This window comes from Roseovarius aquimarinus (genome assembly GCF_043661195.1).
Classification (GTDB): domain Bacteria; phylum Pseudomonadota; class Alphaproteobacteria; order Rhodobacterales; family Rhodobacteraceae; genus Roseovarius; species Roseovarius aquimarinus.
Map to the genome: position 1 here is coordinate 110,473 of NZ_JBIHMM010000001.1, position 56,084 is coordinate 166,556.

Below are 56,084 nucleotides of genomic sequence, written 5' to 3' on the forward strand. Positions count from 1 at the left end.
CGGGAAGAGCGCGAGGCCGCATTGCAGGATCATGAAGCCCATCTGGCCCACCGTGGACCAGGCGAGCGAGGCCTTGACCGTCGGCTGGGTCAGCATCACCAGCCCGCCGAAGAGGGCCGTGAAGCCGCCGATCAGCACCAGCCCCGCCAGCGTCAGCGGCGAGAGGAGCATCACGTCCGCGAAACGGATCAGAAGGAAGCCGCCCGCATTGACCACGCCCGCATGCAGAAGGGCCGAGACGGGGGTCGGGGCCTCCATCACCTCGGTCAGCCAGCCATGGGTCGGGAATTGCGCCGATTTGAGGATCGCCGCCAGCGCGAGAAAGGCGGCGGCAAGCGCGGCGGGCGTGCCGCCCTCGCCGAGGCGCGCGGCCTCGAGGATTTCGGAGATGCGCGGCGTGCCATAGGCAAAGATCAGCAGGATCGCGGCGATGAGGAGCGCCGCGTCGCCCGTGCGCGCGGTGATGAATTTCTTGCGCGCCGCGCGCTGGGCCGCCACCCGCTCGGGGTAGAAAAGGAGGAGCTTGTGCAGGCACAGGCTGGTGGCGATCCATGCGAGCACGAACTGGACGAGGTTGCCCGATTGCACCAGCACCAGCACCGCCGCGAGCGTGCCGAGCAGCCAGATGGTGAAATGCGTCTGGCGCGCCTCGCCGTCGAGATAGGTGCGCGAGTAGCGCACCACGATCCATCCGATGAAGCTGACGAGGAGCAGCATGGTGATGCTGACCGCATCGAGCCGGGCCGAGACCCCCGCGCCGAAAAGCCCGAAATTCACGCTGTCCCCGGCGCCCTTCGCGATCAGAAGTCCAAGCGAGGCGAGCGCGATGAGAGCGGCGCCGAGCGACGCGCCCTCGGCCAGCCGGGCCGCGCGGGCCGGATCGTCGGCGGGGCCGCGATGCAGATAGATGGCGGCGGCGATCAGGAGAGCGGGGGCGAGAAGGGGCAGGGCATGGATCAGCATGGGTGCTCCGAGTGTTGCGGGCGGGTTTTCCGTTCCGGCCGTGATAGCCGCGCGTTGCCCGCGATAAAAATTCATTGATCGCATCGTTTCGTTCGCCTAAAGCGAACGGTATGCAGGATATCAACTACAACCATCTGCGCTATTTCTGGCAGGTCGCGCATGACGGCAATCTCACGCGCACGGCCCAGCGGCTCAACCTCTCGCAATCGGCGGTCTCGGTGCAGATCCGCAAGCTCGAGGATCGGCTGGGCCATGCGCTCTTCGAGCGGCGGGGCCGCCAGCTCGTTCTGACCGAGGCGGGGCGCATCGCGCTCGATCATGCCGATACGATCTTCGGCGCGGGGCAGGATCTCATGGCCGTGCTGGCGCGGACCGGCACGCCCCGGCAGGTGCTTCGGGTGGGCGCGCTCGCGACGCTCTCGCGCAACTTCCAGATCGAGTTTCTGCGCCCTCTATTGGGCCAGCCCGATATCGAACTGGTGCTGCGCTCGGGCACGCTGTCGGAACTCATGTCGGGTCTCGAGACGCTGGGGCTCGACGTCGTGCTGACGAGCCGCGTGCCCGCGCCCGACGCGATGAGCCGCTTCATCGTCCACGCGCTCTCCGACCAGCCGGTGAGCGTGGTCGGCACGCCCGCGCGCGTCGCGGGCGCGGCGGATCTGCGCGATCTCCTAGCGGCGCATCCCGTCATCGTGCCCACGGTCGAGACACCGCTCCGCGCGGGGTTCGACATGCTCTGCGCGCGGCTCGGCGTCGAGCCGGTGCTGGCCGCCGAGGTGGACGACATCGCCATGATGCGCCTTCTGGCGCGCGAGGATATCGGCCTCGCCGTGCTGCCGCCCATCGCGGTCAAGAACGAGCTGGCCTCGGGCATGCTGACCGAGGCCGCGCATGACATCGGCCTGTCGGAGACGTTCCACGCGGTCACGATCCGGCGGCAATTTCCCAATCCGCTTCTCGCGCGGCTTCTGGCCTCGGAGGTCTGAGCGGGCGGCAGGGGCGCGGCGATGTCGTTTCCTGCGCGGAGTGTTTCGCAATCATCCCCATGGCCGGGCGGGATGCGGGCGATCATCGAGGGATCCAAGGAGACAGCCCGATGAACGTCCAGACCCCAAAGATCCGCACCCGCGCAGGCGGCCGGTCGGCCCGGCGCACCCTGCGCAGCATCCGCGACATCGCGATGCTGCCCGGCCTCGCCAACACGCTGCCGCTCTGCGAGGTGATGGACGGCGCGCAGGTCGAGCGAATCGACGCCGCGTCGATGGACATTCTCGAAGAGATCGGCGTCGTCTTCCGCGACGAGATCGCCCTCGAGGATTGGCGCCGCGCGGGCGCGAAGGTGGTGGGCGAGCGGGTCCATCTCGATCGCGGCCTCGTGCACGAGCTGATCGCGACCATCCCCGCCGAATTCACATATCATGCGCGCAATCCGGCCAATAATGTAAGCCTCGGCGGGCGCCATGCGGTCTTCGTGCCGATGACCGGCGCGCCCTATCTGCGCGACCTCGATGACGTGCGGCGCAACCCGACGCTGGACGATCTGGCGATGTTCCACAAGCTGAGCCACATGTCGCCCGCGCTTCATTCCACCGCGCATCATATCGTCGAGCCCTACGACCACCCGATCAGCCAGCGCCATCTGCGCATCACCTATTCCTCGATGAAGCATTCGGACAAGATGTTCATGGGCATGACCACCTCGCCGAAGAACGCCGAGGACGTGATGGAGATGTGCGCGCTTCTCTTCGGCGAGGAGTTCATCGACAGCCACCCCGTGACCACCGGCAATTGCAACGGCAACTCGCCGCTGGTCTGGGACGAGACTATGCTGGGGGCGATGCGCGCCTTCTGCCGCCGCAACCAGCCGGTGCTCTGCTCGCCCTTCGTGCTGGGCGGGGCGAACACGCCCGCCTCGGTGCCGGCGACGGTCGCGCAGCTCAATGCCGAGGCGCTGAGCGCGCTGGCCTACACGCAGGTCGTCCGGCGCGGCTGCCCGGCGATCTACGGCCATTACCTCTCGACGGTCAGCATGAAATCCGGCGCGCCGATGGCGGGCACACCGGAGATTTCGCTGATGAATTTCATGATCGGACAGATGGCGCGTTTCTACGGCGTGCCGTGGCGCACCTCGAACACGCTCGGCGGGGCCAAGACCTTCGATGCGCAGGCAGGCTACGAGAGCGCGACGACGCTGAGCGCCGTCATGCATGCGGGGGCCAATTACATCTGGCATTCGGCGGGCTGGAACGAGGCGGGCATGCATTGCTCGGTCGCGAAATTCGTCGTGGATGCCGAGCAATGCGCGATGGCCTATCGCATGGCCGAGGGGCCGAAATGGGGGGATTTCGACACCGCCCTTGCGGCGGTGCGCGATGTGGGGCCGGGCGGGCATTACCTCGGCCATCCGCACACGCAGGAGAATTTCCAGACCGCCTATTTCATGCCGGAGCTTTTCGACAACAACTCGATCGAGCAATGGCAGGCCGACGGCGCCAAGGAGATCACCCGGCGCGCGCTCGAGCAGGCGCGCGCCATGCTGGCCGAGTATCAGGAGCCGAAGCTGGACGCCGCGCGCAACGAGGCGCTGCTCGACTACATCGCGCGGCGCGAGCGCGAGATTCCCGCCGCCGACGCGCTCAATCAGGAGTACTGAAGCGCGGCGCGTCCGCTCATTCGTCGCGGGCGCGCCATTCCTTCAGGCGGATGACGGCATTGGCGCCGATCTCGCGGAAGGGCTGCGGTGGCAGGCGCCTCGGGCGCGGCTCGGCGGTGAAATGCGCGGTGAGGGCGCTTTGCACGCCCGCCGCTATTTCGGCGGCGGCCATCCCCGTGAGCGTGCCGCGCGCGGTGCCGAGACCGTTCTGAACGCAGGCCGACCAGACCCCCTCGTCGATCTGCCGTGTCACCGACACACCCCCGAGGCTGAGGCACAGATGCCCGGCCCATGCGTGCTCCATCCGCATCCCGACAAGCTGCGGGAAACGCACGTCGAACTTGCGCCGCATCGTGCGCTCCGCGCGCGCGAGGTCAGAGGCGCGCGCGCTCATGCCGGGGCGCAGTGTGGCGCAGGTGCGCACGATCAGGCGATTGCCGCCCTGCGCGGCGTCGATGCGGCGCACGGTCGTGCCCATCGGATCGGAGGGCGTGATACCCCAGCGCGGCGCGCCGCCGAGACGGGCGAGGGTCTCCGCGTCCAGCTCGGGCGTTATCACCGCGTAGAGGAATAGCTGCATGAGCCGCCCGCGCTCGATCCCGAAGCTTTCGAGATGGCCATTGACGGCTAGGATCACGCGCGGCGCAGTGACGCTGCCTTGGGCCGTGGCGATCCGCCAATCCGGCCCTTGCCGGGCAAAGCCGCGCACCGCGCTTCGCTCGTGGATAAGGGCGCCCGCCTTGGCCAAACCTTTCGCCAGACCGCGGATATAGCCCGCGGGTTGCAGCATCACGGTGCCGGGCGAATAGAGACCCGAGCGGTAATGCGCCGAGCCGGTCAGATCCCGCATTGCCTGCGCGTCCAGCATCTCGCACGGCTCGCCCAGCGCGGCGAGGTGGCGCGCATAGCTTGCATTATGCGCTTCGGCCCCGTCGCTCGCGGCGCCGTTGATCTTGCCCGCGCGGTCGAAATAGGCGGGGGCGATGCCGTAGTCCCGTGCCGCCGCTCCGGCGAATTCGATGGCCTGACGGTTGCGCGCGATCACCGCCCTGTCGTCGCCCGCGCCCGAGTAATCATCGGATTGAAGATCATGCGGCAGGTCGATCATGAAGCCCGAGTTGCGGCCCGCCGCGCCCTCGGCGATGCGGCCCGCCTCGAGCAGGACCACCCGCGCGCCCGGCTCGATCTGGATCAGACGCCGCGCCGCCGACAGCCCCGCGAAGCCGCCGCCGATGATCGCGATATCGGCCGTGCCGTCGCCTTCGAGCGAGGGATAGGCGTCGCCGGGGCCGAGTATTTCGGCCCAGGCCGCAGGCCCGAGATGGTGCGGCAGGCGCCGCGCGCGATAGGCGTTCAATCGACGGCCTCGTCCGCGTCATCGGCCAGATCCAGCCAGATCGTCTTGAACTGGATATACTGGTCATGCGCGTGGATCGAATTGTCGCGCCCGCCGAAGCCCGATTGCTTGTAGCCGCCGAAGGGCGTCGAGATGTCACCTTCGCCGAAGCTGTTGACGGTCACGGTGCCCGCGCGCAGCATCCGCGCCCCGCGCAGCGCCCGCTTGGCATTGGCGGTGAAGAGCGACGCGGCGAGGCCGTAATCGGTGTCGTTGGCCACCGCGATCGCCTCGTCGAAGCCGGAGACGGTGATGACCGACAGGACCGGGCCGAAGATCTCTTCGCGGGCGAGGGCGGCGTCATTGCCCGGCACCTCGACCACCGTCGCCTCGACAAAGCCGTTCTCGGCCTTGCCGCCGAAGATCACGCTTTCGGCCTGCTCCAGATAGCTGCAGACCTTCTTGAAATGCGCCGGGGAGACCAGCGCGCCCAGCCGCGTTTCGGGATCGAGCGGATCGCCCACGGGCCATTCGCGGGCATGCGCCTCGATCCGCTCCAGCAGCGCCGCCTTCACGTCCCGATGCACGATCAGCCGCGACGTGGCCGAGCAATTCTCGCCCATGTTCCAGAAGGCGCCCTGCACGATATGGGCGGCCACGCGGTCGAGGTTTTCGGCGTCGTCCATCACGATGGCGGGGTTCTTGCCGCCCATCTCGAGCACGACTTCCTTGGCGTTCGATTCTCCAGAGTAGCCGAGGAATTTCTTGCCCGTGACTGTCGAGCCGGTGAAGGACACCATGTCGATATCCATGTGCCGCCCGATGGGCTCGCCCACCTCGGCGCCGCCGCCCGGCAGCACGTTCAGAACGCCGCGCGGCAGGCCCGCTTCGCCGGCCAGTTCGGCAAGGCGCAGCGCCGTGAGCGATGTCTCCTCGGCCGGTTTCAGGACGACCGAGCAGCCCGCGGCGAGCGCCGGGGCAATCTTCCAGGCCATCATCAGCAGCGGAAAATTCCACGGCAGAACGAGGCCGACGACGCCGATGGGCTCGCGCACCACGAGGGCGATGTGATCGTCCGAAGCGGGCGCGACCTGATCGTAGATCTTGTCGATCAGCTCGGCATGCCACTTGATGCAATTGATGCTCTCGGGCAGATCCACCGTCTCGCAATCGTAGATCGTCTTGCCCGAGTCCACGCTTTCCATCACCGCCAGCTCGCGCGCATTGCGCGTCATCAGCTTGGCGAGGCGGATCAGCACGTCCTTGCGCGCCGAGGGGTGCAGGCGCGACCAGCGGCCATCATCGAACGCCTCGCGCGCCTTGGCGACGGCGAAATCGACATCCTCGGCGCCGCAGGCGGCCACGTCGCAGAGCTTGGCGCCGGTGGCCGGGTTCGTCGTCGCAAAGGTCTTGCCCGAGATGGCCGCGCGGTAGCCGCCGTCGATATAGGCGCCGTTCGGGTAGTCCAGACCCGCCGCGATGGCGGTGTATTCGTCCTTGGTCAGCAAGCTCATTTCGCCCCCTCCGCGCGGATTTCCGCGATCGTTGTCCTCAGCACGCGCACCACCTGTTCCAGCGCGCGCTTGTCGTCCTTGTTCAGCGGCTTGAGCGGCGGGCGCACGACCTGGCAGTCGATCCCGTTCATCGTCACGCCGTGCTTGATCGTCTGGATGAATTTGCCGCCCTGCTCGAGCACCCGCATCAGCGGCAGCATCGCCGACATGATGCGCCGCCCCTTGGCGAAATCGCCTTCGAGCACGCAGGCCTCGTAAAGCGCGACATGCTCGGCCGGCAGGAAGTTCGAGCCGCCGCAGACCCAGAAGGGCGACCCCCACGCGAAGAATTCGAGCGCCTGATCGTCCATCCCGCAACCCATCTGGATATGCGGGTAGTCCCGTGCCAGAAGATGCACGCGGTTGATGTCGCCCGAGCTTTCCTTGATCCCGCAGAAATTGCGGCTGCGCCCCACGCGGTCCAGAAATTCCTCGCCCATCATCGTGCCGGTGCGGTGCGGGTAGTTGTAGAGCATGATCGGCAGGTTCGCCGCGCGGTCGATGGCCAGCGCGTTCAGCGCGTTCTCGCGGTCGGTCGGCACGGAATATGCGGGCGAGGCGAGAAGGATCGCGTCGGCCCCCATCTCGCGCGCGGCGCGGGCGAGGGCGAGCGAATCGGGCGTCATCATCGCGCCCGTTCCGACCACCACGGGCACGCGGCCCGCCGCGCGCTCGACGGTGAAGCGCGCGGCCTCGATCCGTTCGGACACCGTCTGCGCGTAATTCTCGCCGGTCGAGCCGCCCGAGATGAGGCCGTGCACGCCTTGCGCGATCAGCCAGTCGATCACATCGCCGAGCGCATCCCAGCGGATGCCGAAATCCTCGGCCATCGGGGTCACGACGGGCGTGTAGATCCCCTCGAATTTGAAGATCGGGGTCATTCTGTCCTCATCCGGTTGTCGTTTGCGGTGCCGTGCCCAGCGGCAGATCGAGCGCGTCGGGCATCACGAATATCTCGATCTGCCCGCGCGAGAGGCTCCAATGCTCTTCGGCGAGCTGGCCCGCGCGGGCCTCGTCACGCGCCGCGATGGCGGCGATGATCGCATCGTGCTGTGCGCTCGCGGTGCTCAGGTTCTCGGCCATCCCATTGCTCTGCGGGCGATAGAAGGTCGTCCCGATGCGGGCATGGTCGATCAGAAGGCGCTGGAAGGAGGGCAGCAGGTAGATGTTGCCGGCCATCTCGCCCGTGATCTCGTGAAAGCGGTTGTTGGCCAGGGCGCGGTCGACGGCCGTGCCGTGGCGGAGCGCGGCGCGAAACGTCTCTTGCGCCGATGTCAGCGCCTCGATCTGCGCGGCGCTGGCATTCCGGGCGGCGAGGCGGAGCACGGCGCCGTAGATCATCGGGGCCGCGACGAAGAAATCGCGCATCGTGGCGAAGGACATGTCCGCGACCCGCGCCGCGCGCCCCTCGCGCATCGTCACATAGCCTTCGCCGGCGAGTTGGCGGAGGATCTCGCGCATCGGGGTGCGCGAGATCGAGAATTCCGCCGCCAGCGCCGCCTCGTCGATATCCGAGCCGGGCGCCATGCGCGTTGCGAGGATCTCGGTGCGCAGATGCTCGGTCAGGTCCGATTTGGTCACTCGGGCATCGGGTTTCATGGGAATCTATCGCGTCTCAAACTAAATTACATCTTGCGTATAACATTTGTATAAAGTTATGCCAGAGCAAATTTCCGGTGCCGCCGCGCGGGGCTTGCGGCAAGCTGCGCAAAAGCGCCCGCATCGGGCAGGGGAGCATCGCGATGAGCGCGCAGCATTTCGTTTTTTTGCTGGTCAAAAACCACACGCATCTGACTCTCGCCTGCGCGACCGAGCCATTGCGCATCGCCAACATGATATCCGGGCAAGAGCTCTACCGCTGGTCCTACGCCTCCGAGGATGGGGTGTCGGCCACCGCGTCGAACGGCTCCGTCACGCTGGTGCAGCACGGCTTCGGCGCGCTGCCGCCTTGCGAGCGTCTCTTCGTCATTCCGGGCCTCGGCATGACCGATTTCATCACCGCGCCGCTTCTGGCCTGCCTGCGCCGCGCCAAGGCGGGCGGCGTCGCGGTGGGTGCGCTCTGCTCGGGCGCGTGGATCCTCGCCGAGGCGGGGTTTCTGGACGGCATGAAAGCCGCGATCCATTGGGAATATCACGACGCCTTCGCCGAGCGGTTTCCCGATGTCGCGCTGGTGCGCAGCGTCTTCGTCGCGGACGAGCGGCACATCACGGCCTCGGGCGGGACGGCGACGGCGGATCTCATGCTGCACCTGATCGAGCAGGATCACGGCTATGATCTGTCGATCGCGGTCTCGGACATGATGGTCTATGCCGGCGCGCGCGAGGCGACGGGCGAACAGCGCATCTCGCTCCAGTCGCGCCACGGGATGCGCAACCCGCATGTCGCCCGCGCCATCGCCATCATGCGCGGCGCGCTCGAGGAGCCCGTCCCGCCGGGGAGCATCGCCGAGGATCTGGGCATTTCCGTGCGCCAGCTCGAAAGGCTTTTCGGGCGGTATTTCAACACCAGCCCCAGCCGCTATTACATGGAGCTGCGCCTCGACCGGGCGCGCAACCTGCTTTTGCAGACGGAAATGTCCGTCTCCGAGATCGCCGTCGCCTGCGGCTTCCAGAGCCTCGGCCATTTCGCGCGGCTCTATCGCAAGCATTTCGGTGGCCCGCCCAGCAGCCAGCGCGGCCGCATCGCCTGACGGGCGCGAAAGGGCCGCTCGAATTTCGCTTGAGAGTTGCGTTTTTCGTGTTATCCCAAGGCATTGGCCGCGTCCTCTTTGCCTCGCGGCCTCTCGAATCGCATTTCTCTCAAGTCTCGTTTTCAATCCGCGCCGGCAGCCGGCGCGCCTTTACCGGAGTGCCGCGAGCATGCGCACCAGTCTGACCCATCCTCTCCAGATCGCCGAGTTGCGGCCCTTCAAGGGGTCCGGCGCCATCGGCATCACCTTCTGCCCCGGCAAGGTGCAGCCCGGCGCGATGTCGGGCAGTTGGAGCCGCGATCTCGGCATCGATCTCGACGCGGTGGCCGAGTGGGGCGCTGCGGCGGTCGTCACACTCGTCGAAGAGCACGAGCTGAACGCCCTCAAGGTCGCGGGCATGGGCGCTGCGGTGCGCGCGCGGCACATGGACTGGCATCACCTGCCGATCCGCGACGTCTCGACCCCCGACGCCGCTTTCGAGGCCGCGTGGGAGCGCGTGGGCGAGGGGCTGCGCGCGCGGCTGCGGGCGGGTTTCGGTGTTCTGGTGCATTGCAAGGGCGGGCTCGGCCGCGCAGGCACCATCGCCGCGCGCCTGATGGTCGAGCTGGGCACCCCCGCCGCCGAGGCGGTGGCCGAGGTGCGCCGCGTGCGCCCCGGCGCCATCGAGACCTCGGCGCAGCTCGACTACGTGATGCGGCTCAAGGCCGTTCCCGAGGCCGCGCCCGACACGGCGGGCGCCGCCATCGCGGCGCGGGCGCGCGGGGCGCTTCTCGGCCTCGCGGTGGGCGACGCGGTCGGCACGACGCTCGAATTCAAGGCGCGCGACAGCTATGCGCCGCTCACCGACATGATCGGCGGCGGCCCTTTCGGGCTGAAGCCGGGCGAGTGGACCGACGACACGGCGATGGCGCTCGCGCTCGCCGACAGCCTCGCCGAGCATCCAAATCTCGACGAGGCCGACCTCATGCGCCGCTTCACCGACTGGCACGAGAAAGGCACCTATTCCTGCACGGGGCGGTGCTTCGATATCGGGATCACGACGCGGCAGGCGCTCTCGCGCTGGAGCAGGACGGGCGATCCCATCGCCGGCTCGCGCGATCCGCAGACCGCCGGCAACGGCAGCCTCATGCGCCTCGCGCCGGTGGCGATCCGCCATTTCGGCGACCGTGCCCGCCTGCGCGACGTCGCCGCGCGCCAGAGCCGCACGACCCATGCCGCGCCCGAGGCGGTCGATGCCTGCATCGCCTATGCCGAGGTGCTGGCCGACGCGATCGAGGGCGCGCGCAGGAGCGACGTGTTGCGCGCACGGCAGGACGGCTGGGCCGGGGCCATCGCGCCCATCATGGCGGGCGAGTGGCGCGGCAAGCTGCGGCGCGATATCCGCGCCTCGGGCTATGTCGCGCATGCGCTCGAGGCCTCGCTCTGGAGCGTGGCGCGCAGCGAGGGGTTCCGCGATGCGGTGCTCCTCGCCGCCAATCTCGGCGAGGATGCCGACACGACCGGCGCGATCACCGGCCAGCTTGCCGGCGCGCTCGGCTCCGACACGGCGCTGCCCGAGGCGTGGCTGGCGAAACTGGCCTGGGGACCGCGCATCCGCGGGATGGCGGACGCGCTTCTGGCGGGCTGAGGCGCGCCTTTTGCGCAAGGATGCGGCACCGCCCGCACGGGCGGGCCGCACCGGGCATGAAAAGGCTGGAAGAGACTCCCCAAGCCTGCGCATAAGCTGCACAGTAACGGGCAACCCGTGCAGGCAGGAGTAAAGTGCCGATGACATCCGCCGAGACCGAGGGCGCGCGGCCAAGCTGGTCGTTCCATCCCGACCGCGACACCATCGTCGCAGAGCCGCATGCGCGCCCTTCCATCCCGGTGGGGCCGCGGGACACGCTGCTGCATCTCGGCCTCGTCTGCACCGATGCGGCCCATGCGCGGCTCTTCGACATTCTCGGGATCGACCCGACGGTGCGCAACACGCGCCACTGGATGAAACAATCGGGCGGGTTCCGCCTCAAGCTCGAGCAGCATACCGAATTCATGTCGATCACGCTGCTCGCGCCGGATGCAGGCGCGATGGACGCGGCGTCCGGCCTTCTGGCAAAGATCGCCGGAACCGAAGGGCTCGATGCGATCGTGCTCACGCGGGTGCGGATGAGCCGGCTCGGCGAGGCGGCAGGCCCGGGCGATCTGCCGACCGGACGGGTCGTCGGCGGCATCATGCGCGGCGGCATGGAAGTGCGCACGAGTTTCGTGCCAGACGAGGACGGCTTCATAACCTATTTCGTGCGCATGCCCGAGGGCACGCCCGAAGAGACGGGCCGCCGTGTGCAGCGGCTCGTGGAGATGGAGACCTATCGGCTTTTCTGCCTTCTGGGATTGCCTCTGGCACGGCGCACGGGCGAGAGCCTCGCCAGCGACGAGGCCCGCCTGATCGAGATCGTGAGTTCGATGGGCTCAGACAGTCTCGACGACGACGGCACCCTTTTCGAAGGCCTGTCGAGCCTCTTGCAGACCAGCAACGCGCTGCGCGCCTCGACGCGGTTCCGCTTTTCGGCGAGCCTCGCCTATTTCACGTTGGTGCAGCAGCGGCTGACCTCGCTGGAAGAGACCGAACTCGAGGATTTCCAGACCATCAGCGGCTTCGTGCGCTCCCGGCTCGATCCGAGCATGGCGACGATCGAAAGCACCGCCGCGCGCCAGAAAGTGCTGATCGACGATCTGTCGCAGGCCCTGTCGCTGCTGCGCACGCGGATCGATCTGGCACTCAACCGCGACAACCAGTCCGTGCTGAAATCGCTCGACGACCGCAACCGAAAGCAGGTCATGATCGCCCAGACGGTCGAAGGTCTCTCGGCGGTGGCGATCACCTATTATGCCGTCGGGCTGCTCTCGTACATCCTCAAGGCCGCGGCGCCCCTCGCTCCGGTCGCGCTGCCGCATTCCACGCTGGTCGCCATCTCGGTGCCGTTCGTTCTGGCGGGCGTCTGGATCGCGCTCCACCGCCTGCGCGGCCGATGGCAGGAGAAGTGAGCGCGCGGCTTGGGCTCAATCCGTTGGCGCAATCCGCGCCCTCGATGCTGACCGCCTTCGGCATATTAATTGTTATGCCAATGGGCTGAGAGTGGCTGCGCAAGAAGCGACCAACTCACTGCGGGGCGGCGCAGTCGGGACCACCCTCGATCCCTTCCAGAAAACCGAAAATCAGACGCGCGACCGCTTCGGGGTCTTCCTCGTGCATGAGGTGACCGAGGCTCGGCAGGGATTCGAGCCGGGCGTTCGGAAGTTTCTCGGCCGCGCGGCGCGAGACGGCGGGCGGCACGGCGCTGTCCGCGTCGCCCGTCATTAGAAAGACAGGCGCGGACATCTCGCCGAGGCGGGGCAGGAGGCCGTCCAGCGACCATTGCGACATCATCGCGAGCGTGCCGTCCACATGCGCGCGGTCCGCAACGAGCCTTCGGTAGAGCGCGAGGCCTTCGGGGTCGAGCTGGGAGCCTGTGCCGGCGATCAGCCGCGCCACGTTCGACTGCGAGGAGGCCGCGGCCGAGAAGAGATCGGCGGTGAAGGGCGTGGCGGCCAGAAGCTTGGCCAGTTTCGGAAAGAGCCACCCGGCGACGCCCTCGAAATTCGACAGCGCCGCGTTGAGCGTGACGATGCGCGGCGCCGGATCGCCGAGCCGAAGGCCGAGGTTCAGCGCGATCGCGGCGCCCGCCGAATGGCCGATCACGGCGGCGGGATGCCAGCCTTCGGCGGCGGCGAGCGCGGCGAGATCGGCGGTCATGCTCTCCAGCCCGCTGCGCCCGCGTGCGCCGGGTTGGGTGAAGCCGTGGCCCGGAAGATCGACCGCGACGACGTGAAACCGCTCGGACAGGAGGGGAAAGAGGCCTCTCCAGCTATGCGTCGCGCCGCCCGCGCCATGTATCAGCAACAGAGTCGGCCCGCGCCCCGCTTCCTGCACATGCCAGCGATGGGGGCGGTGCAGGACGCGCCGCGAATGCTCGGTCAGGGGCCAGTCCGCCGCATCCTCGGGCCAGCGCATGCTCAGCCGTCCAAGGCGGAGCTGACGGCGGCCGAGACCTTGCGCGCATCGGCGCGGGGCAGGGCGATGTATCGCCCGTTCATTGCGGCGGCGAGCGCCTCGAGCGTGGGCTCGGGCCGGGCGCCCATGTCGATGACGATGGCGCCCGTGGCGCTGGCGCGCAGCGCAGCGGCCATCTCGGCGGCGTCATGCGCGGCGCGGGCGCGGTCGGGCGCGCCGTCGAGCGCGATATTCGCGCGCCCGTCGGTCAGAAGCGCGAGGGTCGGTGTCATGCCGCGCTGGCGCGCGCTGCGGGCGAGCTCCAGCGCGGCGCGCAGCCCGAGGGCCAGCGGTGTGGCGCCGCCGCCCGGCAAGGATGCAAGCTGGCGCTTGGTGCGCAGGAGCGAGCGTGTGGGCGGCAGCAGGAGTTCGGCCTCCTGCCCGCGAAACCCGATCAGCGCCACGTGATCGCGCCGCGCATAGGCCGCGCCCAGCATCAACTCGACCGCGCCCTTGGCCTCGGCGAGCCGCGTCATCGCCGCCGAACCCGAGGCATCGACGGCGAAGATCAGCAGCCGGTCGGATCTCTGCTCGTAGCGGCGCAGGTGAATGTCGGCGGCGCGGATCTCGATCCCGGCACGCTCCGGGCGGCTCTCGCGGCGGATTTTCTGCCAGGGCGCGGCGGCGCGGAGCGTCGCGACGAGATCGAGCCGCGCCGCGCCGCCGAGGCGTCCGCGCCGGGACGGGATCGGGCGCCCGCGCCGGTTGCCCTTGCGCGCATCGCCCGTTCCCGCGCCTGCCGCTCTGCGCGCCTTGCCCGCGGCGATACGCGCGAGGATATCTTCGGGCAGAAGGGCGCGCACCGCCTCGATCAGCATGTCCTCCGGCAGAGCGTCCTCGGGCACGCCGTCGCGCCCCTCGTTCTCGGGCGGCTCGGGCGGGGTGTCCGCCTGCTGCGTCTCTTCTTCGGGCGGGGCGGGCACGCGCGTGGCGCGCGGGATCAGCACGAGCGCGGCGGCGGCTTCGATATCCTCGGCACCTAGGTGATCGCGCCCCTCGAGCGCCGCATGGGCGCATGCCGCGCGCATCGCAAGGCACGCGGCGCGCGGGCTGCTCACGCCGAGCGCTTCGGCCAGCATCGCGATCTGCTCGATCCCGGCTTCGGTGATGCGCGGCACCCCGCGGGGCGCGCGCAGCCGGGGCAGCGCGCCGATATCGGCCAAGGCGAGATCACCGAGGTCGAGATGAAAGGCGAGCCGATCCGCCAGCGCGGGCGGGGCCGCTTCGTCCGCGTCCGCGCCTTCGTCCAGCGCGATGAGCGGATGAGCGCGGCTTGCGTCCATGACCCCGGCGAGGCGCGCGGCGAGCTGCGGCGATGCGCGCTCGGCCATGGGCAGGATGAGCGGGCCGTCGTGATCCGCGAGCCCCGCATGCGCGGTCGGCCGCCCCGAGCCGAGCGTCGCCTCGAGATCGAGCCCGCCGAAAAGCGCGTCGTCGCCCATCGCGGGATGAAGCCGCGCGGCGGGGCGCGGATAGGCGGTGAGGGCCTTTAGGAAAGCGTCGCGCGCAGGCCCGGCGCGGGCGCGCAGAAGGATCCCACCAAGCCCGCCGGGATCGAGCGCGATGAGGCGCAGCGCGGTCATCGCGCGGATCCAGCCGGGATGCGGCGCAGGGTCCATCAGGCCAGGACGCTGTCGATGACGCGGCGCACCCGCGCGCCCGAGCCGGCATCGTCCAGCGGATCGCGGCGCAGCCGGTGGCGCAGGGCGAGGGGCGCTGCGGCGCGGATATGGGTGCGCGTGATCGCGGTGTCGTCGCGCCACGCGGCATGGGCGCGCGCGGCCTTGAGGAGCGCCAATTCGCCCCGCACCCCGTCCGAGCCGAGCGCCATGCACAGCTCGGCCACGTCGCTCAGCGCGGCCTCGTCGGGGCGCAGCGTCTTGAGTGCGGCGCGCGCGCGCAGGATCTGATCGCGGATCGTCGCATCCTCGGCCTGCCAGCGCAGCATGAAGGCGGCGGTGTCGTTCTCGAAAGCCTCGCGGCGGCGCAGCACCTCGACGCGCTGCGCGATGTCGGCGGGCGAGGCGACATCGACCGAGAGGCCGAACCGGTCGAGCAGTTGCGGGCGCAATTCGCCTTCCTCGGGATTCCCCGAGCCGACGAGCACGAAGCGCGCGGCATGGCGGATCGAAAGCCCCTCGCGCTCGACCACGTTCTCGCCGGATTGCGCGACGTCCAAAAGCAGATCGACGATGTGATCCTCCAGCAGATTCACCTCGTCGATATAGAGATAGCCGCGATTCGCGCGCGCCAGGAGACCCGGCTGAAACGCCTTTTGTCCATCGACCAAAGCGCGTTCGATATCGAGCGCGCCGGTCACGCGGTCCTCGCTCGCGCCGAGCGGCAGATCGACGACCGGCGTCGGGATGCTGTGGGTGCGCTTCGAGGTGACGCCCGCCCATTCCGGACAATCGGCGGGCCGCGCCGAATTGACGGGGCAACCCTCGACCGCCGTGATCTCGGGCAGAAGAGCCGCGAGCGCGCGCACGGCGGTGGATTTGCCCGTGCCGCGATCGCCGAACACGAGGACGCCGCCGATGGAAGGATCGACCGCAGTGAGGATCATGGCCAGTTTCATCTCGTCCTGACCGACGATGGCGGAGAAGGGGAAGGGCTGTCTCATGCGGCGTCCTTTGCGGTGAGAGGGGAGGCGCCGTTCCAGGTGCCGGTCTCGGAATGCACGGTGAAGCGTGCGTAAAGCTCTTCGCTGAACCAGTCGCCGGCGCGCACGGCGCGGATCGCCTCGGCATGGGGGCCGGTGCGTGCGAAGGCGCTCATGGTGCCGGCGTCGGGCCAGATCGAGAAGGTGACCTGGTGAAGCCACGGCACCTCGCCGATGCCGATCTTGAACATGACGTTCGCCTCGTCGCCGATCACGGCCGAGATGTCTGGCACGCGCCGCCAGAAGCGCGCGAGGACCGAGGGGCGGATGCTGGCGCGGGTGAGCGCGGCGAGGCGGCCGGGCACGGGCGCCTCTTCGGCGGTGAAGGGCGCCGTGCCGGACCATGCGCCGCGCACGGAGGTGGGCGTGAGGAAGACGGTCCAGCTCTCGGCGGCGCGCGCCCGGTAGCGCGCGAAGACCCCCGGTCCGGCGAGCGCGGCGCGCGCCGTCTCGGCATCGGGCCATGTGGCGAGGATCGCATAGACCGAAAGGTTGGGCCGGGGCGTGAAGCCCACGCCGGTGCCCGAGCCGCACAGCTTCCAGAAGCCGATTCCGGGCACCCGCGCGATGGCGCGCCGCGCCAGCCCCATCATCGCGAAGGCCCAAAGCTGCGCGCGGGCCCCTTCGAAGCGGTAGAAACCGAGTGTCACGATCTGCCCCATCAGGCACGTCCCCTTGTGGCGTCAGATAATTCTGACACATTCGGGTGTTCAGCGATAGTCCGCAATTTCTCATCAACGGAAATAGGGGAAATGCAAGGTATCGCCAGCGGCGCCCACGCAGAACGATTGTCAACTCACGTTTACACATGTAGGCTGAGCGGGAAACGACGCGGAGCGAGGTGACGATATGATCCATGCCGAAACGACCGCGATCGTCATCGGGGCCGGGCTCGGAGGGCTGGCCTCGGCGATGCGGCTCGGGGCCAAGGGCTACCGCGTCACCGTGCTCGACCGGCTCGACCGCGCGGGCGGGCGGGGCAGTTCGATCACCCGCAATGGGCACCGCTTCGATCTGGGGCCGACCATCGTGACCGTCCCGCAGCTCTTCGAGGAGCTTTGGGCCGCGTGCGGCGCCGATTTCCGCGCGGATGTCGATCTGCGCGCGCTCGATCCCTTCTACGAGATCCGCTGGCCGGACGGCGCGCGCTTCACCGCGACGGGGGATACCGAACGCATGGTGGAAGAGGTCGCCCGGCTCAGCCCGCGCGACGTGAAGGGCTATCGCCGCTTTCTGGCGGATAGCGAAGCGCGCTATACGTTCGGCTTCGAGGATCTGGGCCGCCGCCCGATGAACCGGCTGATGGACATCATCAAGGTCCTGCCCACTTTCGCGCGGCTGAGGGCCGATCGCTCGGTCCACGCCCATGTCGCGGCGCGCGTCAAGGATCCGCGCCTGCGCATGGCGCTGTCGTTCCATCCGCTCTTCATCGGGGGTGACCCGTTCCACGTCACCTCGATCTACGCGCTGGTCTGCCATCTGGAAAAGGCGTTCGGCGTGCATTACGCGATGGGCGGCGTGCAGGCGATCGCCGATGCGATGGTGCGCGTGATCCGCGCGCAGGGCGGCATCGTGCGGCAGGGCGCCGAGGTGGACGAGATCCTGATCGAGGACGGCGCGGCGCAGGGCGTGCGCCTCGCGGACGGGCAGATCCTGCCGTCCGACATCGTGGTCAGCAATGCCGATGCGGGCCATACCTACACCCGCCTTCTGCGCAATCACCCGAAGCGCCGCTGGTCGCCCGCCAAGCTGGCGCGTCAGCGGTGGTCGATGGGCCTCTTCGTCTGGTATTTCGGCACGAAGGGCACCGCCGGGACATGGCGCGACGTGGGCCATCACACGATCCTCAACGGCCCGCGCTACAAGGGCCTCGTGCGCGACATCTTCATGAAGGGTCGGCTTTCGGAGGATATGAGCCTCTATCTGCACCGCCCCTCGGTGACCGACCCGAGCGCCGCGCCGAAGGGCGACGACACGTTCTATGTCCTCTCGCCCGTGCCGCATCTGGGCGGCAAGGATCCGGTGGACTGGGGGCAGGAGGCGGAGCGCTATCGCGTCAAGGTGGCCGCCGAGCTAGAGAAGGTGATCCCCGGTTTCGAGACATCGCTCTCGGCGTCGCTTGTCTTCACGCCCGAGGAGTTCCGGAGCCGCTATCACTCGCCCTACGGCTCGGGATTCTCCATCGAGCCGCGCATCCTGCAAAGCGCGTGGTTCCGCCCGCATAACATCAGCGAGGAGGCGAGGGGGCTTTACCTCGTCGGTGCGGGCACGCATCCGGGCGCGGGCCTGCCCGGCGTCGTCTCGAGCGCCGAGGTTCTGGCCAAGCTGGTGCCCGACGCGCCGCGCGCCGCGCGAAGGCTGGCCGCGGAATGAGCGGGGGCGCCATCCGCCACGGCATCCGGCCGGACGATCTCGCCCATTGCCGCGCGGTGATCCGCACCGGCTCGCTGTCGTTCCATACCGCCTCGAGGATGCTGCCCGCCTCCGTGCGCGATCCGGCGCTGGCGCTCTACGCCTTCTGCCGCCTCGTCGACGACGAGGTGGACGAGGGCCATGACAAGGTGCGCGCGGTGCTCGCCCTCGGCGCGCGGCTCGAGCGGGTCTATGCGGGCGCGCCGCGCGATGCGCCCGAGGATCGGGCCTTCGCCGCCATCGTCGCGGCCTACCGCATCCCCCGCGCGCTGCCCGAGGCGCTGCTCGAGGGGCTGGCATGGGATGCGGAGGGCCGCCGATATGGCGGCATCGGCGAGGTGCGCGGCTATTCGGCCCGCGTGGCGAGCGCGGTGGGCGCGATGATGTGCGTTCTGATGGGCGTGCGCGACCGGCACGCGCTGGCGCGGGCCTGCGATCTGGGTGTCGCGATGCAACTGACGAATATCGCCCGCGACGTGGGCGAGGATGCGGCGGCGGGCCGGATCTATCTGCCGCTCGACTGGCTCGCCGAGGCGGGGCTGACGCCGGAGGCGTTTCTCGCGCGCCCCGAGGCGACGCCGGACATGCGCGCCCTCGTCGCGCGGCTTCTGGAGGAGGCGCGCAGGCTTTACATCCGCTCGGAGGCCGGTGTGCCGCGCCTGCCGCAAAACGCGCGCCTCGGCATCTATGCCGCGCGCTTCATCTATGCCGGGATCGGGACCGAGCTGCGCCGGCAGGGGCACGATTCGATCACGCGCCGCGCGCGCACCGGAAGGATGCAAAAGCTCGGCTGGCTGGGCAAATCGGCGCTCTACGCGGGCGGCTCGATGCTTTTGCCCCAGCCCGCGACGCTCTATGCGCCGCCGCTCGCGGAGACCGCGTTTCTCGTCGATGCGGTGGCCGAGCGCGGGCAGGCGTCGCCCTGGTGGGGCGCGGGGCGCACCGGCGCCTTGCTCGAGACGCTCGCCGCGCTCAAAGCCCGCGATGGGGCGGCTGGACAGCAGGGCCGCCGGGCCTGATACTGCGCCTCGAACTAGCGAGGTGCAGCGATGGATTACATGGTTTTCACGATCTTTCTCGCCGCGACGGTCGGCGCCGGGGCGACGGGCGCGATGTTCCCCACGGGCTCGTGGTATGCGCGGCTCGCCAAACCGAGCTGGACGCCGCCGAACTGGATGTTTCCCATCATGTGGACGACGATCTACCTCTTGATCGCCTTCGCGGGTGCGCGGGTCGCGGGCCTGCCCGGAAGCGGCTATGCGCTCGCCTTCTGGGCGATGCAGATCGCCTTCAACACGCTCTGGACGCCGATCTTCTTCGGGTTGCGGCGGCTCAAGGGCGCGCTTCTGGTGATGGCGGCGCTCTGGGTGGCCGTGGCGGGCGCGACGATCACGCATTTCCAGGTGGATTTCTGGGCGGGCCTCGCCTTCGTGCCCTATCTCGTCTGGGTCAGCATCGCGGGCGCACTCAATTTCACCGTCTGGCGGCTCAATCCGAACGAGCCGGTGCTGCGCATCTCCGAGCTTTGATCGCTAATCGAAGCGCCACCCTGCGCGGCGCGGCACGCGAAAAGCCAGCAGCGGCTTGAGCAGGGGCGAGGCGAAGCGATCGAGATCGAGCGCCTCGTGCACGCCGGTCACGTCCTCGCCGTTCAGCATGGTGCGCACCGCCGAGCGCGAATAGAACGGCGCGTCGAGCATCGGCAGAACCTCGCGCGGCACCGTGCCCGGATCGGCGCGCGTCTCGCGCCGGACCTGCCAGAGCGAAGGTCTGAACCCCGTGCGGGGCGGCGCCTCGGCCACATGCGCGTGGCCGCTGCGGTCGAAATGGAAGGCGCATTCAAGCGTGCTGCCGTCCCTCAGGGCGGCATCGTAGATGCAGGTCGTGCCGGCACGCGTCGGATAGCGGCCCCAGGTCCAGAAGCTGAAATCATCCTCGAGCGCCGCCGTGCCGAAATTCGCGTCGAAATAGCCGTGGCCCGACCATTGCCAGCCCGGCGCGTCGAGCGCCACCTCGATGTCGCAGGAGGGCGCGAAGGGGCGCCAGACATGGCTGCCGTCAGGCTTGAGCGGCAATTCGACCGATGTGACGCCCTCCGGCGTGAGCGTGACGCGCCCTTTCATGCGCGAGACGAGCGGCAGGCTCGATATCTCGTCGATCTCGATCACGAGGCGCCCCTCCTGCCAGCGCATCGAGGAGGGGCCGATGGTCAATTGGTCGGCGCTCTGGCGCAGCGCTGCGCGGCCCCGGTCGGTCATCGCGAAACGCCCGCCGCGCCCATAGGTCGCCACGTTGAGGCAGACATGGTTTGCCGGATCGCGCCGGCCCGACCATGCGTACCAGGGCGAGAAGACCGAACCTATGAACCCGATGACCGAGATGGCGCGCGTGCCGTCCGCGCTGATCCCGTCGACATACCACCAGGCGTAGCCGTTCGGCGGAACCTCGAGGTCGAAGCGAGGTCGCTCAATATCGCCTCGGCCGCATGCTTGCCGGAGAGGGTGGCCATCGGCAGGCCCGCCCCCGGATGCGTCCCGCCCCCCGCGAGATAGAGGCCCTTCAGCCGCGTGCGCGCCAGCGGACGCGCGAAGGCCGCCATCATCCCGTGCGGGGATCGCCCGTAAAGTGCGCCGTGGCTGTGCGGAAAGAGGCGCTCGAACCCCGCCGGGCTCGTCAGTGCCTCCGGTCCCGGCAGCGGATCGAAGACGAGGCCGAAGCGGGCGAGGGTGTCCATGATGATCGTCTGGCATTGGATGTCTTCCGTCTCGGAGGGGTGCGCGCCGGGGCGCGGCGCCGCGTTCATGATGATCTCGAACCGCTCGGGGCCATCCGGGGCCACCGCGCCGCCCCGGTCCTGCGCGCAGACATAGAGGCTGGGCGCGTCCGGCCTCTCGCCGCGTGCCAGGGCGTCGAACTCGGCGCGCGGGTCGTCCGCGAAAAAGACCGTATGATGGGCGAGGGCCGGGCCGCTTGCCCGCGCCGCGAAGGTCATGACATTGGCTGAGAGGCTGCGCGGCGCAACGCCCTCGTCGCCGACCGCCTGCCGCGCCGTCTCGCCGAGCGCTCCGGCGCGCAGTGCGTTCGGATCGCCGTTGAAAAGGACCGCCCCGGCGGGAATGTTCTCGGAGCGGGTGCGCACATGCCGTGGCCGTCCGCCCTGCCAGTCGATCCCGGTCACCTCGGCGCCATAGCGGAACGCCGCGCCCCGGCCCCGCGCCACGCTTTCGATGGCGAGGGCGAGCTGATGCATGCCGCCCGCGATGCGCCAGACGCCCTGCGCTTCGGCATGCCAGATGAGACCGAGGAGCGCGGGCGCGGCATAGGGCGATCCGCCGACATAGGTGGCGTAGCGCCCGAAGAGCTGGATGAGGCGCGGCTCGCGAAAGCTCTGGTGCAGCATCTCGGCCAACGTGCGATGGGCGGCCATGGCGGGCAGAAGGCGCGGGTTGCGCATCACATGCGCGGTGAGCGCGGCGGGCGTCGGACGCGCGGCCTGCATCATCGGGGCGTCGAACCCCTCGAAAAGCAATTTCGCGCGGGCCGAGAAGCGCAAAAAATCCTCGCGCGCCCGGCTTCCGAAGGCTTGCGCGATGCTCTCGGCGCTTCGGCCCGCGTCGGCATGCAGGTCCAGCATCGTGCCGTCCGGCCAGTAATGCCGCGCGAGGATCGGCTCGCGCAGGAGCGTCAGGTGATCGGCGAGCGCCTCGCCCGCATCCTCGAAAAGCGAGTCGAAGACATGGCGCAGCGTGAGGACGGTGGGCCCCGCATCTATCGGCCCGTATGGGGAGGGAACGCATCGCAGCTTGCCGCCCGGCGCGCCATGCCGCTCGAGCACGGTGACGTCGACGCCCGCATGCGCGAGGCGCAGCGCGGCGGCCAGCCCGCCGATCCCCGCACCGACGATGACGACGGGAGGGGCGGGGCTCATGGATCGCATCCGGGTATCATCATTCGATTATTGACAGAGTCCGAAAAACTGTCCAGTTTGATTTACACAAATATGTAAGCTTTGAATTACATTTTGCATCGGGAGGACGGGCCGTGGCATTTTCCGAACGGATCGAAGGGGCCATGGGTCGCGCGATTTCCCGGTGCGGAACCAGGGGCGCGCCGGCCCGGCTCGCCTCGGCGCTGGGGTATGCCGTGTCGCCGGGCGGCGCGCGCATCCGGCCCACCATCCTTCTGGCCGTCGCCTCGGCCTGCGGCGAGGACCGGCCCGAGATCGGCGATGCGGCGGCGACCGCGCTCGAGCTGATCCATTGCGCCTCGCTCGTCCATGACGATCTGCCCTGTTTCGACAATGCCGACATCCGGCGCGGCAAGCCTTCGGTGCACCGCGCCTATTCGCAGCCCATCGCGGTCCTGACCGGCGACAGCCTCATCATTCTCGCCTTCGAGGAACTGGCCCGCATCGCCGAGATCGACGCCGCGCGCAGCGCGCGCCTCGTTCTGGCGCTGGCGCGGCGCACGGGCATGCCGGGCGGTATCTGCGCCGGGCAGGGCTGGGAGAGCGAGGAGGAGATCGACCTCGAGGCCTATCACAATGCCAAGACGGCGGCGCTTTTCGTGGCGGCGACGCAGATGGGCGCCATCGCCGCCGGTCAGGAGCCGGGGCCCTGGGCCGAGCTGGGCGCGCGCATCGGCGCCGCGTTCCAGATCGCGGACGATCTGCGCGATACGCTTTGCGACGCGGACACGCTGGGCAAGCCGCCGGGGCAGGACGATCTGAACGGGCGGCCCAATGCCGTGGCGCGCTATGGCGTGCAGGGCGCGATGTCGAAGCTCAAGGACAGTCTCGGCGGCGCCATCGCCTCCATCCCCTCCTGTCCGGGCGAGGCCATGCTGGCGCAGATGGTGCAACGCTATGCCGAGCGGCTGACCCCCTCGGCGCCGATGCCGCGCCGGACCGTGCCGGGAGAATAGGCATGAGCGAGGCGCCGATCTGCGGCGACGCGCGGCAGGCGCCGCGCGCGGGGCTGCCTGGGCGGCTCAATCGACTCCTCGCCTCGCCGCGCTTTCAGTCCTGGGCCGCGCGCATGCCTCTGTTGCGGGGGCGGGTGCGGCGCGAGGGCGGGGCGCTCTTCGATCTCGTGGCGGGGTTCTGCACCTCCCAGAGCCTCATGGCGCTCGTCGAGTTGCGCATTCCCGACATGCTGATGGATGGAGCCTTGCCCGCCGCGCGGCTGGCCGCGCGCTGCGCCGTGCCGCCCGAGCGGATGGAGGTGCTGCTGCGCGCCAATGTCGCGTCGAAGGTTCTGCGGATCACGCGCGCGGGCCACTTCGCGCTCACCGCGCGGGGTGCGGCGCTCGTCGGTGTGCCGGGCCTGCGCGAGATGATCCTTCATCACAAGGTGCTCTACCGCGATCTGGTCGATCCGGCGGCCTTCTTTCGCGGCGGCACCGAGACCGAGCTTGCCGCGTTCTGGCCGTATGTCCTCGGGGCCGCGGAGGCGGGAGATGCGCAGCTCACGCGCCGCTATTCGGATCTCATGGCGCAGAGCCAGCGGCTCGTCGCCGAGGATACGCTCGCCGCGATCGACCTGCGCGGCACGCGCGTGCTTCTCGATATCGGGGGCGGCACGGGCGCTTTTCTTGAGGCGGCCTGCGCGGTGGCGCCGAAGATGCGCGGCATCCTCTTCGATCTGCCGCAGGTGGCCGAGGCGGCTCAGGAGCGTCTGGCGCGGGCGGGTCTCGGCGCGCGGGTGCGCGTGGCGCCCGGCTCCTTCGTCCGCGATCCGCTGCCCGAGGGTGCGGACACCGCCACGCTCATCCGGGTGCTCTACGATCATTCGGACGAGACGGTGGCGGCGCTCCTCGAGCGGATCTATGCCGCTCTGCCGCCGGGCGGGCGCCTGATCGTCTCCGAGCCGATGACCGGCGGTGCCCGGCCCAGCGTGGCGGGCGACGTCTATTTCGCGCTCTACACGATGGCGATGCGCACCGGCAGGGCGCGTTCGGGCGAGCGGATCGCAGAGCTTTGCCGAGCGGCGGGATTCGCCTCCGCCACCTGCCTCAGAACACGCCGGCCGTTCATCACCGGGGTCGTCGTCGCCGAAAAACTGTCAATTTAAGTTGACAGATTAAATTGTAAGCGTAAGCTGACATAACGGGCAGGTGACCTTGAGTCGACCGCCCGGCGCAACCTCTGAGGGAGGGACGGACGTGCAAACCGAAGCGATCATCCTGACCGGACCCGAGGCGCTGGAGATCCGAAATCTCGGCCTCAAGGCGCCCGGTGCCGGCGATATCGTGGTCGAGATCGCGCATTCGGGCATATCCACCGGCACCGAGAAGCTTTTCTGGTCCGGCGAGATGCCGCCCTTTCCCGGAATGGGCTATCCGCTCGTGCCCGGCTACGAGGCCGTCGGCGAGGTGGTCGAGGCCGATCCCGCCACCGGCTACCGCATCGGCGAGACGGTTTTCGTGCCCGGCTCCAACTGTTTCGAAGGCGCGTTCGGCCTATTCGGCGGCGCGTCACAGATCCTCGTCACCAAGGCCGAGCGCGCGGCGCGCATCGACCGGGGCTTCGGACCCGAGGGCGCGCTTCTTGCGCTCGCCGCGACGGCGCGGCACGCGATGGCCGGAGACGGCAAGGCCGTGCCCGATCTCATCGTCGGCCACGGCGTTCTGGGCCGCCTTCTGGCGCGCCTCACGCTCGCCGCCGGTGCGCCCGCGCCGACCGTCTGGGAGATCGACGCGGCCCGGATGTCCGGGGGCATGGGCTATGACGTCATCCGCCCCGAGGACGATCCGCGCCGCGACTACATGTCGATCTTCGATGCCTCGGGCGCGGGCACGCTGCTCGACGATCTGATCGCGCGCCTCGGGCGCGGCGGGGAGATCGTGCTGGCGGGTTTCTACACCGCGCCGCTCGGCTTCGCCTTTCCGCCCGCCTTCATGAAGGAAGCACGCCTGCGCGTCACCGCCGAATGGACGCAAGGCGATCTCGCCGCGACCCGCGCGCTGGTCGAGAGCGGCGCGCTCTCTCTCGCGGGACTGATTTCGCACGAGGCGGCCAAGGCCGATGCCGTGGAAGCCTACAAGACGGCCTTCCGGGATCCGGACTGCCTGAAAATGATGCTCAACTGGAAGGACGCGTCGTGAAGGATGAAGTGCCAAATCTGAAGGATTTCGACAAGCGCCTGCGCGACGAGGCGAAGGCGGATCCGAGCCTCGAAGTGCCGCAGGGCGCGCCCACGTCCAAGACGCAGATCATCGCGATCTACGGCAAGGGCGGCATCGGCAAGAGCTTCACCCTCGCCAATCTCAGCCACATGATGGCCGAACAGGGCAAGCGCGTGCTGCTCATCGGCTGCGATCCGAAATCCGACACAACCTCGCTTCTTTTCGGCGGCAAGGCCTGCCCCACGATCATCGAGACCTCGGGCAAGAAGAAGCTGGCGGGCGAAGAAGTGAAGATCGGCGATGTCTGCTTCAAGCGCGGGGGTGTCTTCGCGATGGAGCTGGGCGGGCCCGAGGTGGGGCGCGGCTGCGGCGGGCGCGGGATCATCCACGGCTTCGAACTTCTCGAGAAGCTCGGCTTTCACGATTGGGATTTCGACTACGTCCTGCTGGATTTCCTGGGCGACGTGGTCTGCGGCGGCTTCGGCCTGCCCATCGCGCGGGACATGGCGCAGAAGGTTATCCTGGTGGCCTCGAACGATCTGCAATCGCTTTACGTGGCCAACAATGTCTGCTCGGCGGTGGATTACTTCCGCAAGCTGGGCGGCAATGTGGGCGTCGCGGGGCTGGTCATCAACAAGGACGATGGCTCGGGCGAGGCGCAGGCCTTCGCCGAGGCCGTGGACATCCCCGTGCTCGCGGCCATCCCGCAGGATGACGACCTGCGCAAGAAATCCGCCAATTACCAGATCGTCGGCACGGCCGAGTCGCAATGGGGCGGCCTTTTCGCCGCCCTGGGCGATGCCGTGGCGAGCGCGCCGCCGACACGGCCCACGCCGCTCGATCAGGACGGGCTGCTGGGGCTGTTCGACTCGAAGGACACGGGCGGCGACTACACGCTGGTGCCCGCCACCGATGCCGATATGCGCGGCAAGAACGCCGTGATCCGCGAAACGCTCGAGGTGATCTACGATGAGGCGTGATGCGCATATCATCCTGCGGGAGACCCGTCATGGATGATGCGGGACGCCAGGGGTATGAGGTCGGCTATGATGCCGATGGCGCGATTGTCGTCACCGAGGCGCAAGGCGGCGCGCCCGCGATGATGTCGGTTGCGGCGCAGACATCGCCCGCCGAGTTCCGAATTCCAGAGTTGCCCGCCGCCGATGTGCAGGCGACCGCGCTCGAGGGCGGCTGCACGGCGGGCGCGGATGCGATGCGCGAGGCGGCCCGCAAAGCGGGCGCATCGGACATTCTCGAGCGCTATGCCGCCGATTACCCGACCGGCCCCCATGACAAGCCGCAATCCATGTGCCCGGCCTTCGGCTCGCTTCGCGTGGGCCTCAGGATGAAGCGGGTGGCGACGATCCTGTCGGGCTCGGCTTGCTGCGTCTATGGTCTCTCGTTCGTGTCGCATTTCTACGGCGCGCGCCGGTCGGTCGGCTACGTTCCGTTCAACTCCGAAACGCTCGTCACCGGCAAGCTCTTCGAGGATATCCGCGAGGCGGTGCATGACATGGCCGATCCGGCCAAGCTCGATGCGATCATCGTCACCAATCTTTGCGTGCCCACCGCGTCCGGCGTGCCCCTGCGCCTCTTGCCGCCCGAGATCGACGGTGTGCGCGTGGTCGGGATCGACGTGCCGGGCTTCGGCATTCCGACCCATGCCGAGGCCAAGGACGTGCTGTCGGGCGCGATGCTGAAATACGCGCGGGACGAGATCGAGGCCGGCCCGGTGCAGCGCCCCGCCTCGGGCAAGTCGGATCGCCCGACCGTGACGCTTCTGGGCGAGATGTTTCCGGCGGATCCGATGATGATCGGCGCGATGCTGGCCCCGATGGGCCTCGCCGCCGGTCCCGTGGCGCCGGTGCGCGAATGGCGCGAGCTTTATGCCGCGCTCGATTGCGGCGCGGTCGCGGCGATCCATCCCTTCTACACCGCCTCCATCCGCGAATTCGAGGCGGCAGGGCGGCCCGTCGTCGGCTCGGCCCCGGTGGGCCATGACGGCACCGCCGATTGGCTGGCCAATATCGGTGCGGCCTTCGGGCTTGCGGCGGATCGCATCGCGGCGGCCCAGAACGCCTTTCTGCCCGCGATCAAGGGCGCGCTGGCAGGGGCGCCCATCAACGGCACGATCACGCTTTCGGGCTATGAGGGATCGGAGCTTCTGGTCGCGCGCCTGCTGATCGAGAGCGGCGCGCGCGTGCCCTATGTCGGCACCGCCTGCCCGAAAACGCCCTGGTCGGCGGCGGATGCCGAGTGGCTGCGCGCCAAGGGCGTCACGGTGAAATACCGCGCCTCGCTCGAGGAGGATTGCGCGGCGATGGAGGGCGTGCGGCCCGATCTCGCCATCGGCACGACGCCGGTGGTGCAGAAGGCCAAGCAGCTCGGTATTCCCGCGCTCTATTTCACCAACCTGATTTCCGCGCGGCCTCTCATGGGCCCCGCCGGGGCCGGATCGCTGGCAGAGGTGGTGAACGCGGCCATCGGCAACAAGTCCCGGATGGCCGAGATGCAGGCCTTTTTCGAGGGCGTGGGCACGGGCGATACCGCTGGCGTCTGGGAAGGCGCGCCCAATCTTCAGCCACGCTTTCGCGAGGTAAACGCTAAGAAGCTCGAGAAGGCCGCACGGGCGCGCGCCGCGGAGGAGATGATCTGATGCTGGTGCAGGATCATGACCGCGCGGGCGGCTATTGGGGGGCGGTCTATGCCTTCTGCGCCGTCAAGGGCTTGCAGGTGGTGATCGACGGCCCGGTGGGCTGCGAGAACCTGCCGGTGACGAGCGTTCTGCATTACACCGACGCGCTGCCGCCGCATGAGCTGCCCATCGTGGTGACGGGGCTGGCCGAGGAGGAAATGGGCTCGGGCACCGAGGAGGCGATGAAGCGCGCGTGGCAGGTGCTCGATCCGGCATTGCCCGCCGTGGTCGTGACCGGCTCCATCGCCGAGATGATCGGCGGGGGCGTCACGCCCATGGGCACGAATATCCAGCGCTTCCTTCCGCGCACCATCGACGAGGATCAATGGGAGAGCGCGGACCGCGCGATGACCTGGATCTTCACCGAATTCGGCATGACCAAGGGGCGCCTGCCCAAGGAGACCAAGCGCGAGGAGGGCGCGGCTCCGCGTGTCAACATCCTCGGGCCGATGTACGGCACGTTCAACATGCCCTCGGATCTGGCCGAGATCCGCCGCCTCGTCGAAGGGATCGGCGCCGAGATCAACATGGTGATGCCGCTCGGCGCGCATCTGGGCGAGATGCGCGGGCTGGTGAACGCCGACGTCAATGTCTGCCTCTACCGCGAATTCGGGCGCGGCCTCGCCGAGGTGCTGGGCAAGCCCTATCTTCAGGCGCCCATCGGCATCGACAGCACCACGAAATTCCTGCGCAAGCTGGGCGAGTTGCTCGGCCTCGATCCCGAGCCTTTCATCGAGCGCGAGAAGCATTCGACCATCAAGCCGGTATGGGATCTGTGGCGTTCGGTCACGCAGGATTTCTTCGCCACCGCCTCCTTCGCCGTGGTCGCGAACGAGACCTACACGCGCGGCATCCGCAAATATCTCGAGGAGGATCTGGGCTTTCCCTGCGCCTTCGCCGTCTCGCGGCTGCGCGGCAAGAAGACCGACAACGATGCCGTGCGCGCCGATCTGCACGCCAAGCGGCCCCTGATCGTGCTCGGCTCGATCAACGAGAAGATGTATCTGGCCGAGATGAAATCCGGCCATGGACCGGCGCCCAGCTTTATTCCCGCCAGTTTCCCCGGCGCCGCCATCCGGCGCGCCACCGGCACGCCCTTCATGGGCTATGCGGGGGCCACCTATCTTTTGCAGGAAGTGTGCAACGGGCTCTTCGACGCGCTCTTCCACATCCTGCCGCTCGGCACCGAAATGGATGCCGCCGAGGCGACGCCGACGACGCTGCGCCGCGATTTCCCGTGGGACGCGGACGCCCAGCGGCGGCTCGACGAGATCGTCGCGACCCATCCCATCCTGACGCGGATCTCCGCCGCCAAGACCCTGCGCGACGCGGCCGAGAAGGCCGCGCTCGCGGGCGGCGCCGAGCGCGTCGTGCTCGAGACCGTCAACCAAATTCAATCCAGCTCTGGAGGTGCAAGATGACTGATTTCACAAGCGATATGAAAGGCATGCGCGTGCGATCGCGGAGCGCGGCCCACCGGCGCGAATACATCGCCTATTTCGCCATCATCTTCGTCGTGGCCCTGCCGATCGCAAGCCTGACATGGGTGCTGAGCGCCGCGCGCCATTGGCGCCTGCCCGAAAAGTCGCCATTCCGCGCCGCCTGGAGCGAGGCCAGCATCATCGCGCCGATCATCCTGTCGGCCTGAGCGGGACCGAGATTCCGCGCCCGTCACAGGCGCGCGGATGACAGGGCAGGGGGTGCGCCCCTGTCGTACCCGGCCGCGGGGCGCTGCGGCATCAGTTCACTTTTCCGGAGGAAAAACCATGGCTGATAAGACCGACCTGTCCTTCACGGGTCTCACTGACGAGCAGGCCCAGGAGCTGCACTCGGTGTATATGAGCGGCTTCGCGATCTTCACTGCGATCGCCGTCGTCGCTCATATCCTGACGTACATCAAGCTTCCCTGGTTCGCCTGGTAGGAGGGATCACAATGGCACAGTTCTACAAAATCTGGCTGATCTTCGATCCGCGGCGCGTGTTCGTGGCGCAGGGCGTATTCCTGTTCCTGCTCGCGGTGATGATCCACCTTGTCCTGCTCAGCAATCCGCAGACCAACTGGTTCGAGCGGGCGTTCGGAGGCGAGGCGGCGGCGGCGGAGTAATGCCCGCGCGCAGCCCACACCATCCGCCGCGGGCGGGGGGGATCCCCCGCCCCGGCAAACACCAACGCATATCGCGGCACCTGTCCGCGCCGGCCGGCCCCGCTGGGGCGCGCCCCGGACACTGAATGGAGACGGAAGATGGCACTGCTCAGCTTCGAGAGGAAATACCGCGTCCGAGGCGGGACGCTTGTCGGAGGTGATCTGTTCGATTTCTGGGTGGGTCCCTTCTATGTCGGCTTCTTCGGGGTCACGACGTTCTTTTTCGCGGTCCTCGGAACGGCCCTGATCTTCTACGGCGCCGCCTTGGGCGACACGTGGAATCCCTGGCTCATCTCGATCGAGCCGCCCTCCCTCGAGGTCGGTCTCGGCATGGCGCCTCTGGCCGAAGGAGGGCTCTGGCAGATCATCACGATCTGCGCGACGGGCGCCTTCATCAGCTGGATGATGCGCGAGGTCGAGATATGCCGAAAACTCGGGATGGGCTATCACGTGCCCTTCGCCTTCGGTGTCGCGATCTTCGCCTATGTCACGCTGGTCATCATCCGCCCGATCCTGATGGGCGCCTGGGGGCACGGATTTCCCTACGGGATCTTCAGCCACCTCGATTGGGTGAACAACGTGGGCTACGCCTACGGCAATTTCCACTACAACCCCGCGCATATGGTCGCGATCAGCTTTTTCTGGATCACCGCTGTCGCCCTCGCGCTGCACGGCTCGCTGGTCCTGTCGGCGGTCAACCCCGGCAAGGGGCGCGAGATCGCCTCGCCCGACCACGAGGACACTTATTTCCGCGATCTCATCGGCTATTCGATCGGGCCGCTCGGCATTCACCGTCTGGGCCTCTTCCTGGCGCTGATGGCCGGGTTCTGGAGCGCGGTCTGCATCGTCATCTCGGGCACCATCTGGTTCGACCAGTGGATCGTCTGGTGGGACTGGTACTACGAGCTGCCCTGGTGGGTGGACCTTTGAGGAGGATTTGAGACATGGCTGAGTATCAGAACATCTTTACCCAGGTCCAGGTTCAGGGCCCGCCCGAGATGGGGATGACGATCGACGACGCGCCGATGCGCGGGCGCACCACGCGCGCCCGGTTCTCGCGGCTCTACGGCATCTTCGGCAACGCGCAGATCGGTCCCGTTCATCTCGGCACGTTCGGCCTGATCGGGGTCATCGGCTTCGGGATGTGGTTCTTCATCATCGGGCTGAACTTCTGGGCGCAGGCGGGCTACTCGCCGGGGATTTTCCTGCGCGATCTCTTCTGGATGGCGCTCGAGCCGCCCGCGCCGGAATACGGCCTCGGCTTCGCGCCGCTGAACGAGGGCGGATGGTGGCTCATCGCCAGCTTCTTCTTCCTCGTCGGGTGCAGCGCCTGGTGGGTGCGCACCTATCGGCGCGCCGAGGAGCTCGGGATGGGCAAGCATGTCAGCTGGGCCTTCGCGTCGCTGCTGTGGCTCATCTTCGTGCTGGGGCTCTTCCGGCCGATCCTGATGGGGTCATGGTCCGAGGCGGTGCCCTACGGCATCTTCCCGCATCTCGACTGGACGAACCTGTTCTCGCTGACCTACGGCAACCTCTTCTACAACCCGTTCCACGCGCTCTCGATCGTGTTCCTCTACGGCTCGGCGCTTCTCTTCGCGATGCACGGGGCCACGATCCTCGCGGTCAGCCGCTTCGGCGGCGAGCGCGAGATCGAGCAGATCGTGGACCGCGGCACCGCCACGGAACGCGCCGCGCTCTTCTGGCGCTGGACGATGGGCTTCAACGCGACGATGGAGGGCATCCACCGCTGGGCCTGGTGGTTCGCCGTGCTGACGCCGCTGACGGGCGGGATCGGCATCCTTCTGTCGGGAACGGTCGTCGACAACTGGTTTGTCTGGGCGCAGATACATGGCTACGCGCCGCTGGATTGAGGAGTAGGACGATGCACGATCAAGACGACTATCTGCGCACCGGCACCCGCAATTTCCGCCTGACGGCGGATATCACGGCGCTGATGCTGAAGGGGGCGGGATATGCGGCGCTCTTCTGCGCCGCGATCTACCTGATCGCCTGGGTCTTCATCGGGATCTCGCGGCTTTTGCCGGAGGATTCGAAGCTGGCACCGGACCCGACGCCGCTGTCCCATCTCGCGGCGCCCGAGGCGGGCGGCCTCGCCTGACATAAAGGGCCGGGCGCCTAGGCGCCCCGCCATCGACGAGATCGAACGCGGCCAGCCCGCGTTCGGTGCCTGGGGCGCAAGGCGAGAGCCGATGGCCCCGGTTCCCTTCCTGTTGGCTACAGGAACCCGGTGCCGCGCGGGGCAGGCCTCCTCGCGGCACCGGACATCGCAGGAAGACCATCGCAGGCAGACCGAGGAGACGATCATGACCGCATCACGTGCTCCGATTCTGGACCGGATCGCCGGACCATCCGATCTCAGGGCGCTGCCCGACGCCGATCTGAAGACCCTCGCCGGCGAGCTGCGCCGCGAGGTGATCGAGGCCGTCTCCGTCACCGGCGGGCATCTCGGCTCGTCGCTCGGCGTGGTGGAGCTGGCCGTCGCGCTCCATGCCGTCTTCGACACGCCGCGCGACAAGCTGATCTGGGACGTGGGGCATCAATGCTATCCGCACAAGATCCTGACCGGGCGGCGCGACCGCATCCGCACGCTGCGGCAGGAGGGCGGGCTGAGCGGCTTCACCAAGCGCAGCGAGAGCGAGTTCGACCCGTTCGGCGCCGCGCATTCCTCGACCTCGATCTCCGCCGCGCTCGGCTTCACAATCGGGCGGGACATGGGGCGGCCCACGGGGGACGCCATCGCCGTCATCGGCGACGGCGCGATCAGCGCGGGGATGGCCTATGAGGCGATGAACAACGCGGGCGCGGAGGGACGGCGCCTTTTCGTCATCCTCAACGACAACGAGATGTCCATCGCGCCCCCCGTGGGCGCCATGTCGAAATATACATCGCGTCTCGGCGCCGCGCCGCTCGAGCGCTTGGAGGCGGCGCTGCCCGGCCCGCTGCGCGATCAGGCGCGGCGCGCCCGCGCGCTGGTGATGGGCCGCACGGGCGGCACCGGCACGCTCTTCGAGGAGCTTGGCTTCGCCTATATGGGCCCGATCGACGGACATGACATGGACCAGCTTCTGAGCGTGCTGCGCAGCGCGCGCACGCGGGCGACGGGGCCGGTGCTCATCCATTGCTGCACCGTGAAGGGCAAGGGATACGCCCCTGCCGAAAGCGCGGCGGACAAGTATCACGGCGTCGGCAGTTTCGACGTGGCAAGCGGCGCGCAGGCCAAGAAACGCGCCAACGCGCCGAGCTATACATCGGTTTTCGGAACCGCGCTCGCCGACGAGGCAGGGCGCGATCCGCGGATCGTGGCGGTCACGGCGGCGATGCCTGCGGGCACCGGGCTCGACATCATGGCGGACCGGTTTCCGGCGCGCGTCTTCGATGTGGGAATCGCCGAGCAGCATGGCGTGACCTTCGCCGCCGGCATGGCGGCGAGCGGGCTGAAGCCCTTCTGCGCGATCTACTCGACCTTCCTGCAACGCGGTTACGACCAGGTGGTGCATGACGTGGCACTCCAGAACCTGCCCGTGCGCTTCGCCATCGACCGCGCGGGCCTCGTGGGTGCGGACGGTGCGACTCATGCGGGCGCGTTCGATATCGGCTTTCTCGCCGCGCTGCCCAACTTCACCGTCATGGCGGCGGGCGACGAGGCGGAGCTGATGCACATGGTCGCGACCGCCGCCGCGCATGATGGCGGCCCCATCGCCTTCCGCTATCCGCGCGGCGAGGGCAGGGGCACGGCGCTGCCCGAGCGGGGCGTCCCGCTCGAGATCGGCAAGGGCCGCATCATCCGCGAGGGAAGCGACGTCGCGCTTCTCAGCTTCGGCGCGCATCTGGGCGTTTGCGAGGCGGCGGCGGAGACGCTGGCCGCGCAAGGCATCTCGGCGACGCTCGCCGATGCGCGCTTTGCCAAGCCGCTCGACCGCGCGCTTATCCGCCAGCTTTTGCGCCACCACAAGGCGCTGGTCACCGTCGAGCAGGGCGCGCGCGGCGGCTTCGGCGCGATGGTGCTGCATGATCTGGCCAATGACGGCTTGCTCGACGGGCGCTGCCAGATACGCTGCATGACGCTGCCCGACCGCTTCATCGAGCAGGCGGCCCCCGATGCGATGTATGCCGAGGCCGGGCTGACGGCGGTCGATATCGCGGCGATGGCGGCCGAGGCCGTGGGCAAGCGGATCGGCGCAATCAGCTAAGCGGGATCAGGCGAAGATCGTCTCGCGGTGCTCCGCGAGATAGATGCGCAGCCAGGGCGTGAAGCGCGCGGGATGGCGCGCCACTTCGTCGCCGAGGTCCTCGAGGGTGATCCATTTCGTGTCCGAGACTTCGGAGGAATCGGGCGCGAGGCGCAGATCCTTCGGCGCTTCGGCGGTGAAGATCTCGACGCGCTCGTCCTCGATCATGCCGCCGCCCACATCGGCGCGATAGGCCACCTTTCCGCGATGCGCCAGATCGAGCCCGGTGATACCGAGCTCTTCGCCAAGGCGCCGGCGCGCGCAAGCGAGGGGCGTCTCGTCCCAGTCCGGATGCGTGCAGCAGGCATTCGCCCAGAGGCCGGGCGTGTGGTATTTCACCGCCGCCCGCCGCTGGAGGAGCGTCTCCTTGCCGCGCATCACGAAGACGGACACGGCCTTGTGTGGCAGGCCGCGCCGATGCGCGTCCAGCTTCTCGACCGGCGTCAGGGTGCCGTCGACCCATGCGGGGATCATCACGCTCATATGCGCGTCACTGCCACCAAACCGGTCAGATGGGCAAGGTTCTTGATGCCGATTTTCAGATGCGCCATCGGCCGCGCCTTGACCAGCGCCTTGTTCATGTAGGCCTCGAAGGTCAGCCGCTGCACATCGACGTCATGGCACAGCGAGACGAACCGCTCGCGCCGCTCATCCGAGCGGTAATAGGCGCGCTGCATGGCGCCCAGAACCTTGAAGACCGATTTATGCTCGCGCATGAAGAGCTTGCGCGCGAGTTGCAGATCGCTCGCCCGCCCAGAGCTGAGGCAAGCCGCCGCCGCCGTGGCGGCGACGCGCCCGCCGACCATCGCGTAATAGATGCCTTCGCCCGACGAGGGCGCCACCACGCCCGCGGCGTCGCCGGCCAGCACCACATCGCGGCCATTGTCCCATTTGTCCAACGGGTGCAGCGGGATGGGCGCGCCCTCGCGCCGGATTGTGCGGCACGCGGAAAGGCCCGAGGCGGCGCGCAGGGCGGCTGTCGCCTCCTTCAGATCGACGCCCGGCACCTGTGTGCCCATGCCCACGCTCGCCTGCGCGCCATGCGGAAAGACCCAGCCGTAGAAATCGGGCGAGATCGCGCCGTCATAGATGACGTCGCAGCGGCCCGGATCATAGCCGGGGAGGGTGCCGGACGGCGCTTCGATGATCTCGTGATAGGCGATGACGTAAGGAATCCGGTCGCCTCCCGGCACCTCGTGGCGGCCCACGTTCGAGCGCGCGCCGTCGGCGCCGATGACGAGCCGCGTAGCGAGCGTTTTCGTCTCGCCCGTCGCCTTGCAGCGATAGGCGACATGGGTGCCGGTGCCGTCGCGGGTGATGCCCGTGTAGGTGCCGGTGATGCGCGTGGCCCCGGCCTCTTCGGCGCGGCCCCGCAGGAATTCGTCGAAATGCTCGCGATCGACCATGCCGACATAGCCGTTTTCGATCGGGATATCGACGCGCCGCCCGGTGGGCGAGATCATCCGCGCCGTGTTGATCCTCGCCACGATCTGGCTGTCGGGGATCAGGAAGTCGCGCACGAGGCGCGGCGGGATCGCCCCGCCGCAAGGCTTGATCTTGCCGGCGCGGTCGATGAAGGCGACCTTGTGACCCGAGCGGGCCAGATCTTCGGCGGCCGTGGCGCCGCTCGGCCCGCCCCCGACGACGATGACGTCATGCATGATCATTCTCCCGCGATTACAAAGGGTTGAATACGTCTCGGCGCCATGATCCGCATCGCCATGAGGGCGGCGGCGACGAAGATCGCCGCCTCGATCACGAAGACGGCGCCGAAGGCATGCGCATCGCCGAGCCGCGCGAGCCGGAAGAGATCGACCAGCGCCGCACCCGCCAGCCCGCCGAAGCCTGCCGCCACGGCCTGCGCCGCGCCCCAAAGGCCCATGCGCGTGCCCTCGCGCCGCCCGCGCCCTTCGCCGGCCAGCGCCATCATCGAGCCGATGGCCGCGACGGCGAACATGCCGTTGAAAAAGCCGAGCGCGACGACGAGCGGGGTGAAGGCCGTAAGAAGGCCCAGCGTGCCGATCACCGAGATGAGGCAGAGCGCCGCGCAGGAGCCGAGGCAGCCCGCGATGACCCAAGCGCGCAGCGAGCCGCGCTTAAGGCCCGTCGCCATGATGCCGACGACCAGCATCCCCGCGAAGACGCCGCCATTCTGCGCGCCGCTGAGGCTCGTGGTCTGTCCTGGGGTCAGCCCGAAGACGAGGCCTCCGAAAGGCTCAAGGATCAGCTCCTGCATGAAATAGGCTGTCATCGACAGGAACACGAAGATGGTGAAATGCCGTGCCCGCGGCTCTTGCCAGATCTCGGCGAGGCCCTGGCGGAACGGCAGCGTCTCGGGCTCGGGCGCCGCGGTGAGCCGCGCCTCGATCCCCCAGACGGCGAGGATCGTGAGAAGAACCGCCCCCGCCGCGACGATGGCGACGATGCGCAGAAGAAGTGCGGGCGAATAGGGATGAAGCTGCGCGCCCACGACGCTCGCCGTGACGGCGATGCCGAAGATCATCATGAGCCAGGTGATCGTGGCCGCCGCCGCGCGGCGCTCGGGCGCGGTGGTCGAGGCCAGAAGCGCCAGCAGCGACGTGCCCGAGGCGCCGACGCCGAGGCCGATCGCGGCATAGGCCAGCACCGACAGCGCGAGACCCGCCCAATAGGCCGTCTGCATGAGCACGACGCCCGCCGCCGCGCCGAGCCCGCCGAGGGCCAGCACTGCCATGCCGCCGATGATCCAGCGCGTCCGGTTGCCGCCCGTGTCCGAGCGAAAGCCCCATTGCGGGCGGGTGAGCTGAATGCCGTAATGAAGCGCGACCAGCATGCCGGGCAGGACGGCGGGCAGGGCCAGCTCGACCACCATCAGCCGGTTGAGCGTCGAGGTGGTCAGCACGACGATGGCGCCCAAGGCGGCCTGAACGAGGCCGAGCCGCATGATCTGACCCCAGCCGAGCGTCATATGGCGCCTCCCAAGGTTCTGATCGCGAGTGCGGTGACGAGCATTCCGGCGACGTAAAGCAGGACGCCCGTGCCGTTATACCAAGGCGCGAGCCCCTTGGGATCGCGGAGCAGCCTGCGCATGGCGAGAAGCTGAAGAAGCAGGAGGGCCGCGACGCCCGCCGCGTGCAGCGGGCGGTCCCAGAGCAGGAGCAAAGCGATGATGACGGCTTGGGGCAGGGCCATGACGATGCAGGCGACGCGCGCCGCGCGCTCCGGCCCCAGCGTGACGGGCAACGATCTGAGGCCCGTCTTGCGATCGCCTTCGAGCGCCTTGAAATCGTTGAGCGTCATGATCCCGTGCGCGCCGAGCGAATAGAGAAGCGCCGCGACGATCACATGGACCGACGGCGCCCCCGCCGAGATCACGGCGGCGCCGGTGAACCAGGGCAGCCCCTCATAGCAAAGCCCCACCAGCCCCGGCCCCCAGATGCCCGAGCGCTTGGCGCGGATCGGCTCGGCCGAATAGGCCCAGGCGGCGGCGACGCCGATCAGGGTCGCGCCGAAGCCCCAGGGCCCGAGCTGCCAGCCGACGATGAGCGCCAGCGCCGTCATGGCCCACGCGATCCACAGCCCCCAACGGCCCGGAATCTGGCCCGACGGAATGCCGCGATGCGGCTCGTTGATCGCGTCCACATGACGGTCGCACCAATCGTTCGCGGCCTGACTCATGCCGCAGACGATGGGACCGGCGAGAATGATGCCGAGGAGGACCGCGCCCCATTGCCCGGAGACGGGGGCGCCAGCCGAAACGCAGCCGATCGCATAGGCCAGCATCGGCGGAAACCATGTCACCGGCTTGATGAGCTTCAGGGCCGCGAGCGGCCTTGGGTATGACATGCGGGGAAAGGCGGCGATATCCGTCATGACTGTCAGGATAGTATGACAGTCCGCGAGTCGGCAAGTGTAAACTAAAGCTTACAGATGGACGTCAGCCGTCCTTCGCCAGCAACCCGTATTTGCGCAGCTTGACGTAGAGCGACTGCCGGGAAAGGCCGAGCATGTCGGCGGCGGCGACGCGGTTGTTGCCGGTCAGCTCGATGGCCGTCTCGATGCACATCTTTTCGACCACGTCGGTCGTCTGCGCGACGATGTCCTTGAGCGTCGCGCTGCCGACCAGTTCCTTGAGGGGCTTGGCATCCTCCTCGGTGGCGGTCAGGCCTGCGGCGGGCGGAAGCTCGGTCGTCTGCGCATCGCGGAAGACGAAGGCATAGCAGGGCGTATGCCCGTCCGAGAGGAGCGTCGCCGAAATCGTCACCGGACGCTGGCCGCCATATTCGCCGATGACGCGGGTGGTGTAGAGGCGCATGCTGCCGACACGGGCGGCATGCTCCATGAGGACTTTCTGATCGACATTCCCGCGCGACAGGAAATCCGATATCTGGCGCCCGCGCAGGCTGCGCCCGTCCGCGGCGTCCACGAGGTTGAGGAAGGCTTCGTTGGCCGAAGTCACGGCGCCCGCGCCATCGGTCATGACGATCCCGTCCGATCCCGTCTCGCAAAGCGCGATGAGATTGCGGCTGTGGTCGTCCTCGTGAAACGCATGCCCCTCCATCGGGGTGAGGCGGCACAGGAGCATGCGCTCGCCCGCCGCGCGGAAGAGCGTGGGCACGACGCGGATCTTCTCGCCCGTGCGGCTCGCCTCGATCTCGACACCCGCCGCGCCGTCGCCCTGCGCGGCGGCCAGCAGGCGATCCATCAGCTCGGTGCGGGCGGCGCCCTTGATTTCCTGCGCGAGGCTCGCGCCCTGAAGGCTCTCGCGCTTCTTGCCGAGGATGCGGGCGGCGGCGCCGTTCAACTCGGTGATGCGGCCTTCCGTCATGCTGATGAAGACCACGGCATCGGTGACATGGCCCATCAGAACCTGAAAGCGGGTGTCGTATTCGCGGCGGCTCTCGTAATCGCGCTCGAGCGCGATCTGCGCCTTGACGAGCTGCTGCTGCATCTCGGCCACGGGGCGCATGTCGCGCCCCAGCATGAGGATGGTCTGATCGGGGCCGATGTCGTGCAGCGAATAGCTGATCGGGAACTGCCATTTCTTCTGGTCGGCGTAATGGTTCAGCTCGACCGGGCGCGCGACGGCGTCATCGTCGAGAAAGTCGCGCAGCGCGCGGTCGAATTTCGGAACGCTTTCGGAGGTGAGAACCTCGCGCAGATCCATCCGCTCCCATGATTTCAGGTCGGAATAGTTGCGGTTGGCGGGGTTGCTGAGGACGGACAGAACGCTGCCGCTCGGGTCGATGACGATGGCCAGATCGGCCAGTGACGCGATGATGTCGCCCAGAATATCGGGGCCGATCAAGGGAATGGCGCCGCTGTTCCAGTATTTTGTCCCGCGAGACGTCATCCTCTAGTCAGTCCCTTTGGTCGGCTGGCGGATCGGATCGGTCGGCTTGGGATCGGTCGGCCGTCAGAGTGGCAAATCACACATGTTCCGTTATCGGGACAATGTGCCGCGGTTCAACTTACAAAACGAGAGAGCCTCTTCAAGCTTATTCGTTATCTTGTCAACACCTGTGACATGGAGAGCGTTCCCGTCCTTTTCAACGACGACGCCGCCCAGAATGATAGGGGGCGGCGTCTTGGAATTCGCCTTGATTTCCTGAACGACCTCGCGCAGGTCCTCCAGATCGTCGGTCATGCAGGCCGAGACGAAAACGGCGTCGAACTCGAGATCGAGCATCGTCTCGATCAGATCCTCGGTGGACTCGCCGATGGAGAGCTTGACCGAGAAGCCGAGCCGCCGAAGCTGACCGGCGAGGACCATCACCCCAAGCGTATGGTTCGCATCCCGCGACAGGAGCAGCAGGACCGAGGCCTGATCGCCGTTCGCGTTCCAGCGCCGGTCGTCGGATCTGCCCGGCCCGATCTCGCGCAGAAGGAATTGCATGCGCGATGTGCCGATGGTCACGAGGCTGAACGAGGCTTCGTCCTCGCACCAGTCGTCGCCCATGCGGCGGGCGATGGCGGGGATGTAGACGTCGCAGATGTATTCCGGCAGCACGCCGTCCTCGATCATGCGGTGTGCGACGACGCTGCATGCGAGGGGATCGTCGCTGATCGCGGCGTCGAAGAGCATGTCGATGTTGCGGGCGTCGGGGTTCTCTCTCATGGCCTTGGCTCTGAGTGCGACCTCGCCCAAGGCATGCGCGGCGATCTTGCCGACGGTTCCTTGCGAAGATCCGGTGTGGCGCGCTGACTGTGTATCGGACTTCCCGTTCATGGTTGCAGTCCCTCCCTAACCCGTGACGCAATGCTTGCGTTCAAGTCGTGAGGCGCCAGTCGCATCATCCCAGGTTGCAGGAATGATCCGACGCATCCGGTAAAATGTCAAAGAAAATTGACAGTGGGTCTCGGCTTCTATCCGCTGCGCGGTGCATTCAATTGATCGCATTGGACAATTTTCCACCGGCGCTTTCGAGGGGGAGTTTTGCGTTACATCCAATGTGTAAATCAAAGTTGACACATCGCACCGGCGGCGCTTAACTGGGTTTCAGGCAACTTGGTAAGGGTCAGAAATGCTTCGCGATTCTACCACATCTTCGCGCCACCGCCCGCTCTACACCGCGGACCAGAGAAAGCGCCGCGACGGCACGCGCTGGACCCTCGTCCAGGGCATCCTGGCGCCCGCCCAATTCGCCATCTTCCTCGTCTCGCTGGTGCTGGTGCTGCGCTATCTTTCGACCGGCGAGGGCTATGCCGCGGCGACGCTGTCGGTGCTCGTGAAGACGGCCGCGCTCTATCTCATCATGGTGACCGGCGCGATCTGGGAGAAGGTGGTCTTCGGTCAGTACCTCTTCGCGCCCGCCTTCTTCTGGGAGGACGTGTTCAGCTTTGCCGTGATCTTCCTGCATACGGCCTATATCGTTGGACTTTTCTCGGGTGCCATGACTCCCGTCGCCCTCATGTGGCTGGCGCTCGCGGCCTATGCCGCCTATGCGATCAACGCGGGCCAGTTCCTGCGTAAGCTGCGCATGGCGCGGCTGCAATCGGCGGCGCTGACATGAGCGCGGGCGCCCCTGTCGGCGGTGGATGCCGCAGCGCCCCGGTGCTCAAGGAGCGGGGCCAGCGCGAGGTCTTCTGCGGCCTCACGGGCATCATCTGGCTCCACCGCAAGATGCAGGATGCGTTCTTTCTCGTGGTCGGGAGCCGGACCTGCGCGCATCTGCTGCAATCGGCGGCGGGGGTCATGATCTTCGCCGAGCCTCGATTCGCGACGGCGATTCTCGAGGAAGGGGATCTTGCGGGCCTCAACGACGCGCATGACGAGCTCGACCGCGAGGTCGCGCGCCTTCTGGAGCGCCGCCCGGACATCCGCCAGCTCTTTCTCGTGGGTTCCTGCCCCTCGGAAGTCATCAAGCTCGACCTGTCCCGCGCCGCCGAGCGCCTGACAGAAACCTACGCGCCCAAGGTGCGCGTGCTGAACTACTCGGGCTCGGGCATCGAGACGACCTTCACCCAGGGCGAGGATGCCTGCCTTGCCTCGATGGTGCCGGTGCTGCCCGCGACCGAGGCCCGCGAGCTGCTGGTCGTCGGCGCGCTGCCCGATGTGGTCGAGGACCAGATGCTCTCCCTTCTGCGCGACATCGGCGTCGAGACGGTGCGCTGCCTGCCCGCGCGGAGCATGGAGGCGGGCATCGCCGTCGGCCCGAACACGGTCTTCGCGCTGACCCAGCCCTTCCTCGGCGATACATGCGCCGCGCTCGAGCGGCGGGGCGCGCGGCATATCGCGGCGCCCTTTCCCTTCGGCGAGGCGGGCACGACCGCCTGGCTGCGCGCCATCGCGGACGAATTCGGGCTGAGCGACGCGGCCTTCGCCGCCGCCACCGACGCGCCCCGCGCCCGTGCGGCCCGCGCCGTCGCGCAGGCGGCCGAGCACTTGGCGGGCCGGACGGTCTTCTTCTTTCCCGACAGCCAGCTCGAGATCCCTCTGGCCCGGTTTCTGACCCGCGAATGCGGCATGACGGCTCTCGAGGTGGGAAGCCCCTTCATCCACAACGCCATCGTCGGCCCCGATCTCGACCTGATGGAGGCGGGGCCTGTGATCTCGGAAGGGCAGGACGTCGATCTGCAACTCGAGCGCGCGCGCGCCCTACGCCCGGATCTCACGGTCTGCGGCCTCGGCCTCGCCAATCCGCTCGAGGCCGAGGGGCTGACCACGAAATGGGCGATCGAGCTCGTCTTCACGCCGGTCCATTTCTACGAGCAGGCCGGCGATCTCGCGGGTCTCTTCTCGCGCCCGCTGCGCCGCAAGGGCCTGATCTCGAGCCTCTCCGGCAGATTGGAGGCGGCGGAATGAAGCTGGCCGTCTGGACATATGAAGGACCGCCGCATGTCGGCGCGATGCGCGTCGCCACGGCCATGAAGGGGCTGCATTACGTCCTGCACGCGCCGCAGGGCGATACCTATGCGGACCTTCTCTTCACCATGATCGAGCGGCGCGACCACCGCCCGCCGGTCACCTACACCACCTTCCAGGCGCGCGATCTCGGCTCGGACACGGCGCAGCTTTTTCAGGATGCCTGCCGCGATGCCTTCGCGCGGTTCGAGCCGCAGGCGATGATCGTCGGCGCCTCCTGCACGGCGGAGCTGATCCAGGACGATCCGGGCGGGCTGGCCGAGCGGATGGGCCTTCCGATCCCGGTGATCCCTCTCGAATTGCCGAGCTATCAGCGCAAGGAGAATTTCGGCGCGGACGAGACCTTCCTTCAGATCGTGCGCGCCTTGGCGACGCCGGTGGAGCGCAGCGCGCGCATCAGTTGCAACATCCTCGGCCCGACCGCGCTGGGCTTTCGTCACCGCGACGACATCACCGAGTTGACGGCGCTGCTCCACGATATCGGCATCGACGTGAATGTCGTCGCGCCGATGGATGCAGAGCCCGCCGACATCGCCCGCCTCGGCGCCGCGCATTTCAACGTGCTGCTCTACCCCGAGACCGCCGAGAGCGCCGCCCGCTGGCTCGAGCGCGCGCATGGCCAGCGCTATACGAAAACCGTGCCCATCGGCGTCGGCGCCACGCGCGACTTTCTGAGCGAAGTCGCTGGGATCACCGGGCTGCCCTGCCGCGCGGACGAAGCGCGCCTGCGCCTGCCGTGGTATGCCAGATCGGTCGACAGCACGTACCTCACCGGCAAGCGCGTCTTCATCTTCGGGGACGCCACCCATGTGCGCGCCGCCGCGCGGATCGCCCGCGACGAGATGGGGTTCGAGGTGGCGGGACTTGGCTGCTACAACCGAGAATTCGCGCGCGATATTCGTGCCTTGGCGAAGGAATTTCATGTCGATCCGCTCATCACCGACGATTATCTCGAGGTCGAGCGCACCATCGAGGCGCTGCAACCCGAGATGATCCTCGGCACGCAGATGGAGCGCCATATCGGCAAGCGTCTCGGCATTCCCTGCGCCGTCATCTCCGCGCCCGTCCATGTGCAGGACTTTCCCGCGCGCTACTCGCCGCAGGTGGGCTTCGAGGGCGCGAACGTCATTTTCGACACCTGGGTGCATCCGCTCGTGATGGGGCTGGAGGAGCATCTTCTGCACATGTTCCGCGAGGATTTCGAATTTCACGATGCCGCCGGGCCGAGCCATCATGGCGGGCACGCGGCCCCCGAGGTGCCCGCGCCCGAGGCCGCACCGCAGGGCGAAGTCATCTGGCTCGACGCCGCCGAGCGCGAGCTCAGGAAAATCCCCTTTTTCGTGCGCGGCAAGGCACGCCGCAACACCGAGACTTTCGCTCTTTCCAAGCAGCTCAGCGAAATCAGCGTCGATACGCTCTACGAGGCCAAGGCCCATTATGCGCGATGACATGAGCCATCCCTACCGCGTCGTGATCGTGACGCTGGACCGCCACGCGGCGGGGCCCGCCGCGCGCGTCTCGCCGCGCCTCGTCGCCGATTATCCGGGCCTCGACGTCAGCGTGCATGCCGCCGCCGAATGGGGCGAGGATCCGCAGGCGCTGGCCGACACGCGCGCCGCGATTGCGCGGGCCGATATCCTCATCGTCAACATCCTTTTCCTCGAGGAGCATATCAACGCGATCCTGCCGGACCTGACCGCGCGCCGCGCCCAGTGCGACGCCTTCGTCGGCATGGTGGCCGATATCCAGATCGTGCGGCTGACGCGTATGGGCGAGCTCGACATGTCGAAGCCTGCCTCGGTCGCGATGACGCTGCTGAAAAAACTGCGCCCCGCGCCCAAGGGCAAGGGCGGGGCAGGGGCCACGCAGATGAAGATGCTGCGCCGCCTGCCCAAGATCCTCGCGCTGGTGCCCGGCAAGGCGCAGGATCTGCGCCAGTGGTTCCTGAGCATGCAGTATTGGCTGGGCGGCTCGGACGACAATGTCGAAAACCTCGTGCGCAGCCTGACCTCGCGCTACGCCTCGCGGCCCGAATGGCGCGGCACGCGGGCGGCGGCGCCGGTCGAATATCCCGAAACGGGGCTTTACCATCCCGATCTGCCGGAGCGCATCACGACCGACCTCGCCAGCCTGCCCGAGGGCGCGCCGGGGCGTCCCACGGTCGGGCTTGTCATGCTCCGCTCCTACATCCTTGCGGGCGATACCGCGCATTACGACGCGGTCATCCGCCGGCTCGAGGCCGAGGGGCTGCGCGTCATTCCGGCCTTCGCCGGGGGGCTCGATGCGCGTCCGGCGATGGACGCCTATTTCGCGGGGATCGACACGCTTGTCTCGCTCACCGGGTTCAGCCTCGTCGGTGGACCGGCCTATAACGACAGCGATGCGGCGGCGGTCACGCTCGGCGCGCTTGATGTGCCCTATATCTCGGCCCAGCCGCTCGAGTTCCAGACGCTGGACCAATGGGCGACATCCCGGCAGGGGCTGGGCGCGGTCGAGACGACCATGCTCGTGGCCTTGCCCGAGATCGACGGCGCGTCGGGTCCGACGGTCTTCGGCGGGCGGCATTCCGGCGACGGCTGCACCGGCTGCGCCCATCGCTGCCGCGCTCGCGGCGTCGACCGCGCGATGGCGCCTTGCCCCGAGCGTATCGACGCGCTCGCGCGCAAGACCGCGCGGATGGCGCGTCTGCGCCGCGCCAAGAATGCCGAGAAGAAGGTCGCGATCGTCCTCTTCGGCTTTCCGCCCAACGCGGGCGCGATCGGCACGGCAGCCTATCTCAGCGTCTTCGAGTCGCTTCTCAACACGTTGCGGCGGATGCAGGCCGAGGGCTATGACGTGACCCCTCCGGCGTGCGTCGAGGATCTGCGCGCCGCCGTTCTGGAAGGCAACTCGGCCACTTACGGGCAGGAGGCGAATATCGCCGCGATGCTGCCCGCCGACCGGATCGTGGCCGAGACGCCCTGGCTCGAGGAGATCGAGGCCGTCTGGGGCCCCGCGCCCGGCAAGGTGCAGTCGGACGGGCGCGGCGTCTTCATCCTCGGGGCCGAGTTCGGCAATGTCTTCGTCGGCGTTCAGCCGGGCTTCGGCTACGAGGGCGATCCGATGCGCCTTCTGTTCGAGCATGGCTTTGCGCCGACCCATGCTTTCGCGGGTTTCTATCACTGGCTAAAGCACGATCTGAAGGCCGATGTGTTGCTTCATTTCGGCATGCATGGCGCGCTCGAATTCATGCCGGGCAAGCAATCGGGGCTGTCGGGCGCCGATTGGCCCGACCGGCTCATCGGCGATCTGCCGAACGTCTACCTCTATGCCGCCAACAACCCCTCCGAAGCGACCTTGGCCAAGCGCCGCTCGAACGCGGTGACGGTGACGCATCTCACGCCGCCCTTGGCGCAGGCGGGTCTGTACAAAGGACTGGCGGCGCTCAAGGACAGCCTCGTACGCTGGCGCGAGACGGACGCGGCCGAGGCGACGCGCCCCGAGCTCGAGACGCTCATCCGCGATCAGGCCGCCGCCGTCGATCTTGATGGCACCGATCCCGGCAAGCTCTGGCTGAAACTGCTCGAGACCGAGGCGGCGCTCATTCCCAGCGGGCTGCACGTGGTCGGGCGCCCGATGAGCGCCGAGGCGCGCGCCGACATGATCGCGCTGATGAGCCACGCAAGCGAAGCCGAGCGCAACCGCGCCGAGACATTGCTCGGCCAGCAGAGCGAGCTTGACGGGCTGATGCGCGCGCTCTCGGCGCGGTTCGTCGCGCCGGTGCCCGGAGGCGATCTGATCCGCAACGCCGCGATCCTGCCGACGGGCCGCAACATCCATGCCTTCGACCCCTTCCGCATGCCCACCGCCTTCGCGATGCAGGATGGCGCGAAACAGGCGCAGGCGCTTCTCGATGCGCATGACGGGCTGCCGCAATCGGTCGCGCTGGTGCTCTGGGGGTCGGACAACATCAAATCGGATGGCGGCCCGATCGCGCAGGCGCTGGCGCTGATGGGCTGCACGCCGCGCTTCGACGGGCACGGGCGCCTCGCCGGCGCCGATCTCATCCCGCTGGATCTGCTGGGCCGCCCGCGCATCGACGTGATCATGACGCTCTCGGGCATCTTCCGCGATCTCTTGCCGCTCCAGACCCGGATGCTGGCAGAGGCCGCGCTGAAATGCGCCGAGGCCGACGAGCCGGTCGAGCGGAATTTCATCCGCGCCCACGCCCTTGGCTATGCCGAGAAGATGGGCTGCGACATGCGCACCGCCGCGCTGCGCGTCTTCTCGAATGCCGAGGGCGCCTATGGCTCGAACGTCAATCACCTTGTGGACAGCTCGGCCTTCGGCGACGAGGACGAGCTGGCCGATGCCTACCAGGCGCGCAAATCCTTCGCCTACGGCACAGATGGCAAGGCCGCGCAGAACGCCGCGCTCTTGCAGAACGCGCTGGGCGATGTGGATCTGGCCTACCAGAACCTCGAGAGCGTCGAGCTGGGCGTGACCTCGGTGGATCACTATTTCGACACGCTGGGCGGCATTGCCCGCGCGGTGAAACGCGCGCGGGGCGGGGCCGACACGCCCGTCTATATCGGCGACCAGACGCTGGGCGGCACGAAGGTGCGCACGCTGGCCGATCAGGTCACGCTCGAGACGCGCTCGCGCAGTCTCAACCCGAAATTCTACGAGGCGCTGCTCGAGCATGGCCATGAGGGCGTGCGCCAGATCGAGGCGCATATCACCAACACGATGGGCTGGTCGGCGACGGCGGGGCAGGTGGAGCCCTGGGTCTACCGGCGCCTCACCGAAACGTTCGTTCTCGACGAGGGGATGCGCGAGCGGCTGGCGGCACTCAACCCGCGCGCTTCGATGCGCATGGCGAACCGCCTCCTCGAGGCATCCGATCGGTCCTACTGGACCCCCGACGCGGACATGTTGACCGACCTTCAGAACGCGGCCCACGCGCTCGAGGATCGGCTGGAAGGCATTGCGGCCGAATAGGCCCGGAAGGAGACCACGATGGCACTCGACAAGACACCACCCATCCTGCGCGGCGAAGACGGCGAGGGCTCGGTGCAGGTGCATCAGGACGAGAGCGCCGCGATCACCGGCGCCAAGGTCTTTTCCGTCTACGGCAAGGGCGGCATCGGCAAATCGACCACCTCGTCGAACCTCTCGGCGGCGTTTTCCATGCTGGGCAAGCGCGTGCTCCAGATCGGGTGCGATCCGAAGCACGACAGCACCTTCACCCTGACGGGCACGCTCGTGCCCACCGTGATCGACATCCTGAAGGAGGTGGATTTCCACCCCGAGGAGCTTCGGGCCGAGGATTTCGTCTTCGAGGGGTTCAACGGCGTCAAATGCGTCGAGGCGGGCGGCCCGCCCGCCGGGACAGGCTGCGGCGGCTATGTCGTCGGCCAGACGGTCAAGCTGCTGAAACAGCACCACATGCTGGAGGACACCGACGTCGTGATCTTCGATGTGCTGGGCGACGTGGTCTGCGGCGGCTTCGCCGCGCCCTTGCAGCACGCCGACCGCGCGCTGATCGTCACGGCCAATGATTTCGACAGCATCTATGCGATGAACCGCATCATCGCGGCGGTGCAGGCCAAGTCCAAGAATTACAAGGTGCGGCTTGCGGGCTGCGTCGCGAACCGCTCGCGCGAGACGGACGAGGTGGACCGCTATTGCAGCACCGTGGGGTTCAACCGCATCGCGCATATGCCCGATCTGGATGCCATCCGCCGCTCGCGCCTCAAGAAGAAGACCCTCTTCGAGATGGAGGACGACGAGGAGATCGTGCAGGTGCGCAAGGAGTATATTCGCCTCGCCGAAACGCTCTGGAACGGGACCGAGCCACTGGCGCCCGCGCCGCTGCCCGACCGCGAAATCTTCGAGCTTCTGGGGTTCGACTGATGGCGGGCGCGCAGACATATGAAAGCACGCGGGCGCGGGTCGAGCAGTATTTCGACCGCACCGCGACCCGCACATGGGAGCGGCTGACCTCGGACGCGCCGGTCTCGGGTATCCGCGCCACGGTGCGCGCTGGGCGCGACAGGATGCGCGATCTGATGCTGGCGCAACTGCCGCAGGATCTGACCGGCGCGCGCATCCTCGATGCGGGCTGCGGGACCGGGGCGCTGGCCGTCGCGCTCGCCGCGCGCGGCGCGGATGTGGTCGCCATCGACATCTCGCCCGCGCTGATCGACATCGCGCGGCGCCGCCAGCCCGAGGGTCTGCCGGGCCGGATCGAGTTCCGCGCGGGCGATATGCTCACGCCCGAGCTGGGTCACTTCGACCATGCGATGGCGATGGACAGCATGATCTATTACGGAGCCGCCGATATCGCGGGCTGCCTCGGTCGGCTCGCGCCGCGCCTTGCCGAAAGCTTCGTTTTCACCCTCGCGCCGCGCACGCCGCTTCTGATGGCGATGTGGCGCGTGGGGCAGGTCTTCCCGCGCGCCGACCGCTCGCCCACGATGGTGCCGCACAGCGTCAAGGGCATCGCCCGCGCGATGCGGCGCGCCGAAGTGCAGGGCAATCTGCGCCAGATCGAGCGTGTCAATTCAGGCTTCTACATTTCCTCGGCCCTGGAGTTCCGCCCATGATTTTTCGCGCCGGATCTCTGAAAGGGCTGACCTCGCGCATGCTGCCTTTCGCGGATGCGGCGAGCGAGGGGCTGCCCATGGCGCAGTTGTTGCGCCTGTCGCTCTTTCAGGTGTCGGTCGGCATGGCGGCGGTTCTGCTGCTCGGCACGCTCAACCGCGTGATGATCGTCGAATTATCCGTTCCGGCGATGATCGTGGCCTTCTTCATCGCGATCCCGGTCCTCTCGGCGCCGTTCCGCGCGCTGCTGGGCTTTCGGTCTGACAATCACCGTTCGGCCATCGGCTGGAAGCGGGTGCCCTATCTCTGGTTCGGCACGCTCTGGCAGTTCGGGGGCCTTGCCATCATGCCGATGGGCCTCGTCCTCTTCACCGGGCGGCAGGCCATCGACGTGCCCTTCATCGCCGAGCTGGGGGCGGGGCTCGCCTTTCTTCTGACCGGCATCGGCATGCACATGACCCAGACCGCCGGCCTCGCGCTGGCCGCCGACCGCGCCGATGACGAAACACGCCCGCGCGTCGTGGCGCTTCTCTACGTGATGTTCCTCCTCGGCATGCTGCTCTCGTCGATCATTCTCGGAACGCTCCTGCGCGATTTCAGCGAATTGCGGCTCATTCAGGTGGTGCAGGGCGCCGCGGTGATGACCATCGCGCTGAACCTGCTGGCCCTCTGGAAACAGGAGAAGATCAAGCCGATGACGCAGGCCGAGCGCGCGGCGCCGCGCCCGCTCTTCCGCGACGCCTGGGCCGATTTCATGTCGGGCGGCGATGCGGGGCGGCTTCTGGTCGTGGTCTTTCTCGGCACGATGGCCTTCAACATGCAGGACATCCTGCTCGAGCCCTTCGGCGGCGAGATCCTCGGCCTCAGCGTCTCGGCGACGACGCTTCTGACGGCGGTATGGGCCACGGGCGCGCTTTTGGCCTTCGGCCTCGCCGCGCGCTGGCTTTCGCAGTCGCGCGATCCCTACCGGATCGCGGCGCGGGGCGTCCTTGCGGGGCTGGCGGGCTTCTCGGCGGTGATCTTCGCCGATCCGCTCGGCTCGGCCGCCGTCTTCTTCCTCGGCGCGGCGGGCATCGGCTTCGGCGGCGGTCTTTTCGCCGTCGCGACGCTCAACGCCGCGATGACGATGGTCTCGCACGGCACGGCCGACCGGGGCCTCGCGCTCGGCGCATGGGGTGCGGCGCAGGCAACGGCGGCGGGGCTTGCCATCTTTGCGGGCGGCGCGCTGCGCGATCTGGTGGGCGCGGCGGCCATGTCCGGCGCGCTGGGCGAGGCGCTGGCCACGCCGGCCACGGGCTATTCCTTCGTCTATCACCTCGAGATTTACCTGCTCTTCGTCACGCTCATCGCCCTCGGGCCGCTGGTGCGTGTCCGGGCATTCCGCAAATCCACGGGCCCGATCGGGCTCGCGGATTTTCCGACGTAACCCAAAGGGGGACATGATCATGGTCGGTGAAACATTCTTCGGAGACTTCGATCTGGCGAGCGCCGCGATCTGGAGCTTCTGGATCTTCTTCGCGCTGCTGGTCTACTATCTGCAGACCGAGAACATGCGCGAAGGCTATCCCCAGATCGACGAGACGGGGCATGGCAAGCCGCGCGAGGGGCTTTTCTCGCTGCCCAAGGACAAGACGTTCAAGCTGCCGCACGGGCGCGGCGAGGTCAGCGTGCCGTCGGGCCAGCGCAGCGACCGCGAGAAACTGGCGCTCGAGCGCTCGTCCGAAGGGGCGGGCTCTCCCTATGTGCCGACGGGCGATCCGATGGTCGATGGTGTCGGCCCCGCCTCATGGGCGAACCGGCGCGATGTGCCCGAACTCGACGGGCACGGCCATGTGAAAATCAGGCCGATGTCCACCTTGCCGGAATTTCATGTGAGCGCGGGCCGCGATCCGCGCGGCAAGGCGGTCGTCACCGGCGATGGCGAGGTGATCGGGCGCATCATCGACATGTGGATCGACGTGCCCGAAAGCATGGTGCGCTACCTCGTGGTCGATCTCAATCCCGAAGGCTCGGGCGAGACGCGCCTCATCCCCATCAACATGTGCCGCATCAAGAGCGACCGGGTCACCGTGCGCTCGCTCTATGCGGCGCAATTCGCCGGGGTGCCCAATATCAAGGCCAAGGACAAGATCACCTTGCTCGAAGAGGAGAAGATCATGGCCTGGTATGGCGGCGGCACGCTCTATGCCGACCCCAAGAGGCTCGAGGCGCAACTCTGACCGATCGCCCAAGGGAGGGACTGTCATGCACGACGATTTCAAGTTCGAACCGGTGAAGGGCCTGCCCGAGGCGCTGCCCGAGGGCGAGCATATCCTGTGGCAGGGCAGACCCTCGACATGGCGGCTGGCGCGCGAGGCGTGGAAGCTGAACTGGATCGCGGGCTATTTCACGCTTCTCGCGGTCTGGCGTGTGGGCGTGTCGTCGACGCAGCTCCCGCTCGGCGAGGCGATGACGCATGCGGTGCCCTTCGTGGTGATCGGCGCGCTCTGCTGCCTCATCCTTCTGGGGCTCGCCGCGATCTCGGCGCGCTCGACGGTCTACACGCTCACCAACAAGCGGGTGGGCATGCGCATCGGGGCCGCGCTCACCATGACGCTCAATCTGCCCTACACGCAGATCGGCAGCGCCAGCCTCGAACGGAAGCGCTCGGGCCACGGCACCATAGCCTTCGAGCTTCTGGGGGGCACGCGCCTGTCATACCTCATGACATGGCCGCATGTGCGGCCCTGGTACATGGCCCGCACCCAGCCCGCGCTGCGCTGCATCCCGAATGCCGCCCATGTGGCCGAGATCTTCGCCGAAGCAGCCGAAATCCGCACATCGGCGCCGCAGATCGCGCGCCGCCCGCAAACAGCGATCGCAGCGGAGTGAATGCCATGACCGTCACCGACATCAGATCCACCGAGCGCCGCACCCCGCGCATGAAGGCCGCGCCCGAGCGCGAGCTGGTCCCGCGCATCATGGTGATCGCCATGTTCTCGCTGATGGGGCTGACGCTCAGCCTCGCCGCCTATGCGCAACTCTCGGGCGCGCACAAATCCGGCCTTCTGGTCGAGGCGCCCATTGCCGCCGAGCGCGAGATACGCCTCGTCGGCACGCGCGAGGGCGCCGTGACGGTGCTCGACGCGCAGGGGCGGACGATCGCGCAGTCGTCGGACGAGAAGGCCGGCTTCATCGGCGTGGTCTGGCGCGTGCTGGCGCGCCATCGCCTCACCGCCGGACTGCCCGACACCGCCCCCGTGCGCGTCATCCGGCGCGAGAACGGCAACATCGCCGTCCAAGATACCACCACCGACTGGTCCATCGAGCTGATCGGCTATGGAGCAGATAACGTCGCCGCCTTCGCCAGGCTGGTCGACTGAACACCATCAAAGGAGGGAACCTGATGGGACTGATCTTCAGAGAGAAAGAAACGGCACCCTGCACCGTCACCGTGTCGCACCGCTTCGAGGAGCTGAGCGCGCATCTGCGCTTCGACAACGGCGCGATCATCCATCCCGGTGACAGCGTGCTCGTGCATGGCGCCGAGATCATGGCCCCCTACGGCGAGATCGTCGAGGAGCGGCGCGAGGCGACCATCACCCGCGCGAGCAGGCTCGAGCAGATCTGGACGCGCGCCACCGGCGATTTCGAGTTCATGGAGCTTTGCGAATTCTCGTTCTCCGAGGAGGTGATGTCATGAACGCGCCCACACCGCTGCATTCCTCCACCGCGGCCACCGCCGAAGAGGCGATCGCGCGCCAGGAGGCCCTGCCGCCCCTCAGCAACGAGGCGGCCACCGACGTGGCCATGCAGAACACCCTGCTGACGCCGCGTTTCTACACCACCGACTTCGACGAGATGGACGCGATCGACGTCAGCCCCGTCCGCGAGGAATGGGACAGGCTGATCGCCGCCATGAAGGCCGATCCCAACCGAGGCCATTTCAAAAAGAACGAGGACTGGGACGATGTCGATTGGGAGGGAATGGAGCCGAGGCTCAGGCGCGAGTTCATCGACTTCCTGATTTCCTCCTGCACCGCCGAATTCTCGGGCTGCGTGCTCTACAAGGAGATGAAGCGGCGCGGCTCGAACGAGGATATCACGACGCTCTTTCAGCTGATGGCCCGCGACGAGGCCCGCCATGCGGGCTTCATAAACGACGCGCTGCGCGAGGCGGGCATCGCCGTGAACCTCGGATTTCTGACGAGGCAGAAGAAATACACCTATTTCCGACCGAAATTCATCTATTACGCCACGTATCTGAGCGAAAAGATCGGATATGCGCGCTACATCACGATCTTCCGCCATCTCGAGGCGCATCCCGAGCATCGGTTCCACCCGATCTTCAAATGGTTCCGCGAATGGTGCAATGACGAGTTCAGCCACGGCGAGGCCTTCGCGCTCTTGCTGCGCACCGACCCCAGGCTGACGCAGAGCTTCGGCAACCGGCTCTGGATCAAGTTCTTCCTGACGGCGGTCTACGGCACGATGTGGGTGCGCGATCATCAGCGCCCGGTCTTTCACGATGCGCTGGGCGTCGATGTGACCTGGTATGGTCAGGAGGTCTTCCGCAAGACGTCGGAAATCTCGAAACAGGCGTTCCCCTTCACGCTCGACATCGACCATCCGCGCTGGCGCCCAAATCTCGACCGGCTCGAGCGCGCGTCGGTGCAGGTCGCCACGGGCAAGGCGCGGGGCGGGATCGCCGGCACGGCATCGCGGATCGCGGGCATGGCCAAGGCGACGCTCGCCTTCGCGGGTCTCTATTCGATCCCGGTCATCCCGAACGAGATCCCCGCAACCAGCCGATTGGAGCCCGCATACTGATGGCCGCCGAAATCTGGATCGCGGCCTTCGTGGCCCTTTTCGTCTGGTGGTTCTCCACTGGGGCGATCCTCGTCGCCGTGCGCCGGGCCGAAAGGCACGGGCGCGCGGCGCACGTGGCGAATACCGCTCTCGGCCTGCCGCTCCTGGTGCTGGGATGCGCCATGATCGGCACGGCCGGGCCGGGCATCGCCGGTGTCTATTCGGGGTTCCTGGGCGCGCTCGCGATCTGGGCATGGATCGAGCTCGCGTTCCTGTCGGGCGTCATCACCGGCCCCGAGCGGCGCGCCTGCCCGGAGCGCATCGCGCCGCTCGCGCGGTTCGTCCGCGCTTGGCGCACCGTCGCTCATCACGAACTGGCCTTGCTGGCGGGGCTTTTGGCCGTCGCGGCGCTCGGCATATGGCAGGGCGCGGGGCAGGCGAACGGGCCGGGCGGCGAGACCGCGCTCTGGACCTATCTTATTCTCTTCATCGCGCGCATTTCGGCCAAGCTGAACCTCTTTGCCGGGGCGCCGCGCATCAATACCGAATTCGTGCCGAAGCCTCTGGCCCATTTGCCGAGCTACTTCCGGCAAGGCCCCGTCACGCTGATCTTTCCCGTCTCGATCACCGTGCTCAGCTTCGCCGTGGCCTGTTTCCTGCGCCAGCTCTGGCTGGCCGAAAGCGATCCGGCGATCGTCGCGGCCACGCTCTTGACCGCGCTCTCGGCGCTGGCACTGGCCGAGCACTGGCTGATGGTCGTGCCGCTGCCCGATGCGAAACTCTGGCGCTGGATGCTTCCCTCGCCGTCCCGACCGATTCAGAAAGAAGGCAAGACCCATGGACTTTGACACGCTCTTTCAATCGCAGCTCGATGCGCTCAAGGCCGAGGGCAATTACCGTGTCTTCGCCGAGCTGGAGCGCAAATGCGGCAAGTTTCCGCGCGCCGCCAGCCACGGCAAGGACGGGGTGCGGGACGTCACGGTCTGGTGCTCGAACGATTATCTGGGGATGGGCCAGAATCCCAAGGTGATGGGCGCCATGTGCGAGGCCGTGCAGCGCTGCGGAACCGGGGCAGGGGGCACGCGCAACATCTCGGGCACGAACCACGACCATCTGCTGCTCGAGGCCGAGCTTGCGGATCTGCACGGCAAGGAGGCGGCGCTTCTCTTCACCTCGGGCTACGTGTCGAACTGGGCGGCGCTCTCGACGCTGGGAAGCCGGCTCAAGGATTGCGTGATCCTTTCGGATGCGGGCAACCATGCCAGCATGATCGAGGGGATCCGGCATTCGCGCGCGACCAAAATTCTCTGGAAGCACAACGACGTCGCCGATCTCGAGGCCAAGCTGCGGTCGCTGCCCGCCCACGTGCCCAAGATCATCGCCTTCGAGTCGGTCTATTCGATGGATGGCGACATCTGCCCGATGCTCGAGATCGTGGAACTGGCCGAGACATACGGCGCCATGACCTATCTCGACGAGGTGCACGCCGTGGGCCTCTACGGGCCGCGCGGCGGCGGCATTTCCGAGCGCGAGGGGCTGGCCCACCGCATCACGCTGATCGAGGGCACGCTGGGCAAGGCCTTCGGCGTCGTCGGCGGCTATATCACCGGCTCGGCCGCGCTGTGCGATTTCATCCGCTCCTTCGCGAGCGGCTTCATCTTCACCACGGCCCTGCCGCCCGCCATCGCGGCCGCCGCGCGCGCCTCAATCGCGCATCTCAAGCTGTCGAGCTTCGAGCGGATGCAGCAGCGCCGGCAGGTCGCGGCGCTGCGCGCGCGGCTCGACGCGGCGGGCATCCCGCATATGCATAACGAGA

At 67.8% G+C, this 56,084-nt stretch carries 52 protein-coding genes (2 of these 52 only partly in view); 35 read left to right on the forward strand and 17 right to left on the reverse strand.

Annotated elements, in window-relative coordinates:
* Positions 1-963: the 5' portion of a proton-conducting transporter transmembrane domain-containing protein gene (locus ACGRVM_RS00555; RefSeq protein ID WP_377169759.1), read on the reverse strand. 654 nt of this gene lie to the left of the window's left edge; 963 of the gene's 1,617 nt are visible here — the first part of the coding sequence; it begins with the start codon at positions 961-963; its stop codon lies beyond the left edge, outside the window.
* A gap of 110 nt (positions 964-1,073) precedes the next feature.
* Here ACGRVM_RS00555 and ACGRVM_RS00560 point away from each other — a divergent pair, with 110 nt between their 5' ends.
* Positions 1,074-1,949 carry a LysR family transcriptional regulator gene (locus ACGRVM_RS00560; RefSeq protein ID WP_377169757.1) on the forward strand — a complete coding sequence of 292 codons (876 nt, stop codon included), beginning with the start codon at positions 1,074-1,076 and terminating at the stop codon, positions 1,947-1,949.
* Between the two features lie 110 nt (positions 1,950-2,059).
* Positions 2,060-3,616 carry a trimethylamine methyltransferase family protein gene (locus ACGRVM_RS00565; RefSeq protein WP_377169755.1) on the forward strand — a complete coding sequence of 519 codons (1,557 nt, stop codon included), beginning with the start codon at positions 2,060-2,062 and terminating at the stop codon, positions 3,614-3,616.
* Positions 3,617-3,632: 16 nt separating this feature from the next.
* Here the strand turns inward: ACGRVM_RS00565 and ACGRVM_RS00570 are convergent, their stop codons facing one another.
* Genes ACGRVM_RS00570 through ACGRVM_RS00585 form a run of 4 tightly spaced genes read right to left on the reverse strand, consistent with a single transcriptional unit; the run spans position 3,633 to position 8,104 of the window.
* On the reverse strand, positions 3,633-4,973 hold the full coding sequence (locus ACGRVM_RS00570; RefSeq protein WP_377169753.1) for an NAD(P)/FAD-dependent oxidoreductase: 1,341 nt from the start codon (positions 4,971-4,973) through the stop codon (positions 3,633-3,635).
* Complete coding sequence (locus ACGRVM_RS00575) at positions 4,970-6,466, reverse strand: aldehyde dehydrogenase (protein ID WP_377169751.1); 1,497 nt, start codon at positions 6,464-6,466, stop codon at positions 4,970-4,972. Before ACGRVM_RS00575 ends, ACGRVM_RS00570 begins: the two co-directional genes overlap by 4 nt.
* Positions 6,463-7,386, reverse strand: a complete 924-nt coding sequence (locus ACGRVM_RS00580) for a dihydrodipicolinate synthase family protein (RefSeq protein ID WP_377169749.1) — start codon at positions 7,384-7,386, stop codon at positions 6,463-6,465. Before ACGRVM_RS00580 ends, ACGRVM_RS00575 begins: the two co-directional genes overlap by 4 nt.
* Before the next feature lie 7 nt (positions 7,387-7,393).
* A complete protein-coding gene (locus ACGRVM_RS00585) occupies positions 7,394-8,104 on the reverse strand; it encodes a GntR family transcriptional regulator (RefSeq protein WP_377169747.1) in 711 nt (236 codons plus the stop codon).
* Between the two features lie 143 nt (positions 8,105-8,247).
* Here ACGRVM_RS00585 and ACGRVM_RS00590 point away from each other — a divergent pair, with 143 nt between their 5' ends.
* The 3 genes from ACGRVM_RS00590 (at position 8,248) to ACGRVM_RS00600 (ending at position 12,219) form a co-directional block, all read left to right on the forward strand.
* The gene (locus tag ACGRVM_RS00590) at positions 8,248-9,195 is read left to right on the forward strand and encodes a GlxA family transcriptional regulator (RefSeq protein WP_377169745.1); all 948 of its coding nucleotides are present in this window, start codon (positions 8,248-8,250) and stop codon (positions 9,193-9,195) included.
* A gap of 169 nt (positions 9,196-9,364) precedes the next feature.
* A complete protein-coding gene (locus ACGRVM_RS00595; RefSeq protein WP_377169743.1) occupies positions 9,365-10,822 on the forward strand; it encodes an ADP-ribosylglycohydrolase family protein in 1,458 nt (485 codons plus the stop codon).
* A 140-nt stretch (positions 10,823-10,962) separates the two neighbouring features.
* Positions 10,963-12,219 (forward strand): DUF3422 domain-containing protein, encoded by a 1,257-nt coding sequence (locus tag ACGRVM_RS00600; RefSeq protein ID WP_377169740.1) that lies wholly within the window; start codon positions 10,963-10,965, stop codon positions 12,217-12,219.
* A 115-nt stretch (positions 12,220-12,334) separates the two neighbouring features.
* Here the strand turns inward: ACGRVM_RS00600 and bchO are convergent, their stop codons facing one another.
* Genes bchO through crtA form a run of 4 tightly spaced genes read right to left on the reverse strand, consistent with a single transcriptional unit; the run spans position 12,335 to position 16,588 of the window.
* Positions 12,335-13,225, reverse strand: coding sequence for an alpha/beta fold hydrolase BchO (gene bchO / locus ACGRVM_RS00605; RefSeq protein ID WP_377169738.1), 891 nt, complete (start codon positions 13,223-13,225; stop codon positions 12,335-12,337).
* Between the two features lie 2 nt (positions 13,226-13,227).
* Positions 13,228-14,883, reverse strand: a complete 1,656-nt coding sequence (locus tag ACGRVM_RS00610; protein ID WP_377169736.1) for a magnesium chelatase subunit D — start codon at positions 14,881-14,883, stop codon at positions 13,228-13,230.
* On the reverse strand, positions 14,883-15,887 hold the full coding sequence (gene bchI / locus ACGRVM_RS00615) for a magnesium chelatase ATPase subunit I (RefSeq protein WP_377169735.1): 1,005 nt from the start codon (positions 15,885-15,887) through the stop codon (positions 14,883-14,885). Before bchI ends, ACGRVM_RS00610 begins: the two co-directional genes overlap by 1 nt.
* Complete coding sequence (gene crtA, locus ACGRVM_RS00620; RefSeq protein ID WP_377169733.1) at positions 15,884-16,588, reverse strand: spheroidene monooxygenase; 705 nt, start codon at positions 16,586-16,588, stop codon at positions 15,884-15,886. The genes bchI and crtA overlap by 4 nt, the downstream gene beginning before the upstream one ends.
* Positions 16,589-16,775: 187 nt before the next feature.
* Here crtA and ACGRVM_RS00625 point away from each other — a divergent pair, with 187 nt between their 5' ends.
* Genes ACGRVM_RS00625 through tspO form a run of 3 tightly spaced genes read left to right on the forward strand, consistent with a single transcriptional unit; the run spans position 16,776 to position 19,867 of the window.
* Positions 16,776-18,299, forward strand: a complete 1,524-nt coding sequence (locus ACGRVM_RS00625) for a phytoene desaturase (RefSeq protein ID WP_377169731.1) — start codon at positions 16,776-16,778, stop codon at positions 18,297-18,299.
* Positions 18,296-19,357, forward strand: coding sequence for a 15-cis-phytoene synthase (gene crtB / locus ACGRVM_RS00630; protein ID WP_377169729.1), 1,062 nt, complete (start codon positions 18,296-18,298; stop codon positions 19,355-19,357). Before ACGRVM_RS00625 ends, crtB begins: the two co-directional genes overlap by 4 nt.
* Before the next feature lie 30 nt (positions 19,358-19,387).
* On the forward strand, positions 19,388-19,867 hold the full coding sequence (tspO, locus tag ACGRVM_RS00635; RefSeq protein ID WP_377169727.1) for a tryptophan-rich sensory protein TspO: 480 nt from the start codon (positions 19,388-19,390) through the stop codon (positions 19,865-19,867).
* A gap of 3 nt (positions 19,868-19,870) precedes the next feature.
* Here tspO and crtC read toward each other — a convergent pair whose 3' ends face one another.
* Complete coding sequence (gene crtC / locus ACGRVM_RS00640; protein ID WP_377170065.1) at positions 19,871-20,743, reverse strand: carotenoid 1,2-hydratase; 873 nt, start codon at positions 20,741-20,743, stop codon at positions 19,871-19,873.
* Entirely contained in the window at positions 20,698-22,266 is a 1,569-nt protein-coding gene (gene crtD, locus ACGRVM_RS00645; RefSeq protein WP_377169725.1) for a 1-hydroxycarotenoid 3,4-desaturase CrtD, read from the reverse strand. Before crtD ends, crtC begins: the two co-directional genes overlap by 46 nt.
* 143 nt (positions 22,267-22,409) lie before the next feature.
* Between crtD and ACGRVM_RS00650 the strand changes: the two genes are divergently transcribed.
* The 13 genes from ACGRVM_RS00650 to dxs all read left to right on the forward strand — a co-directional run bounded on the left by ACGRVM_RS00650 (position 22,410) and on the right by dxs (position 34,512).
* Positions 22,410-23,261 (forward strand): polyprenyl synthetase family protein, encoded by an 852-nt coding sequence (locus ACGRVM_RS00650; RefSeq protein ID WP_377170063.1) that lies wholly within the window; start codon positions 22,410-22,412, stop codon positions 23,259-23,261.
* A gap of 2 nt (positions 23,262-23,263) precedes the next feature.
* Positions 23,264-24,409 carry a methyltransferase gene (locus tag ACGRVM_RS00655; protein WP_377169723.1) on the forward strand — a complete coding sequence of 382 codons (1,146 nt, stop codon included), beginning with the start codon at positions 23,264-23,266 and terminating at the stop codon, positions 24,407-24,409.
* A 91-nt stretch (positions 24,410-24,500) separates the two neighbouring features.
* Positions 24,501-25,442, forward strand: coding sequence for a chlorophyll synthesis pathway protein BchC (gene bchC / locus ACGRVM_RS00660; protein ID WP_377169721.1), 942 nt, complete (start codon positions 24,501-24,503; stop codon positions 25,440-25,442).
* On the forward strand, positions 25,439-26,443 hold the full coding sequence (locus tag ACGRVM_RS00665) for a chlorophyllide a reductase iron protein subunit X (RefSeq protein WP_377169719.1): 1,005 nt from the start codon (positions 25,439-25,441) through the stop codon (positions 26,441-26,443). The genes bchC and ACGRVM_RS00665 overlap by 4 nt, the downstream gene beginning before the upstream one ends.
* A 29-nt stretch (positions 26,444-26,472) precedes the next feature.
* On the forward strand, positions 26,473-28,119 hold the full coding sequence (gene bchY / locus ACGRVM_RS00670) for a chlorophyllide a reductase subunit Y (RefSeq protein WP_377169717.1): 1,647 nt from the start codon (positions 26,473-26,475) through the stop codon (positions 28,117-28,119).
* Positions 28,119-29,579 carry a chlorophyllide a reductase subunit Z gene (bchZ, locus tag ACGRVM_RS00675; protein WP_377169715.1) on the forward strand — a complete coding sequence of 487 codons (1,461 nt, stop codon included), beginning with the start codon at positions 28,119-28,121 and terminating at the stop codon, positions 29,577-29,579. The genes bchY and bchZ overlap by 1 nt, the downstream gene beginning before the upstream one ends.
* Entirely contained in the window at positions 29,576-29,806 is a 231-nt protein-coding gene (gene pufQ / locus ACGRVM_RS00680; RefSeq protein WP_377169712.1) for a cytochrome PufQ, read from the forward strand. The genes bchZ and pufQ overlap by 4 nt, the downstream gene beginning before the upstream one ends.
* Positions 29,807-29,924: 118 nt before the next feature.
* The gene (gene pufB, locus ACGRVM_RS00685; protein ID WP_076535073.1) at positions 29,925-30,080 is read left to right on the forward strand and encodes a light-harvesting antenna LH1, beta subunit; all 156 of its coding nucleotides are present in this window, start codon (positions 29,925-29,927) and stop codon (positions 30,078-30,080) included.
* A gap of 11 nt (positions 30,081-30,091) precedes the next feature.
* Positions 30,092-30,262: a light-harvesting antenna LH1, alpha subunit gene (gene pufA, locus ACGRVM_RS00690; RefSeq protein WP_377169709.1), complete on the forward strand. Its 171-nt coding sequence runs from the start codon at positions 30,092-30,094 to the stop codon at positions 30,260-30,262.
* A gap of 138 nt (positions 30,263-30,400) precedes the next feature.
* Positions 30,401-31,231, forward strand: a complete 831-nt coding sequence (pufL, locus tag ACGRVM_RS00695; protein WP_377169707.1) for a photosynthetic reaction center subunit L — start codon at positions 30,401-30,403, stop codon at positions 31,229-31,231.
* Between the two features lie 14 nt (positions 31,232-31,245).
* A complete protein-coding gene (gene pufM, locus ACGRVM_RS00700) occupies positions 31,246-32,172 on the forward strand; it encodes a photosynthetic reaction center subunit M (protein ID WP_377169705.1) in 927 nt (308 codons plus the stop codon).
* A gap of 11 nt (positions 32,173-32,183) precedes the next feature.
* Positions 32,184-32,420 (forward strand): RC-LH1 core complex protein PufX, encoded by a 237-nt coding sequence (gene pufX, locus ACGRVM_RS00705; RefSeq protein ID WP_377169703.1) that lies wholly within the window; start codon positions 32,184-32,186, stop codon positions 32,418-32,420.
* Between the two features lie 205 nt (positions 32,421-32,625).
* Complete coding sequence (dxs, locus tag ACGRVM_RS00710; RefSeq protein WP_377169701.1) at positions 32,626-34,512, forward strand: 1-deoxy-D-xylulose-5-phosphate synthase; 1,887 nt, start codon at positions 32,626-32,628, stop codon at positions 34,510-34,512.
* A gap of 6 nt (positions 34,513-34,518) precedes the next feature.
* Here the strand turns inward: dxs and ACGRVM_RS00715 are convergent, their stop codons facing one another.
* From ACGRVM_RS00715 to ACGRVM_RS00740, 6 genes are all read right to left on the reverse strand, one after another.
* Positions 34,519-35,034, reverse strand: a complete 516-nt coding sequence (locus tag ACGRVM_RS00715) for an isopentenyl-diphosphate Delta-isomerase (RefSeq protein WP_377169699.1) — start codon at positions 35,032-35,034, stop codon at positions 34,519-34,521.
* On the reverse strand, positions 35,031-36,212 hold the full coding sequence (locus ACGRVM_RS00720; protein ID WP_377169697.1) for a geranylgeranyl diphosphate reductase: 1,182 nt from the start codon (positions 36,210-36,212) through the stop codon (positions 35,031-35,033). Before ACGRVM_RS00720 ends, ACGRVM_RS00715 begins: the two co-directional genes overlap by 4 nt.
* Positions 36,213-36,214: 2 nt before the next feature.
* Positions 36,215-37,498: a BCD family MFS transporter gene (locus tag ACGRVM_RS00725; RefSeq protein WP_377169695.1), complete on the reverse strand. Its 1,284-nt coding sequence runs from the start codon at positions 37,496-37,498 to the stop codon at positions 36,215-36,217.
* Positions 37,495-38,403 carry a chlorophyll synthase ChlG gene (gene chlG, locus ACGRVM_RS00730; RefSeq protein WP_377169693.1) on the reverse strand — a complete coding sequence of 303 codons (909 nt, stop codon included), beginning with the start codon at positions 38,401-38,403 and terminating at the stop codon, positions 37,495-37,497. The genes ACGRVM_RS00725 and chlG overlap by 4 nt, the downstream gene beginning before the upstream one ends.
* A 64-nt stretch (positions 38,404-38,467) precedes the next feature.
* On the reverse strand, positions 38,468-39,883 hold the full coding sequence (gene ppsR / locus ACGRVM_RS00735; RefSeq protein ID WP_377169691.1) for a transcriptional regulator PpsR: 1,416 nt from the start codon (positions 39,881-39,883) through the stop codon (positions 38,468-38,470).
* 90 nt (positions 39,884-39,973) lie between these two features.
* Positions 39,974-40,648 carry a cobalamin B12-binding domain-containing protein gene (locus ACGRVM_RS00740; protein WP_377169688.1) on the reverse strand — a complete coding sequence of 225 codons (675 nt, stop codon included), beginning with the start codon at positions 40,646-40,648 and terminating at the stop codon, positions 39,974-39,976.
* Positions 40,649-41,054: 406 nt separating this feature from the next.
* Here ACGRVM_RS00740 and bchF point away from each other — a divergent pair, with 406 nt between their 5' ends.
* The 14 genes in view from bchF to hemA are tightly spaced (at most 25 nt apart) and all read left to right on the forward strand, a layout consistent with a single transcriptional unit that may run on beyond the window.
* Entirely contained in the window at positions 41,055-41,543 is a 489-nt protein-coding gene (gene bchF / locus ACGRVM_RS00745; protein WP_377169686.1) for a 2-vinyl bacteriochlorophyllide hydratase, read from the forward strand.
* On the forward strand, positions 41,540-42,835 hold the full coding sequence (locus ACGRVM_RS00750) for a ferredoxin:protochlorophyllide reductase (ATP-dependent) subunit N (RefSeq protein WP_377169684.1): 1,296 nt from the start codon (positions 41,540-41,542) through the stop codon (positions 42,833-42,835). Before bchF ends, ACGRVM_RS00750 begins: the two co-directional genes overlap by 4 nt.
* Positions 42,832-44,343: a ferredoxin:protochlorophyllide reductase (ATP-dependent) subunit B gene (gene bchB / locus ACGRVM_RS00755; protein ID WP_377169682.1), complete on the forward strand. Its 1,512-nt coding sequence runs from the start codon at positions 42,832-42,834 to the stop codon at positions 44,341-44,343. The genes ACGRVM_RS00750 and bchB overlap by 4 nt, the downstream gene beginning before the upstream one ends.
* Positions 44,333-47,875 (forward strand): magnesium chelatase subunit H, encoded by a 3,543-nt coding sequence (locus tag ACGRVM_RS00760; RefSeq protein WP_377169680.1) that lies wholly within the window; start codon positions 44,333-44,335, stop codon positions 47,873-47,875. Before bchB ends, ACGRVM_RS00760 begins: the two co-directional genes overlap by 11 nt.
* 18 nt (positions 47,876-47,893) lie before the next feature.
* On the forward strand, positions 47,894-48,790 hold the full coding sequence (gene bchL / locus ACGRVM_RS00765; protein WP_377169678.1) for a ferredoxin:protochlorophyllide reductase (ATP-dependent) iron-sulfur ATP-binding protein: 897 nt from the start codon (positions 47,894-47,896) through the stop codon (positions 48,788-48,790).
* Positions 48,790-49,482, forward strand: coding sequence for a magnesium protoporphyrin IX methyltransferase (bchM, locus tag ACGRVM_RS00770; protein WP_377169676.1), 693 nt, complete (start codon positions 48,790-48,792; stop codon positions 49,480-49,482). The genes bchL and bchM overlap by 1 nt, the downstream gene beginning before the upstream one ends.
* The gene (locus ACGRVM_RS00775; RefSeq protein ID WP_377169674.1) at positions 49,479-50,906 is read left to right on the forward strand and encodes an MFS transporter; all 1,428 of its coding nucleotides are present in this window, start codon (positions 49,479-49,481) and stop codon (positions 50,904-50,906) included. Before bchM ends, ACGRVM_RS00775 begins: the two co-directional genes overlap by 4 nt.
* Before the next feature lie 19 nt (positions 50,907-50,925).
* Positions 50,926-51,699, forward strand: coding sequence for a photosynthetic reaction center subunit H (gene puhA, locus ACGRVM_RS00780; protein ID WP_377169672.1), 774 nt, complete (start codon positions 50,926-50,928; stop codon positions 51,697-51,699).
* Between the two features lie 25 nt (positions 51,700-51,724).
* A complete protein-coding gene (gene puhB, locus ACGRVM_RS00785) occupies positions 51,725-52,351 on the forward strand; it encodes a photosynthetic complex putative assembly protein PuhB (protein ID WP_377169670.1) in 627 nt (208 codons plus the stop codon).
* Between the two features lie 5 nt (positions 52,352-52,356).
* Positions 52,357-52,842: a photosynthetic complex assembly protein PuhC gene (gene puhC, locus ACGRVM_RS00790; RefSeq protein ID WP_377169668.1), complete on the forward strand. Its 486-nt coding sequence runs from the start codon at positions 52,357-52,359 to the stop codon at positions 52,840-52,842.
* Positions 52,843-52,865: 23 nt separating this feature from the next.
* A complete protein-coding gene (locus ACGRVM_RS00795) occupies positions 52,866-53,162 on the forward strand; it encodes a hypothetical protein (RefSeq protein ID WP_377169666.1) in 297 nt (98 codons plus the stop codon).
* Entirely contained in the window at positions 53,159-54,289 is a 1,131-nt protein-coding gene (gene acsF / locus ACGRVM_RS00800) for a magnesium-protoporphyrin IX monomethyl ester (oxidative) cyclase (RefSeq protein WP_377169664.1), read from the forward strand. The genes ACGRVM_RS00795 and acsF overlap by 4 nt, the downstream gene beginning before the upstream one ends.
* Positions 54,289-55,116 carry a putative photosynthetic complex assembly protein PuhE gene (gene puhE, locus ACGRVM_RS00805; RefSeq protein WP_377169662.1) on the forward strand — a complete coding sequence of 276 codons (828 nt, stop codon included), beginning with the start codon at positions 54,289-54,291 and terminating at the stop codon, positions 55,114-55,116. Before acsF ends, puhE begins: the two co-directional genes overlap by 1 nt.
* On the forward strand, positions 55,106-56,084 hold the 5' portion of the coding sequence (hemA, locus tag ACGRVM_RS00810; protein WP_377169660.1) for a 5-aminolevulinate synthase. The gene runs 236 nt beyond the window's last position; the window shows 979 of its 1,215 coding nt (coding positions 1-979); the start codon lies at positions 55,106-55,108; its stop codon lies beyond the right edge, outside the window. Before puhE ends, hemA begins: the two co-directional genes overlap by 11 nt.

Excerpts from the sequence above, each read along its gene's own strand:
- ACGRVM_RS00560 (WP_377169757.1), top strand. The coding sequence starts at position 1,074 with ATGCAGGATATCAACTACAACCATCTGCGCTATTTCTGGCAGGTCGCG.
- ACGRVM_RS00565 (WP_377169755.1), top strand. The coding sequence starts at position 2,060 with ATGAACGTCCAGACCCCAAAGATCCGCACCCGCGCAGGCGGCCGGTCG.
- ACGRVM_RS00575 (WP_377169751.1), bottom strand. The coding sequence starts at position 6,466 with ATGAGCTTGCTGACCAAGGACGAATACACCGCCATCGCGGCGGGTCTG.
- ACGRVM_RS00580 (WP_377169749.1), bottom strand. The coding sequence starts at position 7,386 with ATGACCCCGATCTTCAAATTCGAGGGGATCTACACGCCCGTCGTGACC.
- ACGRVM_RS00585 (WP_377169747.1), bottom strand. The coding sequence starts at position 8,104 with ATGAAACCCGATGCCCGAGTGACCAAATCGGACCTGACCGAGCATCTG.
- ACGRVM_RS00590 (WP_377169745.1), top strand. The coding sequence starts at position 8,248 with ATGAGCGCGCAGCATTTCGTTTTTTTGCTGGTCAAAAACCACACGCAT.
- ACGRVM_RS00595 (WP_377169743.1), top strand. The coding sequence starts at position 9,365 with ATGCGCACCAGTCTGACCCATCCTCTCCAGATCGCCGAGTTGCGGCCC.
- ACGRVM_RS00600 (WP_377169740.1), top strand. The coding sequence starts at position 10,963 with ATGACATCCGCCGAGACCGAGGGCGCGCGGCCAAGCTGGTCGTTCCAT.
- bchO (WP_377169738.1), bottom strand. The coding sequence starts at position 13,225 with ATGCGCTGGCCCGAGGATGCGGCGGACTGGCCCCTGACCGAGCATTCG.
- ACGRVM_RS00610 (WP_377169736.1), bottom strand. The coding sequence starts at position 14,883 with ATGGACCCTGCGCCGCATCCCGGCTGGATCCGCGCGATGACCGCGCTG.
- bchI (WP_377169735.1), bottom strand. The coding sequence starts at position 15,887 with ATGAGACAGCCCTTCCCCTTCTCCGCCATCGTCGGTCAGGACGAGATG.
- crtA (WP_377169733.1), bottom strand. The coding sequence starts at position 16,588 with ATGGGGCAGATCGTGACACTCGGTTTCTACCGCTTCGAAGGGGCCCGC.
- ACGRVM_RS00625 (WP_377169731.1), top strand. The coding sequence starts at position 16,776 with ATGATCCATGCCGAAACGACCGCGATCGTCATCGGGGCCGGGCTCGGA.
- crtB (WP_377169729.1), top strand. The coding sequence starts at position 18,296 with ATGAGCGGGGGCGCCATCCGCCACGGCATCCGGCCGGACGATCTCGCC.
- tspO (WP_377169727.1), top strand. The coding sequence starts at position 19,388 with ATGGATTACATGGTTTTCACGATCTTTCTCGCCGCGACGGTCGGCGCC.
- crtD (WP_377169725.1), bottom strand. The coding sequence starts at position 22,266 with ATGAGCCCCGCCCCTCCCGTCGTCATCGTCGGTGCGGGGATCGGCGGG.
- ACGRVM_RS00650 (WP_377170063.1), top strand. The coding sequence starts at position 22,410 with ATGGGTCGCGCGATTTCCCGGTGCGGAACCAGGGGCGCGCCGGCCCGG.
- ACGRVM_RS00655 (WP_377169723.1), top strand. The coding sequence starts at position 23,264 with ATGAGCGAGGCGCCGATCTGCGGCGACGCGCGGCAGGCGCCGCGCGCG.
- bchY (WP_377169717.1), top strand. The coding sequence starts at position 26,473 with ATGGATGATGCGGGACGCCAGGGGTATGAGGTCGGCTATGATGCCGAT.
- bchZ (WP_377169715.1), top strand. The coding sequence starts at position 28,119 with ATGCTGGTGCAGGATCATGACCGCGCGGGCGGCTATTGGGGGGCGGTC.
- pufQ (WP_377169712.1), top strand. The coding sequence starts at position 29,576 with ATGACTGATTTCACAAGCGATATGAAAGGCATGCGCGTGCGATCGCGG.
- pufB (WP_076535073.1), top strand. The coding sequence starts at position 29,925 with ATGGCTGATAAGACCGACCTGTCCTTCACGGGTCTCACTGACGAGCAG.
- pufA (WP_377169709.1), top strand. The coding sequence starts at position 30,092 with ATGGCACAGTTCTACAAAATCTGGCTGATCTTCGATCCGCGGCGCGTG.
- pufL (WP_377169707.1), top strand. The coding sequence starts at position 30,401 with ATGGCACTGCTCAGCTTCGAGAGGAAATACCGCGTCCGAGGCGGGACG.
- pufM (WP_377169705.1), top strand. The coding sequence starts at position 31,246 with ATGGCTGAGTATCAGAACATCTTTACCCAGGTCCAGGTTCAGGGCCCG.
- pufX (WP_377169703.1), top strand. The coding sequence starts at position 32,184 with ATGCACGATCAAGACGACTATCTGCGCACCGGCACCCGCAATTTCCGC.
- dxs (WP_377169701.1), top strand. The coding sequence starts at position 32,626 with ATGACCGCATCACGTGCTCCGATTCTGGACCGGATCGCCGGACCATCC.
- ACGRVM_RS00715 (WP_377169699.1), bottom strand. The coding sequence starts at position 35,034 with ATGAGCGTGATGATCCCCGCATGGGTCGACGGCACCCTGACGCCGGTC.
- ACGRVM_RS00720 (WP_377169697.1), bottom strand. The coding sequence starts at position 36,212 with ATGCATGACGTCATCGTCGTCGGGGGCGGGCCGAGCGGCGCCACGGCC.
- ACGRVM_RS00725 (WP_377169695.1), bottom strand. The coding sequence starts at position 37,498 with ATGACGCTCGGCTGGGGTCAGATCATGCGGCTCGGCCTCGTTCAGGCC.
- chlG (WP_377169693.1), bottom strand. The coding sequence starts at position 38,403 with ATGACGGATATCGCCGCCTTTCCCCGCATGTCATACCCAAGGCCGCTC.
- ppsR (WP_377169691.1), bottom strand. The coding sequence starts at position 39,883 with ATGACGTCTCGCGGGACAAAATACTGGAACAGCGGCGCCATTCCCTTG.
- ACGRVM_RS00740 (WP_377169688.1), bottom strand. The coding sequence starts at position 40,648 with ATGAGAGAGAACCCCGACGCCCGCAACATCGACATGCTCTTCGACGCC.
- bchF (WP_377169686.1), top strand. The coding sequence starts at position 41,055 with ATGCTTCGCGATTCTACCACATCTTCGCGCCACCGCCCGCTCTACACC.
- ACGRVM_RS00750 (WP_377169684.1), top strand. The coding sequence starts at position 41,540 with ATGAGCGCGGGCGCCCCTGTCGGCGGTGGATGCCGCAGCGCCCCGGTG.
- bchB (WP_377169682.1), top strand. The coding sequence starts at position 42,832 with ATGAAGCTGGCCGTCTGGACATATGAAGGACCGCCGCATGTCGGCGCG.
- ACGRVM_RS00760 (WP_377169680.1), top strand. The coding sequence starts at position 44,333 with ATGCGCGATGACATGAGCCATCCCTACCGCGTCGTGATCGTGACGCTG.
- bchL (WP_377169678.1), top strand. The coding sequence starts at position 47,894 with ATGGCACTCGACAAGACACCACCCATCCTGCGCGGCGAAGACGGCGAG.
- bchM (WP_377169676.1), top strand. The coding sequence starts at position 48,790 with ATGGCGGGCGCGCAGACATATGAAAGCACGCGGGCGCGGGTCGAGCAG.
- ACGRVM_RS00775 (WP_377169674.1), top strand. The coding sequence starts at position 49,479 with ATGATTTTTCGCGCCGGATCTCTGAAAGGGCTGACCTCGCGCATGCTG.
- puhA (WP_377169672.1), top strand. The coding sequence starts at position 50,926 with ATGGTCGGTGAAACATTCTTCGGAGACTTCGATCTGGCGAGCGCCGCG.
- puhB (WP_377169670.1), top strand. The coding sequence starts at position 51,725 with ATGCACGACGATTTCAAGTTCGAACCGGTGAAGGGCCTGCCCGAGGCG.
- puhC (WP_377169668.1), top strand. The coding sequence starts at position 52,357 with ATGACCGTCACCGACATCAGATCCACCGAGCGCCGCACCCCGCGCATG.
- ACGRVM_RS00795 (WP_377169666.1), top strand. The coding sequence starts at position 52,866 with ATGGGACTGATCTTCAGAGAGAAAGAAACGGCACCCTGCACCGTCACC.
- acsF (WP_377169664.1), top strand. The coding sequence starts at position 53,159 with ATGAACGCGCCCACACCGCTGCATTCCTCCACCGCGGCCACCGCCGAA.
- puhE (WP_377169662.1), top strand. The coding sequence starts at position 54,289 with ATGGCCGCCGAAATCTGGATCGCGGCCTTCGTGGCCCTTTTCGTCTGG.